This is a genomic window from Mesorhizobium sp. B3-1-6, assembly GCF_006439555.1.
Lineage (GTDB): Bacteria > Pseudomonadota > Alphaproteobacteria > Rhizobiales > Rhizobiaceae > Mesorhizobium.
This window is the reverse complement of the sequence record NZ_VFTM01000012.1, coordinates 57,187-113,395: the sequence shown is the minus strand read 5'-3', so window position 1 is coordinate 113,395 and position 56,209 is coordinate 57,187. Positions and strand designations below refer to the sequence as shown.

The window sequence follows — 56,209 nt, the reverse complement described above, 5'->3', positions numbered from 1 at the left end:
GAAAAAACCGAGGCGATAGCCCGCCACCTGACCGGCAAGCAAGGCGACGGCAAGGATGAAGACGGGCCAGGGCAGATCGAGAAAGCCGGTGTAGAGAACAAGGCCGGCGGCGACCATGGCGACCGCTGCCCGCCAGCCGAAACGGTGCAGGGCCAACCCAGCCAAGGCCGCCACCAAAACCACATAGACGGCCAGCACCGGGGGTGGCAGGGTGAAGCCCCACAGTGCAGGCGTCGCCGCGCCCGAAATGCCGACGCGCATCGGCAAGAGCAGGCAATAGAGCACGGCATTGCGCACGTCGTTGAAGAACCAGGCATAGTCGCGCACGAGTCCCAGCAGCCACTGGTTGACGGCGCCCATCTGCATGCGCAGCCCGGTTTCCGGCAGAAGCGTCGCATCGGGCTCGGCGAGCCGGATGACCACGGCCAGAGCCAGCGCGACCGCCAGCAACAGAGCCAGCCGGCGCGGCGTCATCCAGCGCATGGCCCGCGTCGGCCCGGTCTCCGGCGCTTTGGCGAAGCCGATGGTGAGGCGGTCGATGAGGATGGCGAGCAGCGCGATCACCAGGCCGGAGAGGATGCTTTGGCCGAACTCGGCCTTGCGCATGGAGGACAGGACTTCCCAGCCGATATCCTCGAAGCCGCCGATGATGGCGGCGACGATGACCATCGACAGCGCCGCCATCGTCGTCTGGTTGAAGCCGACGAGAAGCTGCGGCAGCGCCGTCGGCACCTCGACCTGCCAGAATTGCTGGCGGCGCGTGCAGCCGCTCATCAGGCCGGCCTCGCTGATCGCCGCCGGCACGCGATCGAGGCCGAGCATGGTATTGCGGACCATCGGCGGCGTCGCGTAGATCGCCGAGGCGATCAGGCCCACCACCGGGCCGAAGCCGAACAGAAGCAAGAGCGGGATGAGATAGGCGAAAGCCGGCACCGTCTGCATCAGGTCGAGCGCGCCAAGCAGGGCCGGACGCCGGCGCGGGCGAGCGTAGCCGAGAACGCCAAGCACGAAGCCGAGCACCGTCGAGATCGGTACCGCCAGCAGCACCAGCGCCAGCGTGTTCATGCTCTGCGGCCAATAGCCGGCGAGCAGGATATAGGCGAGCGTGGCGAGCGCGAAGATCGCCAGCCGCTCGCCGCTCGACTTCAGAGCAAGGGCGACGACAGCCAGCATCACCGCTGGCCAGGGCAACCAGGCGAGCGCCAGCCGCGCGCCGCGCATCGGCGCGTCGAGCAAGGCGGAGAGCGCCCGGAACCCGGGCTGGATGACGGCGACGACAACGTCGGTCACGGCGTTGATATAACTGGCCAGCGGCAGCGTCCATTCCTTGGGGAAACTGACCAGCCAGGGAAGCTCGGTTTTGAGAAGCAGGCAGAGCACCGTCAGCACGGCCAGGCCGCACCAGGGGACAAGGGCCGGCGCGATGGCCATCCTTTGCAGGGGTGGTGCTATCGCGGCCGGCGCCGTCATGAGCGCGTGCGTCTTGCCTGCTCGCGCTCCAGCACGGCAAGCACCGCGCCGGCGCTGAGCACCGCCGGCGGGCCGTCGCCGGCGCCGGGCACCGCGAAGGCCGCCACGCCGGAGGCGAGCTGCGGAATAAGCGCCTCGAGGCTGGTGTCGGCGGCGATGCTCCGTTCCGGCAGCGCGGCGCCATTGGCCGGCGCGGCAATGTCGCCAGCCGTGATGACGCGGAGCAGCGGCATGTCCTCGGTGAACTGCGCGACATAATCGTCGGCCGGATTGAGCACAATGTCGGCCGGTCGGCCGATCTGCACGATCTTGCCCGCCCGCATGATCGCCAGCCGGTCGGCCAGGCGAAAGGCCTCGGCGATGTCGTGGGTGATGAAGATGATGGTCTTCTTCAGCATGCGCTGCAGGCGCAGGAACTCATCCTGCATCTGCTTGCGGATCAGCGGATCGAGCGCCGAGAACGGCTCGTCGAGGAACCAGAGCGCCGGGCCCACCGCTAGCGAGCGGGCGATGCCGACGCGCTGCTGCTGGCCGCCGGAGAGCTGGTGCGGGAGGGACGCCTCGCGGCCTTCGAGCCCGACCAGCGCGATCATCTCGCGGGCGCGGGCCTCCCGCTCCTTCGCCGACTTGCCCTGGATCTTCAGCGGGAAGGCGACATTGCCCAATACACTCAGATGCGGCAGCAGGCCGAAATTCTGGAACACCATGCCCATGGCGTGGCGGCGCAGCTCGATGAGCTCCTTGCCGCTGGCGGCGAGCAGGTTCCTGCCGTCGAGCAGGATCTCGCCGGCGCTCGGCTCGACCAGGCGCGACAGGCAGCGCACCAGGGTCGACTTGCCGGAGCCGGACAGGCCCATGATGACGAATATCTCGCCGGTCGCGACCTCGAAGCTGGCATCGACCACGGCCGGCAGATGCGCCTCCGCACGCAGCCGCTCGGCCAGCGCGTCGGGATCAATGACATAGCCGCGGGAGTCGAAATAGTAGCCCGGGCGCCGGCCATAGACCTTCCAGACATTTCGACAGGCAAGCTTTACCGGACGCGCGGCAGTGTCCATTCCCATCAACCCATGCCGATTGTTCGCCCGGCTCCACGCAGTGCGGAAGCCGGGTCGTTGTTGCCCTCAGCCCTTGTCAGGCATATCGGCGAATTATCCCTTGGCGCCATCCAGCCAAGGTTTCCACACCGCCTCGTTCTTGTCGATCCATTCCTTGACGACGGCGTCGAGGTCCTTGCCCTGCTTGTCGACGGCCAGCATCAATTTCTGCTGCTCGGTCGCATCCATCTTGAAGGCCTTCAGGAAGGTATAGGCCGCGGGCCATTTGGCGCCGAAGCCCGACCAGACGATCTTGTCGACGTCGGGCGGCGTGATGCAGTGCTCGTTGGTCTGGTCCTTGCAAGGCGGCATCGTCACCCAACCCACATCGTTCTCGGCCAGCGCGTAATGCGGACCCCAAAACATCATGATCAGCGGCGTCTTGGCCGCCTCGGCCGCTTCCAGCTCGGCGACCAGCGCGCCTTCGGAACCGGATGGCACGGCGGTGTAAGGCATATTGTTGTCGGCTAGGATGGTGGCCGCGCGCGAACCCCAATCGGCTGGATAATCAAGGAAGCGGCCGTTGGGCGCCGTCTCGGGCGTCGCCAGCGCCTGCACGCATTCTGGCTTGTTCAGCGCATTCCAGTCCGGCAGGCCCGGGCAGACCTTCTCCATGAATTTGGGGTAGATCCAGCCTTCCTGCGTCTTCAGGTCGAGTTTGCCGATGTCCTCGATTTTCTTCTCCGCCAGCACCTTCGGATAGATGTCGCCGACATTGTTGAGCCAGATCTCGACCGAGGCGCTGAGCGAGCCGTCGGCCAACCCCGAGAATTGCGGGAAGTTGCCGGCGGTGACGTATTCGACGTGATAGCCGAGCTTCTCCAGAAGCTGCCCGGCGACGTGGGTCGAAACATGCGCGCCCGTCCATTCCAACATCGCGAGCTTGATCGGCTCGTCCTTGGCGCCGAGATCGGCGCTTTGGCCGGCCGTCGTTGCGGCAAACATCAGCGCGAGGCCGAGACCGACCCCCTTCAAGGCAGTTTTCATTCTCATGTCAGTTCCCCTAGCTGGTTGATAGCCCTTCTTCTACGCCGGCCTCCTCCCATGAAGGCCGGGATCCACTCCCTCGTCCGACGCTACCACAATGCGCCGCCAGTGATCTGGATGTTTTCCATGGTGATCCCCTTGGCTAGGTCCGTGCAGAGGAAGACCGCAAGTGCTGCAATCTCTTCCGGCTGCATCATGCGCCCCTGGGGGTTGCCTTTCCTGAATTCGTCCATCAATTCCTCGGCGCTGCGGCCCTTGCCTTCGCGCTCGACGACCTGCGCCACATTGCGGCGCATCAGCTCGGTCTCAACCCAGGTCGGACTGATCATCACGCAGGTGACGCCATGCGCAGCGCCTTCGAGCGCGACGCAACGGGTGAGCCCAAGCAGGCCGGCCTTGGAGGCGCAATAGGCGGGATTGTCCTTCCAGCCGACGGAAGCCGCCGTCGAGCCGACGTTGACGATCCGGCCCCAGCCGCGGTTGATCATGCCGGGCAGGACGGCGCGCGTCGCGCGGAACGCGCCGGTGAGATTGGTGTCGACGATCTTGTCCCACAGCTCGTCGGAATGGCCGCAGACCGGCTGCTCTGCCGTGGTGCCGGCGGCGTTGACCAGGATATCTGCCTGGCCGATGGCCGCCTGGGCTTCGGCGAAGAAGAGGTTGGTGAGCGCGCTGTCGCGCACGTCGAGATGGGCGGCATGCACCTTGGTGCCGTGCGTGGCCAGCGCCGACTTCACGCGCTCTATCTCGTCGGCGCCGGGATAATAAGCGGCGTCCGCCCTGCCCGGCTGCGGAGGCGCCACATAGGAACCGACGGCGACATTGGCGCCTGCTTTGGCGAGCGCCGTGGCGATGGCAAAACCCATGCCCGAAAAGCCGCCGGTGACGATGGCGCCGCGGCCGGTGAGGTTGGTCATCGCAAGCGGTCTCCGCGTTCACACTGCAAGATAGCCTCCGTCGACCACCATTTCGGAGCCGGTGACGAATTTGGATTCGTCCGAGGCGAGATAGAGGACCATGAAGGCGATGTCGTTGGGTTCGCCGAGAAAGCCAATGGGGTGGCGCGACAAGGCCTTAGCCTTCTCCTGCTCGAGCGTGCCCAGATCGCGCAGGTAGTTTTCCGTCTGCGGCGTCCAGATATAGCCTGGGTGGATGGAGTTGCAGCGGATGCCGTAGCGCTGCTCGGCGCAATGCACGGCGACCGCCTTGGTCAGGGTGCGCACGCCACCCTTGGAGGCGCAGTAGGCGGCAAGATCGGCCTCACCGATGATGCCGTCTATGGAGGAGAGATTGATGATCGATCCGCCACCGGATTTCTTCATCAGCTTGATGCCTGCCTGGCAGCCGAGGAAGACGCCGTCAAGGTTGATCGCCATGGTGCGCCGCCATTCGGCTAACGTCGTGTCCTCGATGTTCCGGGCAATGGCGATGCCGGCATTGTTGACCAGCACGTCGAGCCGGCCGAAGCGCTGCTCGATCGCCGCCATGACGGCGGGCCAGTCTTCGGGCTTCGACACATCATGGCGCAACGCCAGCGCCTCGCCGCCAGCCTTGACGATCTCCGCCGCCGTATCGCCGGCGAGCCTCTCGTCGATGTCGCTGACGACCAACTTCGCGCCTTCCGACGCCAGAAGGAGCGAAGACGCCCGCCCGAGGCCGAGACCGGCCCCGGTTACGAGCGCCACCTTGCCTGCGACGCGACCCATCTGCGGCATCAGCCTCCCACTCTGTTGACGCAATTCCGGACGGAAAACCGCTTCACGCTTTTCCTGGAATTGCTCTCGTTGACGACTCCAGCGGCTTGCCGAGCCAGTCGCGATAAAAGCCTTCGAGGTCCGGCTCGAAATCGTGAACGATCGGATAGCCGGGCGCAGCCGCTTCCACCTCATGCAGCGTGCCGCATTCGGGGCAGATGAATTCGCGGATTTCCATCCAATCCGGATCCGGCAGGTCGCTGTTGGGGTAGATCTCGCGCAGCGTCTCCTCTGTGTCGCGCACGATGATCGCGGCCTTCAGCTTCCAGTTCCTGCGGTAGTCGCCGAAGGAGTGGCCGCATTCGCATTTCGTCACCCGTTCGTCGCCGCTCTGGCAGATGAAAAGATGGTCGCCGACCGGGAGCAGGATCGGATCCTTCCAGCCGACGCGGTCTTGCAGCACCGCGACATATTTGAAGAAACGGTCGTCGTCCTTGTAGGCGCTCATGATGCGGCGCGTCTGCGGCCACGGCAGCGTGCCGGCAACCAGATCGGCGATGACTTCCTTGCTGTATGAGGTCATGGTCCTTACTCCACGCCGAAGGTCGATTTGGCATCGACATCCCAGAAGGCCGAAAAGTCCTTGGTGAAGCGCGGCGAGAGCCTGATGGCGCTGGCATACATCTTCTTCACCTCGGGTGCGAAACCGGCCGCCTTCACCCGCTCGCGCTCCTTGGCCATCCATTCCGAGACCGGCCTGGCGTGCGCCAGGCGCTTCGCCCGCATTTCGGCGCGATGGCGCTTGGTGGCTTCCAGATTGGCGACGGGGAAGCCCTCCTCGTCCTCGTCGAGCACGATGCCGAAGATGCCTTCGGCCGCTTCCCTGGTGAGGAAGCCGTTCTCGACGTCCCAGGCGGTCTTGACGGGATCGCGCTCCAGCACGTCGCCGTAACCGCCGCCGCCATTATAGGAGTGGGTGAAGACGTCACCGGTCTTGTGCGGCGCAGTGATGTACGGCCCTTCAAGCGTCACATGCTCGCCTTCCAGCCGCAGTTCCAGCTCCGAGCGGTAAGGATTGGTGCCGGTGTGGTGCGCCAGCGGCGCGCCATTTTCGGCCAGCTCGAAGATGTTCGAATCCCGCACCGCGCGATGCTTCTGGCAGGTCGGCGCCGGATAGCCGCCGCACAGCCCACCATTGTCGAAGACGCGCGAGGAATGCTCGGAGGTCACCAGCCTGAGATGATCGGTCTTGGAAACCAGCCAGGTCGACAGGAAGGAACAGCCGCCGCGATATTTGCCGGCGCCGCCGGAATTGGGAACGATCGACCTGCCGATATAGAGCATCGGCATGTTCTGTTCCCAGATCTCGATGTTGCCCATGTCGGATTCCGGATTCCAGCCGACATAGGCTGTGTCCAGCCCGTCCTTGATGGCCAAGGCGCCCGAGCCAGCGGCGGCGCATTCGAAATGCGCCATGCCGAAGGGCGTGCCGTACTGGCTGGTGCCGCCCATCTCGATCATCGGGCTGTTGACCTGGCCGACAAAGGCTTCCTCGACGAAGCCGCGCGCGATGAAGGAGCGCGACAAGAGCCGCTGGAAGACGCCATAGGCGGGCAGCAACAGCGCCCAGGAGGTGGCGGTCGCCACCATCTCGTTGTCGGGGTTGGTCCAGGTGCCGTGCGGCAGCTTCAGCTCGGTCGCCATCCATGCGCCGTCATTGACAAGGCCCTCGAAGTTCATGTGCTGCGTCAGCGTCACGAACATGCCGCCATCCATGCCGGCCGGCGTGCAGTTCATCGAATGATAGCCCCAGGGCTGCGTGCCCTCGAAGTCCATCTTGATCTTGCCGTCGCTGGTGATCTCCATCTCGATCGGGATGTTGTAGAGCCAGTCGGGATCGCCGAGCGGCTGGTAGCCGGGCTTGCCCTTGGTGACGTGGCCGTAAAAAGTGTGGCCGCGGTAGATGCCGGGCACCGTGAGCTGGCGCGTGCGGGCGAGCTGGGCGCGGCGACCTTCCTCGATGAACTCCTTCGACACCTGCATCCAGTAGTCGAGGCCGATCTCGTCGATCAGCGCCTTGACGCTTTCGCGCATGTCGATGCAGGAGGCGACTTTGGCCTTCTCGTCGAGCACCCAGTAAATCGGCATCCTGAGATTGCGCTCGCAGCGGATGACGTAGTCGCGCCGCAGTTCGTCGTTCTGGCCGACCTTTTCGGCGCAGACGAACAGGCCTTCGGTAAAGCGCTCCTGGGCGAGCGCCACGTCGCCGCCGGGCGTGATGCCGCCGGCTTCGAGCTCGTGGCAGACGGCGCCGGCCCAGCCGACAAGCTTGCCGGAATGGAAGATCGGCACGACGTCCATCACGTCCGGCACCTGCACGGTTCCGATGAAGGCGTCGTTGTTGGCGAAGATATCGCCGTCGCGGATCTGCGGATTTTCCTCGTAGCCGTTGCGGATCATCCATTTGATGAAGCGGCTCATCGTGTGCACATGCACCATGATGCCGTTGGAGAGCGCGATCGCGTCGCCTTCCGGCGTGTAGATGGCGACGACCATCTCGCCGACCTCGCGCACGCCGGGCGAGGCGGAGATGCGGCGCGCCATTTCGCGTGCCGAGACGCAATAGGCGCGCAGCTTAGTGTGCAGCGTCTCGAATTTCAGCGGGTCCTGGTTGCGCAGCTGAAGCTCCGTAATGCCGTCATAGCAGCCGGTCTCTTCCATCAGCCGTTCGGATTCGAGCAGCCGTTCGCGAATGCGGAGCGCGGAGGCGGGTTTGTCCAGCATGGCGTTCGCCCTTCTCAAGCGTGGGTGTAGTGGAGCAGCGTCCATTCATCGACATGGACCCGGTCCTGCGGATGGACGACGAGCGTCGTCGCCGGATGTTCGATGATGGCCGCGCCGATGACCTCGTGACCGGGTTGCAACAGGTCCATCTCGTAGAGATTGGCCTTGTGCCAGCGGCCGCCGATATAGGCCTCGCGCACGCCCTTATGGGCAGACGCCGGATCCGACTTGCCGAGCGGACGCTTGACCAAAGTTGGCTTCACCTTGTCGGCGGTGGCGATCAACCCGAGCTCGGTGATCGAGAAGCCGGCCTCGCCATAGCGCGAGACGCGATGGTTGACCTTGGCGTAGACCGCCTCGAACTCGGCGATGATCCTGCGCATGTCGTCGGCGGAGTGAATCGCCGACAGCGGCGCCATCACCTCGACGTCTTCCAACTGGCCGGTGTAACGCATCATCAGGAACGGCACGGTCTTGATCTTGGGGAGCGCGTGGCCGTCGGCCACCATTTCGTCGACCGCGGCCTTGGTCAGGTCGTCCCAGACAGTGGTGACCTTCTTGCCGAAGGCGACCAGTTCGTCATCGCTTGCCCGCGCGCCGATGTCGATCTGGGTCGATACCGAATGGCGGCGCATGAAATCGGCGGTGGCGCAGCCGAAGGCCGAGAAGGCGGCGGCGAACTGGAAGGTGATGATGTCCTTGAAGCCGATGCCCCTGGAGCAGCCGGCCAGATGCAGCGGCCCCGAGCCGCCATAGGACAAAAGCGTGAATTCCGAAGGATGGATGCCCTGGCCGGAAATGACGCGACGCAGCGCGTTGTTGGCGTCGGCCTCCAGCATGTCGATCATGCCTTCGGCCGCCTCCTCGACGCCGACGCCGAGCAAGCGGGCGCATTTTTCCTCGAACGCTTTCCTCGCCTTCTCGACCTGCAGCACGACCTTGCCGCCGAGGAAGTAGCGGGGGTTCAGGCGGCCGAGGATGGCATCGCAATCGGCGATGGTCGGCTCGGTGCCGCCCTTGGCGAAGCAGATCGGCCCGGGATCGGAGCCGGCGCTTTCCGGCCCGAGCGAGACCTTCCTGGTCAGCGGATCAACCTTGAGGATCATGCCGGCGCCGGCGCCGATCGTGTCGAGATGCAACGTCGGCACGTTGAGCTTGAAGCGGTCCATCAGCGGTTCGTTCTCGATGCGTGTCTGGCCGCGCGTGATGACGCCCATGTCGAAGGACGTGCCGCCCATGTCCGAGCAGATCAGCGAGTCGTTGCCGATCAGCTTGCCGACATAGGCGGCGCCCAGGATGCCGCCGATCGGCCCGGAGATCATCGTTTCGTGCAGGCGCGGATGGTTGATCGAGGTCAGGCCACCGAAGGAGAGCAGCGTCTGCACGCCATATTTGAAGCCGTATTTCTTCGAGACGTCCTCGATGCCCTTCAACTGCTTGCGGCCGCGCGAGGTGGCGTAGGCCTCGATCAGCACCGAGTTCAGCCGCGACTGCTCGCGGATCACCGGGCGCACCTCGTGGCTGGTGTAGACGAGGATGTCGGCGCCGGCGGCAGCGATCTCCTCGCGGCAGATTTCGGCGATGCGCTTCTCATGCGCCGGGTTAACGTGCGAGAAGACGGTCATGATGCAGATCGCCTCGACCTTGTCGGCGATGAGCTTCTTGGCGGCGGCATGCACCTCGTGCTCGTAGAGCGGCAGGATGACGTCGCCGAACTGGTCGATGCGCTCCGTCACGCCATGCGTGCGGCGGCGCGGCACCAGCGGATCGGGATGATGGTGGGTGACCGCGTGCAGGCGGTCGGCATAGGAATAATCCGCCCAGGCCTGCAGGCCGCGGCCCATCAGGATCATGTCCTCGAGGCCCTTGGTGGTGATCAGCCCGAGCCTGCGGCCGGTGCGCGACAACAGCGTGTTGAGCATGCCGGTGCCGGAATAGAGCACGACGTTGACGCCGGAGAACAGATCCTGCAGCGAGATACCCCAGGCATCGGCCGCGTCCTCGGCCGAAGCGAGGAAGCCTTCGGCCTCGTTCTTAGGCGTCGTCGCCGACTTGCCGATCTTGAAGTGGCCGTCCTGATCCACAAGGATCGTGTCGGTCATGGTGCCGCCAGCGTCGATGCCGATGACGATTGGATTGGTGGTGATCTGGTCCACGGGTCGCTTTCCCTTGCCGAGAATGACCACAGGCTAGATTCCCGGAGCCGGATCGCGCCATATGCCTAAAGACACAATGACCGCGCGGCGCGGTTCGCCGAGAAAAGGGCCTGCGCATGGGCAATATCTGGGCGCCGCTGGCCAAGGCGATCGCCGCCACCGGCACCGACCGGCATGTCGACTGCCTGATCGACCTGATCGGCGCCGACATCGCGCATGACCTGGTGACGGTGACACGCTATTCGGCGACCAGGACACCGGAATTCGTCAAGCACCGGCGCTTCTCGGACGAGATGGTGCGGCGCTATCTCGACAATTACTACGTCTTCGATCCCTTCTATGCCTCGTGGCGGCGCGAGCGCCGGCTCGGCATCATGCCGCTCAAGGGACTGGCCGACGAGGAGGCCAAGCGCGGCCAATACATTGCCGGTTTCCTGGCGCAGTCGGAAATCTGCGACGAGGTCGGCATCCTGCTCGCCGACGGCGGCGACTGGTGCCTGGGCATATTCCTCGACCGCTCGACCGTATCGTTCAAGGACAGCGAGATCGCGCTGCTGACGGAGCGGTTGCCGGTGTTCGAGGCGCTGCATGCGCTGGACATCAAGGCGCGCGGCTCGGACTTTTCACGCACCTCGGCGCCGAGCGGTCCCGGCGCCTCGCCGCAGCAGAAACCCAGCATTCCGCAAAACCTGTGGCCGGAGCTGTCCTCACGCGAGCGCGAGTTGGTGCAGCTGATCCTCGCCGGCCATCCGACCGCCAACATCGCCGCGCGGCTCGGCATCACCGTCGGCACGGTGAAGAACCATCGCCGCCGCATCTATGAGAAGCTCGACATCACCACCGAGCGCGAATTATTCCTGCAATTCTTCCAGCACCGGATGAACGGGTAGCGCCGCGTCAGTCGTGCAATTCCCGCGAGATGGGAGCCCCGACGGTGAAGTCTGAAAAGGTGACCTCGAAACCCTCGCGCTGCGGCGAGCAGCACATCATGCCGACATCGACCGATTTCGATATCGGGAAATAGGCCAACCGCACCGGCTTCCAGTGACCGTCCGAGACGTCCAGATACTGGATGCGGATCGCCTCGGCGTGACGGGTCAGGCGGATCCGGACGCCGTCCTTGCCGGCGGCAATGGCGACCAGCGACCAGTCGGAGGTGTCGTTGGTGACGACGACGGAGAAGTAGGCCAGCCCGTCGGTGTATTCGATGCCGGCCTTGATCCAGTGCGTTTCGCTGAGGCGCAGCATCAGCCCCGCCTGATCGTAGAGCACCTTGTAGTCGCCCTGGACGGTGACCTCGGCGCTGAAATCACCCTCGACCGGGCGGTAGAGGAAATGCCCGTTGTCGCGCCAGAAGCCGTAGAAGGTCTCGCGCCAGAAGTCGGTCTCCTTGCCCGTCCGAACGGTGAGCGTGCCGTCGCCGACCGTGTGGCGCGGCGGCGGGTTGAGCCATGTCATGTCGTCCAGGGCTGACGCCATCGATCCCTCTTAGCCGGCGAATGTATAGGCGGTCTTAACCGTGGTGTAGAACTCCATGGCGTAGCGGCCCTGCTCGCGCGGGCCGTAGCTCGAACCCTTGCGGCCGCCGAACGGCACGTGGAAGTCGACGCCCGCCGTCGGCAGGTTGACCATCACCATGCCGGCTTCGGAGTTGCGCTTGAAATGGGTCGCGTGCTTCAGGCTGGTGGTGCAGATGCCGGAGGTGAGGCCGAACGGCGTGTCGTTGGCGACAGCCAGGGCTTCGTCATAATCGTTGACTCGAATGACGTTGGCGACAGGACCAAAAATCTCCTCGCGCGAGATGCGCATCGCATTGGTGGAGCCAACAAACAGCGCCGGTTGCAGATAGAAGCCCGGCGTCTCGCGCTCCAGCCGGTCGCCGCCGAAGGCAAGCTCGGCGCCTTCCTGGCGGCCGACGGCGATATAATCCTCGTCCTGCTTGAGCTGGGTCTGGTCGACGACCGGGCCGATCTGGGTCTTGGCATCCAGCGCATCGCCGATGACGAGCTTGTCCAGCCGCTCCTTGATCGCGTCGACGAAGCGGTCGTGGATGGCCTCGGTGACGATCAGACGCGAGGAGGCCGTGCAGCGCTGTCCGGTCGAGAAATAGGCGCCGTTGACGGCGCAATCGACGGCCGTGCCAAGATCCGCGTCATCGAGCACGACGAGCGGATTCTTGCCGCCCATTTCGAGCTGGAACTTGCGCATGTGCTCGACGCTTGCGGCAGCGACGCGCTTGCCGGTGCCGACCGAGCCGGTGAAGGAGATGGCGTTGACGTCGGGGCTGTCGAGCATCGCCTGGCCGACCACCGAACCCTTGCCCATGACGAGGTTGAGCACGCCCTTAGGTAGACCAGCGCGATGCAGGATGTCGACAATGGTCCAGGCGCTTTCAGGCACCAGCTCGGCCGGCTTGAAGACGATGGTATTGCCGTAGGCCAGCGCCGGCGCGATCTTCCAGGCGGGGATGGCGATCGGGAAATTCCACGGCGTGATGATGCCGACGACGCCGACGCCTTCGCGGGTCATCTCGACGCCGACACCGGGCCTGACGCTCGGCACCATCTCGCCCGACAGACGCAGCGTCTCGCCGGCGAAGAAGTCGAAGAGCTGCGCCGCCCGGATCGTCTCGCCGACGCCCTCGGCCAGCGTCTTGCCCTCTTCGCGGGCCAGCGAGCGGCCGATCTCGTCCTTGCGCGCCATGATCTCGTCGGAGGTTTTCTTCAGCACCGCATGGCGGGCCAGCGGGCCTGAGCGCGACCAGGCCGGAAAGGCCGCCTTGGCGGCCGCGATGGCCTGCTTGGCCTCCTCCGGCCCGGCCGAAGCGTATTCGCCGACGACGTCGTTGGTGTTCGAAGGGTTGATGTTGCGAGAGCCGGCCTCGCCAAGCCACTCGCCGTCGATCAGGTTTTTGCGCAGCACGGTCATCTTGTTTTTCCTTGGGTTTTGGTCGCGGCGGCCTTCGACCGGGTCAATTGTCAGACAAATGATATAGCCATTGCCTGGCAGGAGGTCTACCAGCCATATGCGACAAAGCTAGGACTCAGGTCGAGAATGACCAGAACAGGCAGGCGAGCGTGACCGCGCCGAAGGCAACGAAGAACAGGCTTCTGAGCAGGATGTTGCGGCGAAGCTCGTTCATGGTGAGATGCGCCGCCACGATCGCCGCGACGAACAGGAAGCGCCAGTTGAACAGCGCCCAAAGCACCTCGTGCTGGCCGAAGGCCCATCTGGCAACCAGCGAGCCGACGATCGTCGCGAAGAGCATGATCGTCGCCCAGAAGATCGCATCGGCTGCATGGGTCAGCACGATGCCGGCGGCGCGGATCGGCAAGATCATCATCAGCATGGCGCCGAAGAAATAGATGGCGGCGATCGCCAGGAACGAGCCGGCGTCGGCGATGCCGTCGAGACGCTTCACGCCATACGCGCCATAGGGGTAGCCGTGCCTCGCCACGGCCAATGACAGCGCCATCAGCAAAGCGCTCAAAACCGTGATCAGTGCGAATGTGCCGAGGGCCTTGCTCATGCCTTTTCCTGTCGAGACGAATCAGCAGGAGTCTAGCAATCAAAATCCGCAATTCACCTGTCGATATTCTCGAAGGCGCCGACCCTTGAGCGATCAAATTGTCGCCATCACCAGCGCAACGATCGTACCCGAGTTGAACACCCACATCTGCCGCCGGTGCGTTGCTGGCGAAGCCATCCAATGACGCGTCGCTGTTGGCCAGCTAGCCGATCCGAACGCCGCTCTTTGGATCGAAGAGGTGCAGCGCCGCCGGATCGGCGGCGAGGCGGATGGTGTCGCCCGGCCTGACGTCGCTGCGTCCCATGACGAAGACGCAGATCTGCTGGTTGGCCAGCCGGACGTAGAACTGCGTCGACAGGCCGAGCGGTTCGACCACCTCGACCTCGGCCTTCAGCGCTCCGTCATCGGCCAGCCTGATATGCTCGGGCCGCAGGCCGATGGTGAGCGCATCGCCGTCCTGCAGCGGCAGACCATCCGGCAATCCAAGCTTCTGGCCGTCGGCGAGCACGGCATCGGCCTTGCCGCCCCTGGCGACCTTCGCCGGCAAGAAATTCATGCCGGGCGAGCCGATGAAGCCGGCGACGAAAGTGTTGGCCGGCCGGTCGTAAAGCTCCAGCGGACGGCCTACCTGCTGGACATAGCCGTCATGCATGACGACGATGCGGTCGGCCATGGTCATGGCCTCGACCTGGTCGTGGGTGACGTAGACCGACGTGGTCTTGAGCTGCTGGTGCAGCGCCTTGATCTCGGCGCGCATATGGACGCGCAATTTGGCGTCGAGGTTGGACAGCGGCTCATCGAACAGAAAAACTTTCGGATCGCGCACGATGGCGCGGCCCATGGCGACGCGCTGACGCTGGCCGCCGGAGAGCTGGCGCGGCAAGCGGCCGAGATAGGAGTCGAGGCCAAGCCGCTTGGCGGCAGCACCCACCCTGCCGTCGATCGTCGTCTTCTCGGCCTTCTTCAGCAGCAGGCTGAAGCCCATATTCGAGGAGACGTCCATATGCGGATAGAGCGCGTAGGACTGGAACACCATGGCGATGTCGCGGTCCTTGGGCGCGACGTCGTTGACCAGCCGCTCGCCGATATGGATCTCACCGCCGGTGACCTCTTCGAGGCCGGCAATCATGCGCAAGAGCGTGGACTTGCCGCAGCCGGACGGGCCGACCAGCACCACGAACTCGCCATCGGCAATCTCGAGGTCGACGCCATGCAGGATGCGCAGCGCGCCATAATCCTTCTCGACGTTTTGCAGCGTGACGGAAGCCATCGATTATCCTTTGACCGCGCCGGCGGTGAGGCCGGTGACGAGATAGCGTTGCAGGAAGGCGAAGAAGACGCAGACCGGAATCAGCGCCAGGATCGACGCCGCCATCATCTGCCCCCAGTCGACGGCGAACTTGCCGATGAAGGTGAGCAGGCCGACGGCGAAAGTCTTCTGCTCGTCGCTGGAGATCAGCATCAGCGCGAACAGAAGCTCGCTCCAGGCGGCGGTGAAGACGAAACCCAGTGTGGCGCCCATTCCCGGCAAGGTCAGCGGCACGATCACCCGGCGCATCGCCTGAGCGCGGGTGCAGCCGTCGATCATCGCCGCCTCCTCAAGATCCCTCGGGATGCCGTCGAAGAAGGACTGCATGAGGAAAGTGGCGAAGGCGGTGTTGAAGGCTGTGTAGATGATGATCAGTCCGATCAGGCTGTTGGTCAGGCCGAGATCGCCCATGATCCGGTAGATCGGCGGAATGACCATGACCAGCGGGAAGGTCTGGGTCAGCAATAGCAAGATGGCCAGCGTCGCCTTGCCGCGGAAGGTGAAGCGCGACATGGCGTAGCCGGCGAGCGTGGCGATGACGGTGACAAAGGCGGCCGTCGACACCGAGACGATGACGCTGTTGAGGAAATAGCGTGGAAAGTCGGAGGCTTCGAGCACGGTGACGAAGTTCTGGAAGGTCGTCTGCGACGGCCAAAAGGTGATGCCTTCCGAATAGAGCAGGCGCTCCGGCGTCACCGAGATCTTCAGCGTCCAGAAGATCGGGAACAGCGCGAAGATCACGTAAGCCGCGATGGCCGCGTAGAGCCCGATGCCGCCGAAAATGCGCGAGGAGGCGGAGCGACCGGCGATCATCAGACGTGCCTCACCAGGGTGCGGCGGATAGCGATCAGCCCGATGGCGTAGACAATGAGCAGCACCAGAAGCAGCACCGCCACCGCCGATGCATAGCCCTTGTCGAGCGACTTGAAGGCACTGACATAGATGTAGACCGGCACGGTGCTGGTCGAGCCGGCCGGCCCGCCCTCGGTCATGACGAAGATCAGGTCGGCGAAGGTGGCGATCCAGATGGTGCGCAGCATGACCGTGATCACGATGGTCGGCGCCAGGAAGGGCAGCGTCACCTTGGTGAAGCGCTGCCAGGGCGAGGCGCCGTCGATGGCTGCAGCCTCATGCAATTCGGAGGGGATCGACTTCAGCGCGGCAAGCAGCGTTATGGCGAAGAACGGGATGCCGAACCAGATGTTGGCGACGATCGGGCCCCACATGGCGGTGGCCGGATCCGACAGCACATTGGTCGGCTCGGCCTTGAGGCCAAGCGCGAAAAGCCAGTGCGGCAGCGGCCCGATGATCGGGTTGAACAGCCAGGCCCAGGTGAGGCCGGAGAGGAAAGACGGCACGGCCCAGGGCAGGAAGACCACGGCCTGCACCACCTTGCGGCCGTAGAACGGCCTGTCGAGCAGCAATGCGAGACCCAAGCCCAGAAAGAACTGGAAGAACAGGCTGGCGACCGTCCACCACAGCGTGTTGATCAGCGCCTGACCGAGCACCTGGTCGGAGAGCATCGCCTGATATTGGGCAAGGCCGACATATTGCGACTTGAAGGCCGAGAATTTGCGAAAAGAGTAGGAGATGCCAATGACCAACGGCACCAGCAGCACCAGGACCAGCAGGACGATAGAAGGCGAAAGATAAAGCCACGGCTCGATCGCGGCCTTGCTGAACCGCCGCTTGCGCGGCGGGGCGGCGGATCGGATCTCGGAGACGGCGAAGGTCATGGTGGCTCGCGATGGTAAGTGGGTGCCGGCATGGCGGCAGCTTCCTTCTCCCCGTTCAACGGGGAGAAGATGCCGGCAGGCAGATGAGGGGCGGCGCGAACTTATGAAATGCTGGCGCCGCCCCTCATCCGTCACTTCGTGACACCTTCTCCCCGTAAACGGGGCGAAGGAAAAAGGCCTGCGCCTTACTTCTTGTTTTTCGCCAGCCAGTCCTGCTGTTCCTTGGTCAGGAACTTGGCCCATTCATCGGCGACCTCCTTGGCCGGCTTCTGGCCGAGCAGCACTTCCTGAAAATTCTTGATCGCCACCTGATCGACGAAGTTGCCGAGATTTTCCAGATGGGTCGGCGGCGTCACCATTTCGTACTTCGAGCTGTCGTTGAGCTCGGTGAACCAGCCCTTGAACTGCTCGGTCTTGAAATGCGCGTCCTGGTCGGCGCCGTTGTGGATCGGCACGACGCCGACTTCCTTGGCCCATTCCAGATTGTCCTTCGGCGACAAAAGCGTCGCCATCAGCTTCCAGGCTTCGTCCTTGTGCTGGGAGTTGGCGAACATCGCCCAGCCGGCATAGCCCAGCGTCGGATAGGATTTGCCGCTCGGGCCGACCGGCAACGGCGCAACCGCGAAGTCGTCGGCGCTCATCTTGTCGGCGATGCCGAGCAGCGCGTCCGGGTCCTGGTTGAGCATGGCGCAGGTGCCGGAATAGAAGCCGGTCACCGTTTCGTTGAAGCCCCAGCTCACGGAATCTTTCGGCGCCAGGCCGTTCTTGTACATGTCGGCCAGCATCTGCAGGCCCTTGACCGAGCCTTCGTCGTTGATGGTCGAGACACCGTCGTCGGTGAAATAGCCGCCCTTGCCGTCGGCGATGTTCATGAACATGTGCATGCCGTTGAAGGCGCCGGGCCCGCCGCGCAGGCAGTAGCCATATTTACCCGGGATGGCCGAGATCTTCTTGGAATCGGCGACGAACTCATCGAGCGTCGCCGGCGGACCGTCGAGACCAGCTTCCTTGAACAGCTTCTTGTTCCAGAACAGCGCGTTCACATAGTAGCCGTAAGGGATCATGAACTGCGTGTTGTTGACGGTCGAGCCGAACTGCTTGGCGCGGTCGCCGAGCGTCTTGGCGTCGTCCCACTTGGCCATGTAAGGGCCGAGATCCTCGAGCTGGGCATTGTTGGCATAGAGGCCCATCCAGCGTTCCGGCATCTCGACAACGTCGGGCGTATCGCCGGCCTGCACCATGGTGAGGAACTTCTCGAAGGCCTGGCCCCAGGGCAGCGAGACCACCTCCACCTTGATGCCCGGATTGGCGGTCTCGAATTCGGCGATCTGCTTCTTCAGGAATTCGGTGCGCGGCGGGCTGGTGATGACTTCGACCAGCTTGATGGTGGTGTCGGCCAGCGCGCCGCTGGCGGAGATCGCCAGGCCGGCTACGGCGGCAAGCATGAAGGTCGGTCTTTTCATGTTCAGGACTCCCATTTTTGATCCATTATTTTTTTGACTTGTCGAAGGCCTGGGCGATGTCGGCCCAGAGGTCCTCGACATTTTCCAATCCGACATTGAAGCGGATGGTTCGGGGGCTGACGCCGAAGCGCGCCATCGAATTGATGCCCGGCGTCTGCTCGAGCGAGGCCTTGGCCGGCACGACCAGGCTTTCATGGCCGCCCCAGCTGACGCCAATGCGGAAGAACTTCAGCGCATCGACGAAGGCAGGGATGTCGACATCCTCGGTGACCTCGAAGGAGAACAGCCCGGCATAGCCGGCAAGCGTCTTCTTGCCGGGGTGGTTCGAATAGGCAGGATGGTTGACTCGCTCGACCTTGCCATGCGCCTTCAGCCGCTCGGCAATCGTAAGTCCGCTCTTCATGTGATGCGGCAGGCGCAGCGGCAGCGTGCGCAGCCCGCGCAGCAAGAGCCAGCCTTCGAAGGGCGACAGCTTGCCGCCAAGCTGCGAATAGGTCTGCTCGTTGATGTGCTTGATATGGACGGCGGAGCCGGCCACCACGCCGGCGACGGTGTCGCTGTGGCCGCTCAGATATTTCGAGGCCGAATGCAGCACCAGGTCGACGCCATGCGAAATCGGCTTCTGGAAGACGGGGGTGGCCCAGGAATTGTCGATGGTGGTGACGATGCCCTGCTCCTTCGCAAGCCGCGTCAGATGCTCCAGGTCCTGCAGCTCGAACATCATCGAGGTCGGACTTTCTAGGTAGAGCAGCTTGGCGCCGGGAAGTGCCGCGGCAACCGCGTCGGGATCGGAGCCGTCGACATAGTCGACCTTGATGTGCAAGCGCGGGAACAGCCGCTCGAACAGGCGGTAGGCGTCGCCATAGCAGTTGCGCACGGCAACCATGCGCTCGCCGGCGCCGACAAAGGCAAGGACCGTGGCGCTGATGGCCGCCATGCCGCTGGAAAAGCCGCGCGCGGCCTCCGCGCCTTCGAGCGCGGCGACACGTGCTTCGAATTCCATCACCGTCGGGTTGTCGCCGCGCGAATAGATCGGCTGCTTTCGCCGGCCGGCGAAGGTGTCGGCCATGTCGGCATAATTGGCGAAGGTGAACAGCGAGGTCTGGTAGATCGGCGGCACCACCGCGCCGCCGGGAAACGGATCGTCATGCGCCAGCAGCGTCGCCGCCTCGCCGAGATAATCGCCAGCTAGGGGGGCCGGGTCGAAGGTGTTGGGCTGCTCGTTCATCTGCGGTCCGAAAGTTTGAGGTTGGCAGCGCCGCGCTTCAAATCGTCCTCGACGGTGGCGATGAGTTTTAGCGCCTCGGCACGAGCCCCATCGGGGTCACGCGCGGCGATGCAATTGAAGATGGTCCGGTGATAAGGAAAACTGGCATGGCCGAAATCGCGCACGCCGAGCGGATGCTCCCAGAAGCGGTGGAACAGCTCGTGCATGGCACTGATGATCTGCTCGAAGAGCGGATTGCCCGAGGCGCGGTAGACAGCCTGGTGGAATTCCCAATCCTCTTCCGAGGACATGCCGGCGCGGGTGCGGAAAGCTTCTTCCATGATGTCGAGCTTGCGCTCGATCTCGGCGATCTCGGCCTTGCCGGCGCGAATGGCGCAAAGCGCCGCCGCCTCGGCCTCCAGCGCGCGGCGAATCTCCAGCGTGCGCATCAGGCCGGCGAAATCATTGCCGCCGGCCAATGTCAGCGGCATGTGCAGCATGTCGGGCGAGACGGCGGCCTTGAGATAAGTGCCCGAGCCTTGCCGCCGTTCGACGAGACCGAGGCCTTCCCAGCGCGTCAGCGCCTCGCGCACCGTGTTGCGGCTGACCTTGAGGCGTTCGGCCAGGATGCGCTCCGTCGGGAGTTTTTCACCGGGGCCAAGAGCCTCCTGCCGCACGAAGCCCACCAACGCCTTCAGAACCGCGTCGTCGCGGGCCGTGGTCTGGATGGGAGGCAGGAAATCGGTCACGCCGGCCAAGCCTAAAATGGTTCAATGGTCCAACCAATTTCTGCACAGAGCGGGAGACGTGTCAACAGTCGAAATGAGCTGGGCTGAACGGCGCGGATATGCGCCATCCAGCCCCGCCGTCTCAGGCGCGGATGCGCGCCGGCATGGGCTGATACGCAACGACCTGGAGCGGAGCTTGAAGGGTCCTATGTGACCTCAGCCTCTCGTGGACAGATTTCCGCGACCTTCGACACGGCAGATCCCTCGTCGCACTGCATGACATAGCGGAGGCGGTCGCCGGCGAGCTCGATGCGGGCCATCGTCAGCCCTTGATGCCGGGTCGCGATGTTTTTGAGTTCCCGCGGCATATCAATGGTTCATGGCTTGCTTCAGGGGTGGTGAAGCACGCTCAGGCCTCCATCCGCGACGAGGCAGGCGGCGTTGATGAAGGGACACTCGTCGGAGACGAGAAAGACCGCCGCCATGGCGATCTCCTGCGGTGTGGCGATGCGCCCACCCGGATGCAGCGCCAGCGTCTTGGCGCGCGCGGCCTCCGGATCGTCGAAGCTGTTCCAGTAGTCGAGCGCCTTCTGCGTCTCGACATAGCCCGGCGCCAGCGCGTTCACGCGCACGCCCTGGCCGGCATATTCGAGCGCCAGCGACCTGGTCAGGCCGAGCAACGCGTGCTTGGCGACGGGATAGGGGAAGGTATGCGGGATGATGGTGAAGGCGTGCGTGGAGGCGATGTTGAGAATCGCCCCGCCGCCCTGCCCGATCATCCCCGGCAGCGCCGCCTTGGCGCAGTGCCAGGCGCCTTTCACATTGACGTCGAGATTGCGCGTCCAGTCATCCTCGGTGGCCGCGAGCGGCGTCGAGAAGACGTTCATGCCGGCATTGTTGATGACGGCGTTGACCGGGCCGATGGCCTTCGTCGCCGCCTGCATCGCGGCGTCGATTGCCTTGGCGTCGGCGATATCGGCCGCCGCATGGGCGACCTTGCCCAAACGGGCAGCGCTTTCAGCAAGCAGGTCCGCGTCGCGGTCGACGAGGAACAGCTCGGCCTTCTCGCACAGGCAGGCTTCGGCGATGGCGTAGCCGATGCCTTGCGCCGCGCCGGTGAGGAAGATGCGTTTTCCCTTCAGACGTGCCATCAGCGCCGGCCCAATGCCGAGGAACGCAGATTGTCGAGCAGGACCGCCAGAAGCAGGATCACGCCCCTGACGATATATTGGTAGAAGGCCGGGATGTTGAGCAGGTTCATCGCGTTCTCGGCGATGCCCATGATCAGCACGCCGACGATGACGCCCGACATCGTGGCCCTGCCGCCCGCAAGCGAGACGCCGCCGAGCACGCAGGCCGAGATCACCGACAATTCGAGCCCGACCGCGGCGTTGGGCTGGCCCGAGGTGATGCGAGAGGCAAGCAGGATGCCGGCGATGCCGCAGACCACGCCCTGCAGCGTGAAGATCCAGATGCGCGTCCTGTCGACATTGACGCCGGCAAGGCGCGAGGCTTCCGGATTGCCGCCGATGGCCAGCGTGTTCTTGCCGAAGACGGTGCTGTTGAGCACGAAGCCGAAAATGGCGAAGAGCACCGCCAGCACCCAGATCGGCGTCGGTATGCCGAGCAGCTTCGACAAGGCAAGCTGGTAGAAGTCCGGGCTGTTGATGCCGACGGCGCGGCCGTCCGACGAGATCAGCGCAAAACCGCGCACGATCTGCATGGTGGCCAAGGTGGTGATCAGAGCATTGATGCGGAATTTGGCGATGACGACGCCGTTGACCCAGCCGACGACGGCGCCGCAGGCGATCGCCGCGATAAGGCCAAGCAGGATCGAACCTGTGGCGTTCGAGGCCATCACCGCGACCATGCCGGCAAAGGCTACGATGGAGCCGACCGACAGATCGAAGTCGCGCGCGGCGAGGCAGAACATCATCGTGCACGCGACGATGCCGACGGTGACCACCGATTGCAGCAGGCCCAGCATGTTGCGGTCGGTGAGGAAGTTCGGCACCAGCAGCGACACCAGCGCGAAGGCGACGATGAAGATCACGACGAGGCCCTGCTCGCCGAGCAGTATCTTCTTGAACCGGTCGGTCATGGCGGGTGTCCTCAGGATGCGATCGCGTCGGGGGTTTTCTTGTCTGGAAGGGCCGCGGCCAGGATTGCCTTTTCGGCGAACTGGTCGCGCGTGAGCTCGGCGCTGATACGCCCGCCGCACATCACCAGGATGCGATCGCAGATGCCCATCACTTCCGGCAGCTCGGAGGAGACGACGACGATCGCCATGCCGTCCTCGGCGAGCTGGTAGAGCAGCTCGTAGATCTCCGACTTGGCGCCGACATCGATGCCGCGCGTCGGCTCGTCGACGATCAAAACGCGTATGCCCTGCTCGGACAGCCAGCGGCCAAGGATGACCTTCTGCTGGTTGCCGCCGGACAGGTTGACGATGTCCTGCCTGCGCGAAGGCGTGCGCACCTTGAGCTTCTTGATGAAGGTTTCGGCCGTCGCGATCTCGCTGGCGCGGCTGAGCACCCCGAAGCGCGTGTGATGGCGCCTGGACGAGATGTTGATGTTTTCCTCGATCGAGCGGCCCTGGATGATGCCGTCATGCTTGCGGTCCTCGGAGCAGAGCACAATGCCGGCGCGGATCGCGTCATGCGGGCTGGCGGCGGCAATCACCTCGCCGTCGACGGCGATCGTGCCGCCCGAGCGCGGATCGGCGCCGAAGACCAGCCGCATCAGCTCCGAGCGTCCGGCGCCGATCAGGCCGAAGAAGCCGACGATCTCGCCGGCGCGAGCTTCGAAGCTTGCCGGCGTCCGCAATCTGGCGCCGCTCAGATTATCGGCCTTGAGGCGAACCTCTCCCGGATTTCGCGGCCGAAAACCCCAGATGTCGGAAATCTCGCGACCGACCATTTCGGCAACGACCTGATCGCGCGTCACATCTTTCAGCGATGCGTGATGCGCGGCGAGCTTGCCGTCGCGCAGCACCGTCAGGCTGTCGCAGAGGCGGAACACCTCGTCGAGGCGGTGCGAGACATAGATGATGACCTTGCCCTCGCCGCGCAGCCGGTCGATCAGCTTAAACAGGATCTCGCTTTCGCGTGAGGACAGCGACGAGGTCGGTTCGTCGAGCGCGATGACGCGGGCGTCGAGCATCACGGCCTTGGCGATCTCGACCATCTGGCGTTCGCCGATCGAGAGCGTCTTGACCTTGCGGCGCATGTCGATGTCGATGCCGGCCGACTTCAGCTTGGCGCCGACATCGTCGAGCATGCGGCGGCGGGCGATGACGCCTCCGCTCGCCGGAAACCGGCCGAGGCTGAGATTTTCGGCGACGGTCAGCTCGGGCACCAGCTGCAATTCCTGATGGATGACGATGACGCCGTTGTCGAAGGCATTCCTGGTCGAGGCATAGGCCTGGACCTTGCCGTCGATGCTTATCTCGCCGGCATCGGCATGCTGGTCGCCGGACAGGATCTTGATGAGGGTGGATTTGCCGGCGCCGTTCTCGCCCATCAATCCGTGCACGGCGCCCTTTTCGACGCCGAACGACACGCCGGACAGAGCCCTGACGCCCGGATAGGTCTTGCTGATGTTGGAAAATTGGAGAAAGGACACGGCCTAGATCCTTGAGCATGCCAAACGGGCGGCAGCATCAAGCCGCCGCCTGTTTGTACAGGGAAGGCTATTCGATGCCGAGGTCCTTGCGCACCTTCTGATAGTCGTCGCGCTTGGCCAGCGCGCCGGCGGTCAGCGTCAGCTTCGCCGGCTCCTTGTTGTTGGCGATCCATTCATACATGTTCAGCGCCGTCTCGTAACCATGGCGCTTCGGCGAGATGATCACCGTGCCAACGAAGCCGGTCGCGGCCGGTTTCTTGAACTCATTGATCGCCGATTCCGCGCCGCCGATGCCGACGCCGATCATGCCGTCGGCCGGAATGCCGACGCTTTCGGAAGCGCGCACGGCGCCCAGCACCGCCTCGTCATTGAGGCCGAAGGCAATCCACTTCTTGATGTCGGCATGGGCATTGAGCACCACGGTCGCGGCATTGAGCGCGGCTTCCGTGTCGGTCTTGGCCTGCGGTGCGTCGAAGATGTTTTCTGCCTTGAAGCCGGCGGCCTTCAGCACCGAGATCGCGCCTTCGACGCGGTCGACGGCGGTCGGCAGCTGGTCATAGGAAACGCGGATCGCGCCGACCTCGTCCATCTTCCAGCCACGCGCCTTCATCTCCTCGAGGATGGCCTGACCCACCGCCTCGCCGATCTTGGTGGCGGAGATGCCCATATGCGGCACGTCTTCGAGCGGCTTGCCGTCGGCGCCGACGAGGCGATCGTCCACCGTCATCAGCTTCAGATTGTTGGCGGCCGCCTTGGCGACGATGCCCGGGCCGAGCTTCACATCAGGCGTGCAGACGACGAAGCCTTGCGCGCCCTGGGCGCCGAGATTGTCGATCGCCGACATCAGCTTCTCGCCGTCTTCGGCACCGATCTTGACGAGAGTGAAGCCCTTTTCCTTGGCAGCCTGGTCAGCGAATTTCCATTCGTCCTGGAACCAGGGTTCCTCGGGCTGTTTGACAATGAAGCCGATCTTGGTGTCCTGCGCATAGGCAGACGCGATTGTCGTGACCGACAAGACGGCGAGAGCGCCCGCGACGAGCGCGGTTTTCAAAAGTCGCATGTTTACCTCCCAGCGAACGGCCGGGCGCCGAGCCCGGGCCTCCCGTCATTAATCAATTTCATCATACACGTCAATTGATCTGGTATGATAAATGATTTAAATAGTCCGCTCAGTAGCGCTGGCGCAAATCACCGGTATCCGCTAAGGCCGGGCCGAGCGCGCGCAAACCAGGGTTCGCTGCCTTGGAGGAGGGGCTGAGGTGAACGAGACACCGAAGAAGGCTGACGAGGCGACGGAGGAACGCGAGACGGCGCGTCGCCCGCGCGTCATGCCGGATGTGACAAGAGCGCTCGCCTCCGACATTTTCTCGGGCCGCTATCCGGCCGGATCGTCGCTGCCGACCGAGAACGATCTCGGCATCGAATATGGCGTCAGCCGTACCGTCATACGCGAAGCCCTGAAGGTGCTGGCGGCCAAGGGGCTGGTGCTGTCCCGGCCACGCGTCGGCACGGTCGTCTGCGACCAGGACAAATGGAACATCATCGATCCGCAGGTGCTGGCCTGGCATGCGCCGCATGCGCTGGACGACAAATTGTTCGACGCGATCCTCGAAACCCGCCGCGCCATCGAGCCGCTGGTCGCCGAACTCGCGGCAACGCGCGCGACGTTGCAGGAGATCGCCGACCTCGAAGCAGCCTGGCAAGGCATGGCCGGCGCCGGCGAGGACCTGACGCAATTCTCGCGCTCCGACATCGTCTTCCACCAGATCGTCTATGGCGCGAGCCACAACCCGATCTTCCGCCAGATCGGCAAGCTGATCGACACGGCGCTGCTGTTTTCGCTGGAAGCCACGGCGACGATCTCGCCGGTCAGGCGCAGAGAAGCGGCGGCGGCTCACGGCGAGGTGGTCGAGGCGCTGCGCATGCGCGACGCCGTGGCTGCGCGAAACGCGGCCAACAAGATACTCGATCTCGCCGCGCGCGACCTCGTCAGCGCCAAGAAACTGAAAAACAACTGAGACCGGCCGACCGCATGAAGATCACCGCTTTGACCACCTATATCGTTCCGCCGCGCTGGCTGTTCCTCAAGATCGAGACCGATGCCGGCATCAGCGGCTGGGGCGAGCCGGTGGTCGAAGGCAAGGCGCTGACGGTCGAAGCGGCGGTCAAGGAACTGGCCGACTATCTGATCGGCAAGGATCCGCGTCTGATCGAGGATCATTGGACGGTGATGCATCGCGGCGGCTTCTATCGCGGCGGGCCGATCCTGATGAGCGCCATCGCCGGCATCGACCAGGCGCTGTGGGACATCAAGGGCAAGGCGCTCGGCGTGCCGGTGCATGAATTGCTCGGCGGCAAGCTGCGCGAGACGATCAAGGTCTATTCGTGGATCGGCGGCGACCGGCCGGCCGAAGTCGCCGCCGGCGCCAGGGATGTCGTGGCGCGCGGCTTCCAGGCGCTCAAGATGAACGGCACCGAGGAACTGCAGATCGTCGACAGCCATGACAGGATCGATGCCGCGGTCGAGCGGGTTGCCATGGTGCGCGAGTCGGTCGGGCCCGATATCGGCATCGCCGTCGATTTCCACGGCCGCGTGCACCGGCCGATGGCGCGTATCCTGGTCAAGGAACTGGAGCCCTACCGGCTGATGTTCATCGAGGAGCCGGTGCTGAGCGAAAACCGCGAGGCGCTGAAGGAGATCGCCGCGCTCGGCTCGACGCCGATCGCGCTCGGCGAACGGCTCTACAGCCGCTGGGATTTCAAGTCGGTGTTCGAGGAAGCGGTCGTCGACATCATCCAGCCCGATCTGTCGCATGCCGGCGGCATCACCGAATGCCGCAAGATCGCGGCGATGGCGGAAGCCTATGACGTGGCGGTGGCGCCGCACTGTCCGCTGGGACCGATCGCGCTGGCCGCGTGCCTGCAGCTCGACGCCGTAAGCTACAATTGCTTCATCCAGGAGCAGAGCCTGGGCATCCACTACAATGCCGGCAACGACCTGCTCGACTATGCCGCCAACAAGGATGTCTTCCGTTACGAGGATGGCTATGTCGCCATTCCCGACGGCCCGGGCCTGGGGGTCGAGATCGACGAGGATTATGTGAAGGAGCGCGCCAAGGAAGGGCATCGCTGGCGCAACCCGGTCTGGCGCCACAAGGATGGTTCGTTCGCCGAATGGTAAGCCGGGCGCCGAGTGGTAAGCCGGCGAATTTTTCGTCACCCAATAGCTTATAAGACCACCGCCGCGGGTGTGATCGCGGCAAGGCCGGCTTCTGTCAGTGCATAGATGCCGCGCTCGGCGCGGGCGAACCAGCCATAGTAATTATGCTGCAGGATGGTCGCGGCGCGCGGCGAAAGCGCCTTGAGGTCGCGCGGCCGTTTCGGACCGTCGGCCATGGCGGCGGCGCAGGCCAGCGCCTCCTGCCGGTAGGCGGTCATGATCGGCTTCCTGCGCGTGCTGCCGCCGACGGACGGATCGCCCTTGCGGCGGTGATGTTCCTCGACCAGGCGCGAGCGCCGCCTGGGATCGCGGCGCGGCGGCAGGGCGGCGGGACTGAGCAGCAGCTCGACCTCGCCCTTCTTGCCGACGCCCAGCAGACCGAAGCCGAGACGGCGGCACAGCGCGCGGAAGCGGCGGTCGTGCTCCCTGCCCTTGCCGCGCGCCGACATCAAAGCAGCCAGCCAGACCTCGTCACAGGCCGCCGCGCGGTCGACGGCTTGCAAAACAAGCTCGAGGTTGAACTGCAGCTTCAATTCGCAAATGACGACAACCGGCGGCTCGCCGGCGCGGACGCCGACCACGTCGCAGCCGCCGATCTCGCCCTTGACGGCGAAATCCATGCTCTCGAGGAACCGCTTCACCGGCTCGTAGAGGGATGTTTCCTGCATGCGACAGGCATAGCCGATTCGCGGCGGTCCGGTCGCGTGCCTCGGCACGGTTTGCAGCGCCGATGCTTCAGGCGCGATGCAGGTAATCCTCGATCGACTGAGCCTTCATCTCGATCGAGAAACCGGGCGCAGCCGGCGGCATATAGGCGGCATCGCGGATCACGCAGGGTTCGAGGAAATGCTTGTGCAGATGGTCGACATATTCGATGACGCGTCCGTCCTTGCTGCCTGACACGGCGACATAGTCGATCATCGACAGATGCTGGACATATTCGCAAAGGCCGACGCCGCCGGCATGCGGCCAGACCGGCAGGCCGAACTTAGCGGCGATCAGCAGCACCGCCAGCACCTCGTTCAGCCCGCCCATGCGGCAGGAATCGATCTGCACGACGTCGATCGCATCGCCGGCGATGAACTGCTTGAACATGATGCGGTTCTGGCACATCTCGCCGGTCGCGACCTTGATCGGCGCGATAGCTTTGCGGATCTTCGCGTGGCCGGCGACGTCGTCGGGGCTGGTCGGCTCCTCGATGAAGAAGGGCTTGGCGAAGGCCAGGTCCTTCAGCCAGTCGATCGCCTGGTCGACCTCCCAGACCTGGTTGGCGTCGATCATCAGATAGCGGTCCGGGCCGATGACCTCGCGGGCGATCCTGAGACGGCGGATGTCGTCGGCGCGGTCGCGGCCGACCTTCAGCTTGATGTGATTGAACCCATCGTCGACCGCTTCCTGGCAAAGACGCCTGAGCTTGTCGTCGGGATAGCCGAGCCAGCCGGCCGAGGTGGTGTAGCAGGCATAGCCCTCGCGCTCGAGCGCGGCGATGCGCTCGGCCTTGCCGGCCTCGGCCTTCTTCAGGATCGCCAGCGCCTCTGTCGGTGTGATTGCGTCGGTGAGGTAGCGGAAATCGACGATGCGCACGATCTCTTCCGGGCTCATCTCGGCGACCAGGCGCCAGACCGGCTTGCCGGCCTCCTTGGCCCAGAGGTCCCAGACCGCGTTGACCACGGCTCCGACTGCAAGATGCATGGCGCCCTTGTCCGGGCCGATCCAGCGCAGCTGGCTGTCGCCGGTCACATGGTGCCAAAAACGGCCTGGGTCCTCTTTCACCCAGTCGAGCTCGAGCCCGACGACGCGGTGGCGCAGCGCTTCGATCGCCGCGCAGCAGATCTCATTGCCGCGGCCGATGGTGAAGGTGAGCCCGTGGCCTTTCAGCGATGGGACATCGGTGTCGAGGATGACATAGGCGGCCGAGTAATCCGGATCCGGATTCATCGCGTCGGAGCCGTCGAGGCTTTGCGATGTCGGGAAGCGCAGGTCGAAGGTTCTGAGGTCCGTGATCTTGGTCATGCCTGCCTCTTAACTGGGCTGCCTCGTAGCTGGATTGCCGCCGCCGCTGGCTGCCGGAACGGCCTCAGATCGACCAGCCGCCGTCGATGTTGTAAGCCTGCCCGCTCGTGTAGGTCGCACCGGCCAGATAGACCGCAAGGTCGGCGATCTCGTCGGGCGTGCCGATCCTGCCCATCGGCTGGCGGGCGATGAAGGCGGCGCGGGCCGCCTCGTAGTCGCCCTGCGCCTGCATGCGGCCCTGAAGCGAGGGGCTCTCGACGGTACCCGGGCAAATGGCGTTGCAGCGTATGCCCTTGGCGACATAATCGGCGGCAATTGATTTTGTCAGACCGATGACCGCGGCCTTGGTCACGCCATAAGCAAAACGGTTCGGCACGCCCTTCGGGGCGCCCGCCACCGACGCCATGTTGATGATCGAGCCATCGCCGCCTTCCAGCATGCCGGGCAGCACGGCGCGGATGGTGCGGATCATGGCGCGCACGTTGAGATTGAAGGCGAAGTCGAGATCCTCGTCCTTCATCTCGAGGATCGAGCCGGCATGGACGAAGCCGGCGCAGTTGAACAGCACGTCGACGCGGCCGATTTCGGCAAAGGCGGTTTTCACCGCATCGTCGTTCAGCACATCGAGTTTTCGCGCCGCAATGCCGGGCGTCTTGCTAAGTTCGGCTAGGGCCGCCTCGTTGATGTCGGTGGCGTGGACGATGGCGCCGGCCTTTGCGAAAGCCAGAACGCTTGCCCGTCCAATGCCCTGCGCGGCCGCCGTGACGACCACGACCTTGCCTGTGATATCAGCCATGTTCTTTTGTCTCCGTCTTCAGCCGGGCCGTCGCTCGACGATGTAGATGTGATCCGCCGCCAGCACGACCTCGTCGCGCTGGTTCAAAACCTCGACACGCTCGATGACACGTCCGGCGTTTGGCCGTTTCGGGTCGTCCTCCTTGGCGGCGATGGTGGTGCGCGTGCGGATCGTGTCGCCGATGAAAACCGGCTTGATGAAGCGCAGCCGGTCGTAGCCGTAGGAGAAGGCGGCGGGATTGATCACGCTTGCCGTCAGGCCGACGCCGACCGAGAAGACCAGCGTGCCATGCGCGATGCGCTGGCCGAAGGGCGTCGTCTTCATGAACTCGGCGTCCATGTGATGCGGAAAGAAATCGCCGGTGTGGCCGGCATGGACGACGAAATCGGTCTCGGTGATCGTGCGGCCGCTGGTGAGGCGCGACGAACCGATCTCATAGTCCTCGAAATAAGTGGTCTGTTCCATGACGCGCTTCTACGGCTTTGCGGCCAGCGGCGTCGCCGGCGCGGCACTCGATTTATAGGCGGCCTCGACCAGCGCCATGGTGTGCCAGGCGTCCTCGACGGAGCTGACCAGCTCGGCATCTTCGCCGGACGCGAAGCGCTGAACATTGGCCATGCGGCCGACAAATGCATCGGGGAACCATTCGCCGGCGAGCGGCACGGTGACCCACTCCGACCCGCCTTTCGGATAGATTTCCAGAACATCCGGCTCGCCGCGCGGATAGTCGAGGTTGAGGCCGAGCTTGACATAGGCCGCGCCCTCGGTGCCGCAGATGCGGAACTCGCAGGCCTGGTAGCGGCGGCCGAACTTGTGGTCGTGGTTGATCGACAGCCCGCAGCGCACCGTGTCGCCATAGTCGAGGATGGCGCTGGTGCGGGTCTGCGCGACCTTGTGGTTGGGATGGCCGAGCGTCTTGGCATGCACACCCAGCGGATTGCCGAGAAGCTGGCGGATCAGATCGAGATAATGGATCGAATGCATGGCGATCTCGACGCGCGGCGCCTTGAGCAGGAATTCCCACAACTGCCAGGGCGTGTCGAGCGCCAGAAGCGCGTCGAAATCGACGACCTCATCCAGCCAGCCCTTGGCGATGGCGTCCTTCAGCGCCAGCATCATCGGCGCGAAGCGAAGCTGGAAATTGACCGCGGCCTTCAGGTGCTTGGCGCGGCAGATTTCGAGGATCTCGGTCGCCTCGCCGAGATAGTTGCCCATCGGCTTCTGGATCAGCGCCACCGCGCCGTCCGGCAGGGCCTTCAGCACCTCGGCATGTCGGCCTGGCGGCGTGGCGAGATCGAAGATCGCGTCCTTCACCGCCGCTGCTTCCTCGACCGAACGGAACGCCGTCACGCCCCATGTCTCGGCGAGCTTCCGCGCCTTGGCCTGGTCCGGATCGTAGAGGCCGGAAATCGGGAAACCGCCCTTGCGGTAGGCGGGAAAATGCGCGTCGTCGACGATCGAGCCGGCGCCGAAGGTGACGATCGGACGCGGCTTCGACGGTTTCGGCCAGGACTGCGCCAGCGATGCCGGATCGAAGGCATCAGTCATGATGGAAGACCTCGTCCATCGACGCCCACCACTCGCCTTCCTTGCGGGTCGGCAGCGGCTCCTGGCAAGGCATGCAGACCGCCCACCATTCCTGCGTCTTCGGATCAGCCGCCATCTTGGCCATGTCGGCGGCGTAGTCGGTGCCGTGATATTCGAAATAGGAGAAAAGCAAGTTCTCCGGCCGCTTCAGATAGATCGAATAGTTCTTGATGTTGCAGGCCGAGATCATGGCGAGAACATCAGGCCAGACAGCAGCGTGAAGGCGGACATATTCCTCGACCTTTTCGGGCTTCAAGCCCAGCACCATTCCCATGCGCTGCATATCCGCCTCCCTATTTCACGATCGCCGTGGTGAATTCGGCGATGCTTCTTGCCTTCACGGCGTCCCAGTCCCAGTCGATGCCGATGCCGGGCTCGCTGGGCGCCAGCGCATGACCGTCCTCGATGCGCATCTTGGCGCCCGTCAACTCATCGAGCTGCGGAATATACTCGACATATTTGCCGTTCTGGATGGCGCAGACCAGACTGACATGCAACTCCATCAGGAAATGCGGGCAGACCGGCATATCGAAGGCCTCGGCCGCATGGGCCACTTTCAGCCAAGGGGTGATGCCGCCGATGCGGCCGACATCGACCTGGACGATGTTGCAGCCGCCCTTCTGCATGTACTCGCGAAAGTGCCTGATGGAATAGAGCGATTCGCCGACGGCGATCGGCGTCGGCGTCGAATTCGACAGCCGCACATGGCCGTCGATGTCGTCGGCCGGCAGCGGCTCCTCGATCCAGGCGAGGTCGAGCTCGCGCAGCCGCTCGGCGCGGCGGATCGCTTCGTCGACGGAAAAGCCCTGGTTGCAGTCGGTCATGATCTCGTAGCCGTCGCCGACCGCCTTGCGCACGGCCGAGAGCCGCGCGACGTCCTCGGAGCCGTGTGGCTTGCCGATCTTGACCTTCGAGCCGGTGAAGCCTTTTGCCTTCGCAGCCAGCGCATCGTCCACCAATGCCTGCGTCTCGATATGGAGCCAGCCGCCTTCGGTGGTGTAGAGCGGGCAGCGGTCCTTGGCGCCGCCGGCGAGCTTCCAGAGCGGCAGGTTCTGTTTTCTCGCCCGCAGGTCCCAAAGCGCCGTGTCGACCGCAGCCAGCGCTATCGCGGTGATGGCGCCGATGGTGGTGGCGTGGGTGGCGAATTCGAGATCGTGCCAGATCGCCTCGATCTGGTCGGCGTCGCGGCCGATCAGGCGCGGCGCCAGATGGTCGGCCAGAAGCCGCATCACCGAGGAGCCGCCGGTGCCGATCGTATAACTGTAGCCGGTGCCCGACGCGCCGTCGGCATCCGTAATGGTGACGATCGGCGTCTCCTGGCTGACGAAGCTCTGGATCGCGTCCGTGCGCTTCACCTTCGGCACGAGGTCGACCATGCGCAGTTCGATTTTCTCGATTTTCGCCATGTTAGTTCCTCAGCGATTTGCCGGTTTCAGCGGAGAACAGATGCGCGCGGCTCAGATCGAAGCTCATGCCGATCCGGTCGCCCGCTTTCAACGGTTTCGGATTGAGCATGCGCGACACCCAGTCGGCGCCGTTGAACTCGGCGAAGACCAGCGTTTCGTTGCCGAGCGGTTCGGTGATGCTGACCGGCAGCTCGACGCGGTGGACTTCTGTTTCGCCGCCGGAGCTGAGGCCGTGACCGGTCGGATAGAAGTCGTCCGGACGAATGCCGAACACGACCTTGTCGCCGGCCGCCGTCTTCGACTTGAACTGGCCGGGCAGCGGCAGGCTGGCGCCGCCGCTGAAAACAAGCTTGCCATCGCTCACCGCCGCCTCGTGCAGGTTCATCGGTGGCGAGCCGATGAAGCCAGCGACGAAGTGGGTCGCGGGTCGGCTGAACACCTCGTCCGGCGTGCCGACCTGCTCGATATGGCCGGAGCGCATGATGACGATGCGGTCGGCAAGCGTCATCGCCTCGACCTGGTCGTGGGTGACGTAGATGACCGTCGACTTGACCTTGGCGTGCAGCTTCTTGATCTCGGTGCGCATCTGCGTGCGCAGCTTGGCATCGAGGTTGGAGAGCGGCTCGTCGAACAGGAAGACATCGGGATCGCGCACGATGGCACGGCCCATGGCGACGCGCTGGCGCTGGCCGCCGGAGAGCTGCGAGGGACGGCGCTCGAGCAGTTCGTCGAGGCCGAGGATGGCGGAGGCTTCCGCCACGCGCCGGTCCATGTCGTCCTTGGCCGCACCCGCGATCTTCAAGGAGAAGCCGAGGTTCTCGCGCACCGTCATATGCGGGTAGAGCGCATAGGACTGGAACACCATGGAGATGTTGCGCGAGCGCGGCGGCAGGTCGTTGACCACGCGGCCGCCGATGTCGATCGTGCCGCCGCTGATATCCTCGAGGCCGGCAATCATACGCAGAGTCGTCGACTTGCCACAGCCGGACGGACCGACCAGCGCGATGAATTCGCGGTCGGCGATGTCGAGATCGATGCCGTGCACGATCTCCATGTTGCCGTAGCGTTTGGTGAGCTTTTTCAGCGAAACCGTTGCCATGAAGTCAACCTTTTACCGCGCCGGAGGTGAGGCCGCCGACGAGGTGTTTCTGGACGATGTAAGTAAGGGTCAGCGCCGGGATGATCATCACCACGGCCAGCGCGCACATGCCGCGCCAGTCGATGGTGAACTCGGCCGTGTAGTCGAGGAGCCCGACGGGCAGCGTCTTGGAATTGACGGAACGGGTAAGCTGCGAAGCCAAAGCGAACTCGTTCCAGCAGGTGAGGAAGGCGAAGATCGCGGCCGAGGCGATGCCCGGACGCGCCAGCGGGAATTCGACCTGCCAGAAGGCTTGCCAGCGCGTGCAGCCGTCGATCTGCGCGGCTTCGGCGAGGTCTTTCGGCACCTGGCGGAAGAAGCCGTCGATCAGCCAGATCGTGAAGGGCACGTTGAGCGCGACATAGGCCAGGATCATGCCGATATGGGTGTCGATGATGCCCAGCCGCACATAGAGGAAGAACAGTGGAAGCGAGAGCGCGATGCCGGGCACGGTGCGCGTCAGCATCAGGCCGAGGAACATGCCCGACTTGCCGCGGAACCGGTAGCGCGCGAAGGCGTAGCCGCCGGCCATGCCGATGGCCACCGCGATCACCGTCGAGGTGACCGAGATGATCAGCGAGTTGCGGAAATAGTCCAGCACCGGGATGCCGCCCTTGCCGATACCGCTGAACATCGCGACATAGGCATCGAAGGAGAGTTCTTGCGGGATCCAGACCGGCGGCTTGGCCATGATCTCGACCGTGGGCCTGAGCGACGACAGCACGATCCAGATGCCCGGCAGGCAGATGAGCAGCATGGCGAGGAACAGGCCGACACGGTGCGCGACGGTCAGCGCGCGGCGCGTGAGGCGGGCAGAGGCGTTCTCGTCCATCGTCACCACTCCGCGCCGATCTGCGCGCGCGCCGCGGCGAGCTTGTTGTAGAAATAGACGGTGAAGGCGATCGACAGCAGGATCGAGAAATAGGCCATGGCGTTGGCGAGACCCATGCGGGCGTCGCTGTAGGCGGTGCGCCCGACCAGTGTCCACAACAGCTCGGTTCGGCCGGCCGGGCCGCCGTCGGTCATGATCTTGACGATGTCAAAGGCGCGCGCGACGTCGAGCGAGCGGATCGTCATGGCGATATAGGCGAAGGGCATGACGAAGGGCCAGGTGACATAGCGGAAGGTCTGCCAGGGCGTGCAGCCGTCGACGCGCGCCGCCTCGATCGGCTCCTTGGGCATGGCGAGCAGGCCGGCCAGGATCAGGATGGCGAAGATCGAGGTCGACGACCAGATCTCGGCGATCGAGATGGCGATGAAGGCGAGATGGCCTTCGATCAGCCACGGGATGGCGTCCTGCGTGATGCCCAGCGACTGCAGCGCGTTGTTCACCAGGCCGATATTGTCGTTGAACATGAATTTGAACTGGAAGCCGACCAGGATCGGCGAGAACATCATGGGGAACATCATCAGCGTGCGCAGGATGCGCTGGCCGCGCGTCGCCTTCTCCACCACCATGGCCAAGCCGAGGCCGAGCAGCATTTCAAGGTTCAGCGCGATGGTGAGCAGGAGCACGGTTCGGCCGAAAGCCCACCAGAAATCCGCATTGGACAGGATCGAGAGATAGTTGCGAAGGCCGACGAAGACGAAGAACGTCTCGGGCCGCGTCAGGCGGAACGGCGTGAAGCTGGAATAGAGCGACAGGATCAACGGCAGCACCACGACCGCCGCCAGCACGACGATGGCCGGGAGCAGCAGCAGGAACGGCGCGGATGGCTTGAAGCCCTTCATCGGGACCCTGTGAAAGAAACGACTGAGCCAGCCCCGGCCGAAGCCTGGGGGAGATTTGAGCAGCCGCAAAGGCTGCAGCCTCCCCGGTTTGCCGGGGAGGCGATTTACGAGCGCGATGCCTAAAGCTTGCCGGCGTCCTGGAGGATCTGCGTCGCCTTGGCGGCCGCCTCGTCCAGGGCCTGCTTGGACGTCTTGTCGCCGAGGATCGCCGCCTGCAACTCGGGGTAGACGGCGTTCGATATCTCGATCCATTCCGGCGTCTGCGGCACGGCGAAGGCGTGCTTGGCTTCCTCCTGGAAGGCGGAGAGAACCTCCTTCTTGTAAGGATCGTTTTCAGCCTGCTTCAGGTCCCAGTCCCAAACCGCGGTGCGGGTCGGCAGCGGGCCAGCGGCGGCTTCCAGCTTCTGGCTGTCCTCGTTGGTCAGCCACCAGACCAGGGAGGCGGCGGCTTCCTTGTTGGCGCAGTTCTCGGTCACCGAGAAGCCGTGGAACCCGGACCAGCCGGTGCGCTTGCCGGAAGACCCCTTGGGCGCGACTTTCACGCCGACATTGCCGGCGACCTTCGAGGACTTCGGATCGTTGAAGAAACCGGCCCAGCCCGGCCAGTCGAGGTTGATCGCCACGGTGCCCGAGGCAAAGCCCTGGCCGAGATCGTCCCAGAGATAGTTGGTCGTGCCGGCCGGCACGGCCTTGGCCTTGTAAAGGTTGACGAACCAGTCGAGCGCGCGGATGCCGGCCTCGGAGTTGAAGACGGGCTTGCCGTCCTTGTCGAGATATTCGCCGCCCTCGGCGACCACCATCTCGTAGAAGCGGCCGTTGATCGCCTCTTCCTTGCCGGCGAACTGCGTGCCGTAGAAATTGGGCGGGTTGGCGAAGAACTCGGCCTGGTCGGTGACTTCCTTCCAGGTGTCGGGCGGCGCAAGGTCATAGCCGTATTTGGCCTTGAACTTGGTCTTGTTGTCGGCATTCTCGTAGAGGCTCTTCTGGTAGTAGAGCGCCGAGACGTCGAACTGCGCGCGCGGCAGCATTTCCAGCTTGCCGTCGATGGTCGCGGCCTTGATCGTCGACGGCACGAAAGCGTCGATCTCTTCCTTCGGCAAGAGCTTGCTGAGGTCGGTGTAAAGGCCCGTATACTGCGGCGCGAAGGACGAATGGTTCCAGCCGACGCACCAGTTGGTGCTGCCCGAGGCGATGTCGGACTTCAATTCCTTGTCGATGTCGAAGCCGTTCTTCTTGGTCAGGATGTTGACCTTGGCGCCGGTCGCCTTCTCCCATTCGGGGATGCGCTCGTAGAGCTTTTCATATTGCTGGCCGCCGATCAGCTTCACGTCGATCGTCACGCCCGGAAATTTTCCGGGCAGATCGGCCGAAAACGCCGTGCTGCTCAGCAGCAGGCCAGCCAGGCCGGCGGAAATGCCTAGAACCAGTCTCGTCATGTTCTCCTCCCATGGGCTCGCAGCGACGGCCCGCCGAGTGCGTGACCGATCGCTTAAGCTTCATTCATATGCAAATAGCATTTTCATTCCCGGGTCAAGATGATTATGCTTCCAGCGGAATGAAGTTCATGCATATATGCAGATCGAAATTCACTGGAGGGGCAGGTGGCAGAGGAAGAAGATGGGGACCGCTACCGCGCGCCGGCGCTCGACAAGGGGCTGGATATTCTCGAATTGCTGTCCAGCGTGGATGGCGGGTTGACACAGGCGGAGATCGCCAAGCGGCTGGACCGAAGCCCAAACGAGTTCTACCGTATGCTCGACCGGCTGGTGCGGCGCGGCTATGTCACCAAGATCGATGGCGACCGTTATTCGCTGACGCTCAAGCTGTTCGGGCTGGCGCAGCTGCACGCCCCTGTGCGCAGGCTGGTGTCCTACGCGACGCCGATCATGCGGGAACTGGCCGAAACCTCATGGCAGGCCAACCAATTGGTGGTGTTCGACCGCGGCGCCGCCGTGGTCATCGCGCAGCAGGAAGCGCCGCGTTACTGGGGCATCTCGATCCGCGTCGGCTCGCATATCAGCCTGTTCGACACCGGTTCCGGCCATGTGCTGCTTGCCTTCCGCTCAGCCGAAGAGCGCAAGATGATGATCGCCGAGCATCTGCAGAGCACCGAACAGCTCAACCTGACGCCGGAGTTCTTCGCCCGTCTCGACCAGGTGCGCGACCGGGGTTACGAGATGATGGCGTCGCTGCAGACCGCCGGCGTCTACAATCTTTCGACGCCGGTGCTGGGCCCCGACGGCAGAGCCATCGCGGCACTGACCATCCCCTACATCACCCTGGTCAACGCGCCGACGGCGCCGGATATCACGCTGACGATTCGGCATCTGCAAGGCGCCGCCGCCAGGCTCTCGCAGCTCGCCGGATCCGATGTGCCGCAGTCGCAGTAATTTCTTATTTGAATAATGGATTTTTCGGCGGGATAGTGTCTTAGAGCGGGATGAACTCAAAAGCAGCCGGTCATCCCGCTCTAACGCCTTGTTTTTTGGAGCATGATCTTATCCGAAAAGTCTGCAACTTTTCGGGATCATTCTCCGGGCCACGGAGGATACATCGCCATGATCATCGACACGCATCTGCATCTCATCGACCAGAGCGCGCTCCGCTATCCGTGGCTGGCCGGCGCGCCGGCGCTCAACCGCGATTTCTCCTATGAGGAATATGCCGCCGACGCGCGGCGCTCAGGCATCGAAGGCGTCCTGCATATGGAGGTCGATGTCGACCCCGCCGATATCGTTGCCGAGACAGCTTATGTGAAGTCGATCGCCGGCCGGGCGGATAGCTTACTCAAGGGCGCGATCGCCTCCTGCCGGCCCGAGGAGGCCGGTTTCGAGGCCTATCTGGAAACGGTCAAGGCCGAGCCCTTCGTCAAGGGTTTCCGGCGCGTGCTGCATGTCGTGCCCGACGATGTCTCGGAAGGGCCGCTGTTTCGCCGGAACATCAAGCGGCTGGCCGGCACCGGACTGACCTTCGATCTTGTGGTGCTGCCGCACCAGATCCCGAAGGCGATGGCGCTTGCCGACCTCGCGCCCGACGTCCAGTTCGTTCTCGACCATTGTGGCGTGCCCGACATCAAGGGCAATGCCGAGCATCCGTGGCGCGAGCATATGGAAGCAATCGCCAAGCGGCCGAACGTCACGGCCAAGATCTCCGGCGTCGTCGCCTATGCCGACCCGGCGACGTGGACGGTCGAGGCGCTCCGGCCCTATGTCGAGCACACGATCCGTTGCTTCGGCTGGGATCGGGTGATCTGGGGCAGCGACTGGCCGGTCTGCACGCTGGGCGGCGGGCTGACGACCTGGGTTGCCGCCACCCATGCACTGCTTGCCGGCACGAGCGAGGCGGAGCGAGCACGCCTGCTTTCGGGCAATGCGCGCCAGTTGTGGCGGCTTGGATAGGCTAAAAAAGGAGCTCGCCTGCAAACTAATCGCTGTCAGCGAGCATTTGCGCCGGCACACCGAGCTCTGGCCCGGCGTCGGCGAGCCGCTGATCAAGCGTATATATCGTGGCGCCATGCTCCGATGCGATGGCGAGATGCAGCGCGTCCCCTGCTCGAAGTCCAAGATCGTGCCGATCGGCAAACCTCGCTGCCGCCCGGAACTGCCCGCCCGTCACGCCCAGGACGGTAAAGCTCTCCGCGACAAGCCTATTAAACACGGCAAGCGCGGCGGCGCGCTGTTCCAGGCTGATTTGTCCTGTGCCTAGCTTGATCGCCATGGCGGACGACATCTCGGTGACGGTCCAGTCGCTAATGAGTAGCTGCGCCGGCTCCTGTTCCGTCAGCCAAGCCTGCACACGCGGCGTCATCGTTTCGTTCGAGAGAGCCGCCACGATCAGCGACGTGTCGAGATAGAGCATCAGTAGCGATCGCCATCCCGCATCGACCGGACGAGATCGGCGGCGCCCTGGGACTGGGCCGACATCGCTGCCGTCAGCGAGCGAAGCAGCGCGATATCGATCGGTTTGCGCGGCCCGACTACGGCAGTGAGTCGTGCGACCGGCTTGCCGCGACGAGTGATGTCGATCGAATCGCCCGCCTCGACCCGGTCGATCAGTTCGCTGAGGTGGGCCTTGGCATCGGCCAGATTGATCGCATTCATGTCACACTCCTGACCATGTAGATAGTCATGTAGCGCATCGGGCTGAACAATTCCAGAACGATGCTTCTCTGCGATCAACTGACGGCTGGACCAGCCTCTGTAACCCCAAGGTGTCGTATGCTAAGTCGCCCAAGTGCGACATTTTACGAGGGCGACCAGGAATCCAACAGCTTGCCGCTCGATCTAAACCGTCGTGCGAACGTGGCGCTCGCGGCCGTAGAGCGAGACCAGAAGCAGGATGACCAGGCCGAGCGCGGCCTGTACCGTCGACGGCCGGAAGCCGAGTCCGATCAGCAGCGTGTTGATTTCGGTCAACACCAGGACGCCGGCGATGGTGCCGAGATAGCTGCCGCGACCGCCGACAAGCGCCGCGCCGCCGACCACGACGGCGGCGATCGTCTGGAAGAGATAGGGCTGGCCGACATCGCCATAGGCCGAGCCGGTGAAGCCGAGCAGCAACACGCCGGCGACAGCCGCGAAGAAGGCGCTGGCCGCATAGGTGACGACCCACATGCGCAACGGATCGATTAGCGCCAGGGGCGCTGCCTCCGGGTTGCTGCCGACCGCGTAGAGCCGGCGGCCATAGGGCGTGCGGGCAAGCACCAGCACGATCAGCGCCGTCAGTACCACGAGGCAGGGCACCAGCAAGGGCACGGGCAAGGGACCGACCGAGCCGCCGATCGAGACGAAGCTGGACACGGCCTGCGGCGCCGAGCCGGATGGAAAACCGCCGGTCCACAACAGCACGGCGCCCTGGACGATCATGCCGATGCCGAGCGTGACGATCAGCGGATGGATGTTGAGCCCGCGCGAGATCAACCCGTTCAGCGCGCCGATGGCGACGGCAAGAACACCGACGACAACGCAGACCAGGGCGAAGTTCCAGCCCTGGCCGTAAAGCTGCGCCGCCACGACGTTGGCGAAGCCGATGACGAAGGGGATGGACAGGTCGATGCCGCCGAGGATGACGACCAGCGTCTGGCCGATCGAAGCCACCGCCAGAAGCGAGGCGATGACCAGCAGCGCGCGGATGGCGAAGGGCGCCGAATAGCCGGGGATGAGCAGCGTGCCGACGATCTGCAGCAGCAGCGCCATCAGGAAGGCACCGGCGATGCGGGCGTTGGTGGACTGGAACCAGTTGCTTATCATCCCGGTCAGCCTTTCCGCCTCGACAGCCGTTCCTGCACCGCCGTCAACACCACGGCGATAACGAGGATCAGGCCATAGGCGATCTGCAGCACATAGGTTGAAACGTTGAAGGTTGTGAGCAGGCTCTGCAGCAGGAAGATGTCGATGGCGCCGATCGCCGCACCGCCAAGCCCGCCGCGCCCGCCGGCGAGGCTAACGCCGCCGAGCGCCACGGCGGCAATCGCAATCAGTGTGTAGGTCGGGCCGATATTGGGGTCGGCCGAGCCGATCAGCGAGGTGAGCATCAGCCCAGCCGCGGCGGCGAAGATCCCGGTCAGGACATAGGCGATGAGCCGCACCTTGGTCACCGGCACTCCGGCGGTATAGGCGGCGCGGTCGTCGCTGCCGACGGCCATCAGCAGGTCGTAATAGGGCGTTCGGCGCACCAGGAGCCAGCACAGGCCGATCAGCGCCAGCGGTAGGATCGAGAGCGGCCCGGCCATCGCCTTCAGCCAGTCCGGCGCGGGGCCGATCGGCGCCGGCAGGATGGTGAGCGTGACGCCGGTCAGGATCAGATAGGTGCCGAGCGTCGCCACGATCGGTTGAATGCGCAGGATCGTGGCGAGCACACCGTTCGCGGCGCCGACCGCCGCGCCAACCAGCAGAGCTGCGGGAACAATGATCCACGGTGACGAGATGCCGAGGTTGAGGAACAGCACCTGGATGACCAAAGCATTGACAAAGCCCATGAGCGGACCGACGGATATATCGATGCCGCCGCGTCCCGCCAGGATGACCGGGGCAGAGGCGACGGCCGCGCCGATCAGCGGTGCGGCCAGCCCCAGCAGCGTGCCCCAGGACGAAGGCTGAAAGCGCGCCGGATTGAGCGTGAGATTGAGCACGAGCAGGACGACGAGCATCACCACGGCAAAGCCGACGCCACGGAGCTTGCGAAGGACCGGGCTCATGCGGCGCGCCCGAACATGGCGGCGATCACGGTGTCGGTGGTCATCTCCGCGCCCGCGAACTCGGCCGACACGCGCTGCTCGCGGAACACCAGCACGCGGTGGCAGAGAAGCAATATCTCCTCGATCTCGCTGGACAGGATCACCAGGGCCATGCCCTCGGCGGCGAGGCCACGGAAGACGTCATAAAGCACATGACGGGTCGCCACGTCGACGCCACGCGTCGGATCGTTGAGCAGAAGGAAGTTCGGCTCCAGCGCAAGCGCCCGGGCGAGCAGCACCTTCTGCTGGTTGCCGCCGGACAGCGTCGTTATGGCCGCATCCGGACGCGGCGCGACGATGCTGAGTTTCTGCCTGTAGGTCTCATAGCGACGACGGCGTGCCGCGAAGCTCAAGAAGCCGAAGCGGCGGTCGTTCGACACGGTGGAGATGGCGAAATTGTCGAGCACCGACTGCGTCGGGAAAATGCCGGTCGAGCGGCGGTCGCGCGGCAGATAGGCGATGCCGCCGGCGACGGCCTTGCGGAAGCTGGTGATCGACCCCGCCTTGCCGTCGACTGCGATCTCGCCGGCGACTGGCCGCTCGAGCCCGGCCAGTGCGCGCAGGAAGCGTTCCTGGCCATGGCCGTCGAGGCCGGCAAGACCGACAATCTCGCCCGCCGCGATCGTCAGACCGATCGGATCGACACCGGGAGCGATGACGAGCTCCCGCACACGGAGGGCCTTTGCATCAGCCATGCGCCAGCTCCGCGGCCGTCTGCGGCGCCATCGCCGCCAGGAGCTCGACCGGCGTCGAAACACCGCGCTCCTCAGTCTTCACCACCCGGCCGGCGCGCAGGATGGATATGCGGTCGGACAAAGCCATCACCTCGTCCATGCGGTGCGTGATGAACAGGATCAGCGTGCCCGCCCCGGCCATCGCGCGCATCAGCGCGAAGACCGACTCGCGGTCGGCGAAGTCGAGCGCCGCCGTCACCTCGTCGAGGATCAGGACACGCGGGTTGCGGATGACGGCGCGGGCAAGCACGACAAGCTGTCGCGCGGCAAGCGGCAGCTCGCCGCATGGCCGGTCGAGATCGATCGGCGTCACCGCGAAGCGGCCGAGCGCGGCCTGAGCCCGGGCGCGGCGGTCGCCAAGCGGCACGCCTCGTCGCCACAGGCCGTCCAGGCCGAGCAGGATGTTGTCGGTCACCGAACGATCGGGCGCGACCAGCACCTCCTGGAAGACGGTAGCAAAGCCAGCGGCCTGGAAGGCGGCGGGCTGCGTGCCGGAAAACGCCTTGCCGCCCAGCAGGATCGCACCGCCATCCGGCTGCACGATGCCGGACAACAGCTTCACCAGCGTGCTCTTGCCCGAGCCATTCTCACCGAGGATCGTATGGATCGTGCCGGGACGGAAGGCGATCGACGCCTCGGCCAGCGCGACGGTTTCGCCATAGCGCTTGGAAACGCCTTGGACTTCGAGCATGTCTCTTTCCAAAAACAGAGAAGCCGGCCCTTAGAGCGTTTCACCGTTTCACGGAAACGGCAAACCGCTCTATCTTTTCGTTTTGACGCAATTCCGGACGGAAAACCGTTTCACACTTTTCCTGGAATTGCTTTAGCGAGAGCCGGCTTCGCAAAACATCACTTGGCGCAGGCGTCCGGCACCTTGGAATAATCCCAGCCCTTGGTCGGCGCGGGATTGGTGAAATAGGCGTCGAGCACCTCCTCGGGCACCGGGTCGGTCGGCGGCACCGGGAAGACCGAAACGGCATCCGGCGTCATGCAGTCCTTGTACCATTTGTCGAGCTCGGCGGCATGCACCGGCGGGATCGGGATCAGCAGCGTGTTGAGCTTCGGCTTCTGGCCATCGAGCATGCGCTCTCCGACGCGAAACAGCGTCTGCGCGGTCCAGCCCGGCAGCACGGCATGGCCCTCGAAGCGGTATTTGTCGGGATTGGCCTTCCAGTAGCCGAGCGCGTCGCCGGTGATCGAGCCGGTGATCAGCGGCGCCGGCCGACCGGCTTCGGCGAAGGCTTCGGCCACGACGCGGCTTTCGGAGCCGGTCGTCCACACCGCGTCGATCGGCGCGGGATTGGTGGCGATGGCCTGCAGCACCACGGTCTTGGTGACGTTGGCCGTCCAGTTGCCGTTGACGGTGCGCGCGACCTTGAGGCCCTTGTTCTCGCCAAGCGCCTTGTCGGCGCCCTGCTTTTCCTGGACCACGATCGGATGACCGGCGATGCCTTCCACCACCAGCACGCTGGCGTCGGGCTTTGCCTTGCCGATCGCCGTCATCATGTCATAGCCCCAGCGGGCATAGTTGGAATCGACATTGATGGCGTTGGGGCTGGTGATGGAGCCCGCCGCGGTGATGAAGGGGATGCCAGCCTTGGCGGCGGCATCCACGGCATCGTCGAGCGCCGTCGCCGAGCCGGGGATCGAGGTGATGATCGAACATTTCTTGTCGATGAAGGCGCGGATCTGGTTGATCTGCTGGCTCGGGTCGTTGTTCGAATCCGACACTTCGAAGCTCGACACCGTGCCGTCGGCGATCAGGCCCTCGACCAGCCGCTTCAGCTCCTTGGTGACCGAGACGCGCCACGGATTGCCCTGGTAGCTCTCCGAGTGGCACCATTTCCACGGCTTGGCCGGCGGCGTGAAATTATCCCAGGCCGACGGCAGCACTTTCTGCGGCGCACCGTCATACTGCGCCTTGAGATCGGCAGGCAGGCCGTCGATCACCGACTTCACGTCGGCGGCATGGGCGGCGAACGGGATCGAGACTATGGCGGTTGCGGCGAGCAGGCCGCGTATCAGGCTGGTCATTTTTTCCTCCCTTGGTGCACCAGAAACTAGCCGGCGGCGGCCGGCGCGAAACTTTCCCTGAACAGGCGATTGATGTCGGCGACGACTTGGCCGGCGTCCTGCCTGCCGGCAAGGCCTTCATTGATGCGGTCCGAAGCCTGCTGTTGGAACGCCATGTAGCCGTCGTGGCGCGGGCGGACCCAGGCGCCTTCGAGCGTCGCCCTCGTGTCGCGATAGAAGTGGCCGGTCGCGGCGTTGACGGCGTCGTCCTCCCAGGCCGCGGCATGGCCGGGCTGGCCGCCGGCGGCTGCGTAAGGCCCGCGCTGCACGTCGCCGCTGGCAATCCAGTAGGCGAAGTCGATCGCCGCCTCGCGCGCGGCGGAAAAGGCCGAGACGGCAATACCGGTTCCGCCAAGCGCCGAGCCGATCGGGCCGTTGCCGCCGGCGACCGGCATGTCGGCGAAGGCAAGACTGTGCGGTCGGAAACCCGCCACCGCATAGGGAACATAACCGTAGATCAGTGGCGCGCAGGCGATGCGGGAATTGGCTTCCGCCATCCTTTCAAAGACCGCGATCGGGTCCATGGTCAGGCATGCGGGATCGACGAGCGCCGCGATCTCGCGCAGCATCTCGAAGGCGGTTTCGCCGGTCTCGCCATCGATAAGGTCGACCGAACCGTCGACGATGCACGGCCGGCCAAGATCGGCGGCCAATGTGTAGAAGCACATCAGCGAATGCGGCGGCCGGAGCGGCAAGAGAACGCGGCCCTGCTCGGCAAGCGCCAGCACTTCGGTCCAGATCGCCGGCGCGGCTTCGATCAGATCCGGCCGCCAGGCCTGAACCTGGGTCGCGGCATCGATCGGAAACGCCCATTGCCGGCCCTGCCAGGTGTAACTCGGATAGGATTGGCCGACGCTTCCGGCGGCGAGTGCCTTGCGTTCCGCCTCGCGTCCCGGCACATCGAGCGGCGCCAGACACTTTTCGGCGGTGATCTGGCCGACATGCGGATGGTCGATGACGATCAAATCATAGGCGCGGGCGAGTTCTTCCACCGGAAAGGATTCGAAATCCTGCAGCGAGCGCTTTTCCCATTCGATCGAAACGCCGGTCTTTTCCTTCCACAGCGCCGAGCACGCCACCATCGGATCGTAGCCGCGCGGATGGCTCCAGGTCATGCCTTTCAGCCGGATCACAGGCCGAACTCCGCGCGAATCCTGTCGCTGTGCTCGCCGATGCGCGGGGCGGCGCGATCCACCCTGGCGCGGGCGCCATCGACGCGCAGCGGCGTGCGGGTGGTTAGGATCGAGACATTGTCCTCGCGCGTCACGGTCTGCAGCATGTCGAGCGTCTTGAAGCCGTCGCTTTCCATCAGTTCCGGCCAGGTCAGCACCTTGGCGCACCAGACATCGGCGGGCTCGAGGATGGCCAGCCATTCGTCGATGGTCTTTTGCCCGATGCGCCTGGCGACGATCGCCTTGATCTCGTCGCGGGCGGTGAACCAGGTCGCCGGCTTGTCGCGGAAAGGATGGAGTTCGGGCAGTTCGAGCAGGTCGGCAATCTTCGGGATCGGCGTCATGGCAATCGCCAGATAGCCGTCCTTGGCAGGATAGACGCCGTAGGGCGCCGACAGATAGGCGTGGGCGCTGCGGAAGGACGAGCGCTTCGGCAGACGGCGGCCGTCGTTGAGATGCGTGGTCAGCACCTCGAACTGGAAATCGATCAGCGCCTCGAGGAGGCTGGTCTCGACATGGCCGCCCACACCGGTGATGCCGCGCCGCACCAGCTTGGCGAGGATGCCTTGCGCGCAGGCAGCGCCCGCCAGCATGTCGGCGATCGCCAGGCCGAACGGCACGGGCCCCTGCTCCTCGTCGCCGTTCAGCCACATCACGCCGGAACGGGCCTGGGCGAGCAGATCCTGCCCCGGGCGCTTGACCCAGGGACCGTCCTCGCCATAGCCGCTGATCGAGGCGTAGACGAGCCGGGGGTTGATCGTTCTCACATGCTCATAGTCGAGGCCGAGCCGCTCGATCACACCCGGCCGGAAATTCTGGATGAGCACGTCGGCCCTGGCGATCAGCGCGCGCAACATCGCAAGATCGGCCTCATTCTTGAGGTCGACGGCCAGGCTCTCCTTGCCGCGGTTGATGGCGTGGAAAATGGTGGAATCGCCACCGATCTCGGTGTCGCTGAGATAGAGCCGGCGCGACAGGTCGCCGCCATCGGGCCGCTCGATCTTGATGACGCGCGCGCCGAGGTCGAGCAGGCGCAACGAGCAATAGGGTCCCGACAGGAACTGGCTCATGTCGACGACGACGAGGCCGGTCAGCGGAAGTTCGTTTTCAGCGGCCACGGTTCACTTCTCTGTCTTGCCGACGAAATCGGCCGGGTTCTTGTATTTCACCGTCTGCAGATGCTCGCAGTAGAGCACCAGCTCTCCTTCACCCTTGAAGACTTCATAGCTGGCGCGGATCAGGCCCATGTCCTGGTAGCGCGGCTTTTTGTCGAGGTTGGTTCGGATCGAATAGATGGTGTCGCCGATGAAGACCGGCTTGATGAATCTGAGCTTGTCATAGCCGTAGGAAAAGGCGTTGATGCAATTGGTGGCGACCAGGCCGAGCCCGGCCGAAAAGACGAAGGCGCCCGCTACGAGCCGCCGGCCGAAAATGCCTTCCTTCCCGGCGAACATCTGGTCCTGCACGTAAGGATGGATGTCCAGCACCAGCGCATTGAACATATGGCTTTCGCCCTCGGCGATGGTGCGGCGGAGCGAACGGATTTTGTGGCCGGCCTGCCAGTCCTCGTAGAACCAGTTTTCCGAATTCCAGACGGGGATGCCGGCATGCGCCTCAGGCATGTCGGCCGGATGCGTCGAGGCGACGCCGATGGTCGGCGCGAACGCGCTCATGATCCTCTCCGGAAGCTTCCGGCGCGGTCTGCAAGGCGGTTCCGGGCACGAAGCCGGATTGCGAGACGCATGTCGCTTTTCCTCCCGTCAATTTTCTTTTGTGAATAATATTTTCACATATGGGATTGCCTTGCAAGCGACGATCGGCGAAATTTTTGGAAAGCCGGCACGAGCGCAGCAGCGTCGGCGATGGGAGGAAGATCGATGCAAAGCGCCTGTCTTGTCTTTGTCGGCAGCCTCAACCGCGAGGCTCCCTATTTCCAGGGCGCGCGCGGCGTCGGCCTCGGCGTCTACGCTTTCGACGAGGCGACGCTTGCCGTGCAAAAGCTTGCCGAGACCGACGAGGTCGACAACCCGACCTTCCTGTCGGTGACGCCGGACGGGGCGCGCATCTATGCCAATTCGGAAGTCTTCGCCTGGCGCGAGGGAACGGTCACGGCCTATCGCTTCGATCGCGCCACCAATTCACTCGCCTATATCAACAAGCAGCCGTCGCTTGGCAGCATCACCGCGCACAACACGATCACCCGCGACGGCGGCAAGCTGCTGGTCGCGAATTACGGCATGGGAAGCGGCGGCCCCGACAAGGCGGTCGCTGTGTTCGGCTTCGCGGCCGACGGCGGCCTGACCGCGCCGCTGGCGAGCGTGGCGCATTCCGGCACCGGCCCCAACGCCGACCGGCAGGAGCGATCACACGCCCACAGCGTCACCGAAACCGTTGAGGGCGGCGTTGCCATCGTCGCCGATCTCGGCATCGACCAGCTGGTCTCCTACCGGATAGAGCCCGACGGCACGCTGATGAAGCTCGCTTCCTCGGCGCTGGCACCCGGCGCCGGGCCGCGTCACGTCGCGCTGCATCCGAACGGCCGCTTCGTCTTCGTCATGAACGAGCTGGACTCGACGGTGGTGTCGCTGGCGCTTGAGCCGTCTTCAGGCAGGCTTGATCTCATCGACACCAAGCCGGCGGTTCCCGGAGAGGCGCGCGCGCATAATCACTGCGCCGACATCCAGATCTCGCCCGACGGCCGCTTTCTCTACGGCTCCAACAGAGGCCATGACAGCGTCGCCATCTTCGCCGTCGACCAGCTGTCTGGGAAATTGGAGCTGGTCGACCTCGCGCCTTGCGGCGGCGCGACGCCGCGCAACCTCGCGCTGACGCCATCGGGCAGGCATCTGTTTTCGGCCAACCAAAACGCCGACCGCATCTCGATCTTCGCCCGCGACGAGACGAGCGGCCGGCTGACCGACACCGGCCACGCCATCGAAATCGGAACGCCGATGTGCGTGCGGATCACGCGGGACCCGCTTTGATCCTAATGCATGTCGCCCAGAAGTGCGCAGCGGTTCTGGGACAACGACATGCATCAAAACAAAGACCTAAAGCGCGTCGTCTAAATCCGTTTCAGCGCGACGCGCTTTAGCGGCTGACTTGGCTCACTGGCCGACCCGGGCGAACGAGCCGGTATAGGTCTGGCCGGCAAGCGCGTAGGTAACGTTGAGTGTTCCTGGCGACGGCATCGTGGCCGTGATGTCGGCGCCGTTCGGCAGCCGCCCGAGCTTCAACGTGTTGCCGGAAATCCTGCCGGAGCCGTCGGCGACGCCCGGCTTGTTGTCGGCCAAGTCGCCCCATGCGTAGCTGGCCGTCACCTGCCCGCCCGAGGACACGGTCAGCACCGCCAGCTTGCCGTCATACATGCCGTTGAGCTGCCCGGCCCATATGCCTAAGAATGCGGCGTATCTGGCCGGAACGCCCTTACCAGGCGGAACGACCGCGACTGTCTGATCCAGCACGGCCGAATTCAGCGAGGCCGGAGCGGGAACAGCGGCCGGAGCGGGTTGCGGATCAGCAACAGGCTGTGTGTCTGGGGTCGATTGGCAAGCAGCAAGCGCGAATAGCGCGACGCCAAGCGTGAGCAACAGACTGTTTGGTCGCGCAAGCCGTCCGGGTCGAACCCGTCTCCGCGCCTGATTCCCATCCAGGACCGGAATATTCATAAGCATCCCTCTGACAGGAAGCCCTTAGCCTAGTTGCCGCCGCCGGCATAGGAATTTCCTCGGGCGCGGTCCTTTGCGCTCAGGGCGAACAACCGGGCGAGCAGGCCGTCGCCGCCAAACCCGCCGGATTTCGAGACGATCGCCGTTCCGTCCCATGCGCCCGCGACCATCCGGCTCATCGCAACGCCTGGCTCGTACAGTCCCTCGCAGAGAAGATGGGAGGCAGCGCAAATGCGGACCAGCAGCCGCAAGGTCCATCCGCCCGTCACCAGCACGGCCCGCGGGCGCGGCGTGGCGGCCACCAGCCGTTCGAGCGAACGCTCGATCATGCCGCGCGCCTCCAGAACCGAGACCGCATTCGGGGTAGCGGCCAGCACGACCGGCGGCTCGATCTGCATGGCACTGCGACCGTCCATCACTAAGGACCGCAATCCTGGGACCGCCGCGATCTGGCGCAGCGTCGCCGGATGGTTGGTCCCGCAAATCGCCAGATCGAGCGCCGGCGGCCGCAAACCGGTAGGAGCCCGCCCGGCGAGCACCGAGGCCAGTCCGCCGGTGCCGATATAGAGATCGTCGTCGCCCGTCCCGAACGCAGCGACGGCATCTGCAAGCTCGGCGTCGCTAGAAGCATCGGCGACAACAAATCCGCCCGACGCGGTGCCTTTGCCTGGCATCGCGGCCGGGATGCCGTGGCTTGACAAGGCATCGACCAAGACGGGCCCGACCGGCGCCATGCCTTCCGGCGAGAGCACAAGCTGCCGCCCGTCGACCGTTACCCTGCCCATTGCCGGAAATGCGGGAGCAAAAAGCGCCCGGCTGAACCGTCCGGCGCGAAAGGCGGCGGCTGCCTCAGCGATCGGGTGGCCGCGCATGACGCTGTCGATCTTCTTGAACGTGAGCAGGCCCCGTTCGCGGCCGGCGAAAATATCGGCGACACGCCTAGAAGCCGTTGCCTCGTCGAGATCGCGTGTATCGAGGTCGATCGCATTGCCGCCGAAGATGGCAGGCGGCCGATCGAGCCAGACCTTGACCGGGTCTTCGGGCGTGGCGAAATAGCCGGCCGTGTCGAGCGCGCCGGTGATGTCGTCCGCGACGATCAGGACATCCTGCTTGCCAACGCCGCGCCCGGTCGGGCCATCGTTCACGCGGCCTTCTCCGCGGTGAGCGACAAGGCGTAATCGATCGCCTCGATGAGGCTGCTTTCGCGGGCGATGCCGCGGCCGGCTATGTCGAAGGCGGTGCCGTGGTCGACAGAGGTCCGCACGATCGGCAGGCCGAGCGTGATGTTGACCCCGCTCAGGCCTAGCCATTCACCGGTTCGCGGGTCGATCTGGAAACCGAGCAGCTTCACCGGAATATGGCCTTGGTCGTGATACATGGCCACGACCGCATCATAGGCGCCGCCGCGCATTTTCACGAAGACCGTGTCGCCCGGGACGGGACCATGGATATCGTAGCCGCGCGCCCTGTAGTCGGCGACGATCGGCTCCGTGACGCGGATGTCGTGGGTGCCGAAAATGCCGCCTTCGCCGGCATGCGGATTGAGCGCGGCGATCGCGACGCGGGGGGCGGCGATGCCCAGATGCCGCAACGCTTCGATCGTCAGGTCGAGAACCCGGCGCATGCGTGGCTCCGTCGCCCGCTTCGGCACGTCCTCAAGCGCAATGTGCGTGGTGACATGGCTTACGCGGAAGGACCCGTGCGAGAGCATCATCGCGCTGTCGCGTGCACCGGTCAGCGCCGCCAGCAGTTCGGTGTGGCCCGGGAACCGATGACCCGCCAGATGCAGCGATTCCTTGTTGAGCGGCGCGGTGACGATGGCCGACGCCTCACCCGCCATCGTGCGGCGCACGCCTTCAGCCACGGCCGCATAGGCCTGCCTGCCGCCTTCCGCCGACACCTGGCCAATGGCGACGGCGGAGCCCTCGATCGGCCAGATGCCGAGCGGTGCGTTCGCCTTCGCGATGGCGGGTAATGGCAAGCCCAGCGACCGGGCCGTTTCGCCCAGCGCCGCCAGCGACCCGATCAGCCGGAGCCGAAACGCGCCGGTCTCGAGCTGCGGCGCGAAATGCCGGCCGGCCTTGAGCGCGATCTCGGGTCCGACGCCCGCCGGATCGCCGACGGTGATGGCAATGGTTGGTGTCATTCAACTCTCCCAAGGGATGTCCGGGCGTTCACGCCAACAATCACGCCAAAGGCCGCCCGCCGTCGACCGGGATGACAACGCCCGTCGCGAAGCGAAGCTGGGCCGCCGCGGCCAGAACCGCCTCGGCGACGTCGTCGGGCGTGCCCAATCGCCCGAGCGGCGTCCGGCTCGCCTGTTCATCGCGCCAGGACTCGTCGCGGCCCTTGATGAAATCGGTGTCGACGACGCCGGGTGAAACCGAGACGACCCTGATTTTCGGCGCGAGCGCGCGCGCCAGCGACTTGGTCAGGTTGTCGACCGCGGCCTTGGACGCGCAATAGGCGATGTTGCTGCCCATGGCGGTCACACCCGCGATCGACGAGATGTTGACGACGACGCCGTTGCCGGTGCGGTCTAGCAGCGGCCGCATTGCCCGCGTCGTGGCGATGACGCCGCGCACATTGACGCTGAGGATACGGTCGATCAACGCGTCGTCCAGGCTGTCGAGGTCCGGGTGCGGCACGAAACGGGTTATGCCGGCGCAGTTGACCAGAATATCCAGCCGGCCGAACCGCTTATCGATCTGCTCAGCCAGCCGCGCCAGGCAGCCGCTGTCGGTGACGGCCGCCTCGGCGACGAGATGATCGCCGGGCGCCAGCGTCGAGATCAGCGCTTCGGCCGCCTGGCGCGAGCTGTTGTACCCGACGACGACCGAGGCCCCTTCCTGCGCGAGCCTGGATACGATCTGCGCCCCGATACCGCCAGTCGCTCCGGTCACCAGGGCGACCTTGTCATGCAGCATTGTCGCCATGGCCGTCTCCGTGTCAGGTGCGTCGCTTGTGCGCGACCAGCGCCATGAGATTGCGGTCGCGCCAAGTGCTGCGCTCGCCCAGCCGGGATGCCGGCAGCTTTTCGCGGCGCTCGGCTTCGGCCCTGGCGATGAGCGCTTCGGACCACGGCGCCGGATCGCGCCTTGCCAGCGCGATCGCGTGGTAGAGCGGCCCCAAGCGCCGTGCGTAATCCGCGATCCCGCCCGGCGCGTTGAGGTCGATCGTCTCGAACGGTCCCATGAAGGACCAGCGGTAGCCAAGCCCGTGCGACACGGTCAGATCTATGTCGGCCGCACTTGCGACGCCCTCCTCCAGCAAGGCCCAGGCCTCGTTGAGCAGTGCCCCCTGGAGCCGGTTGAGGACAAAACCGTCAACCTCCTTGCGCACGACGATAGCGGCCTGGCCCGCCTGTTCCATCTGCTCCCGCAGCCAGGGCACGACGTCGGCATCGGTCCATGGCGCCGGAACAAGTTCGACCAGCGGGATCAGATGCGGAGGATTGACGGGATGCGCCACGAGGAAGCGGGCCCGGTTGACGCATCGCTCCGTGAAAGCCGAGGCGGGAATGCCTGAGCTCGAACTGCCCACGACCGCGTCCGGCCGCATGGCCCGGTCGATCTCGAGGCAGACTGCCTGCTTGACGTCACGCCGTTCGAGCACCGATTCCTGGATATAGTCGGCGCCAGCGACCGCGGCCTCCAGCGTGTCGACAACGCTCAACCGCCGCATGACGGGATCGATGGCGTCTACCAGCCCGGCTTCCTGCATGTCGGCGAGACTGGCGCGGATCCTGTCGATCACCGCTGCGCGGGTCTCGGCGCTGCCGTCATAGACGACCACGTCATGCCCGGCCCGGGCGAAGACGATCGACCAGCCGCGGCCGACAAGCCCCGCCCCGACGATGGCGACCTTGCGGATTGCCTCCATTACTGCACCCGCGATTTCTCGCCGTCCGCGAGGCAGATTTCAGTGATGCGCAGGCCATCCTTGGTGATGCGCGACGGGAAACGGTCCTTCAGCCGCTCTTCGTGGATGGGAATGACGCGGCGCGCCTCGTAGTTCACCTGCTTCATCATCTCCTCGGTCGCCAGCACGAGATTGGTCTGGCTGCCGACGGCAAGCCCCACCGGGACATAGAGCGTCTCGACATCGACGGCCGCTCCCGAGCCCTCGATATTGTCGAAGACATAGACCAGATCGCCCGCCAGCACCCAGGTGTCTTCCTTGCCGTTGCGCACGGTGACCCACATCGAACCATAGGTGTGGCTGTCGAAGGCGGGATTGAGATCGACATTCGGCAGCACGTCCTGCCTGGCGCCATCGAGCGTCACCAGCCGCTTCTGGCGGGCAAGGTCGACGCCGCGCACGATATCGCCCGGGTCGACGGCGACGTTCATCCAGCGCATGCGGTCCGGCAGCGACATCGCCCAGACCCATTTCGCGATCTCCTTCTCCTGGATGTAGAAGGTCGCCTTGGGGAAGTCCTCGACATTGCCGAAATGGTCGAAGTGGGCGTGCGTGACGAAGACCGTGTCGACGTCCTTCGGCGACAGGCCGATCTCGCCGAGGACGGTCTCGGGCGAGCGCCAGTTCTCGACGCCGAACTTGTCGCCGAGATGCTTGCCGTAGTCCTTGTTGTTGTAGCCGACATCGACCATGGCGACGTGGCCGTTGCCCTTGATCAGCGCATAGCAATAGGGAAGCTTGACGTAGCCCTGGTTGTGGGCGCCGTAGAGCACGCCGCTCTTGTGGTAGCTGGTGACGTAGCTGTACTCAAGCACCCAGATCGAATATTGGCCCATCGTTTCCTCCCTGATATCGCCAACGCTGTGCACAACTGCAGCAGGCATGATTGAAGTCGACCGGCGTCATGCCGGCGCGCGGTTCCGACGCCGCCTGCAGCCAGGCATAGGCGTGCTTGACCCTGTCTCCCGCCCGGTCGAGATGCTGCTGCCAGTCGCGTTGCAGCCGGGCCAGACCGAAATCGTCCAGCACTTCGCCGAGCGTCGCGTGCGCGGTCTCCAGGCGGGCGAGATGGCCTTCCAGGCCGCCCGGCGCCTGCAAGACGCCCAGGCGCTGCTCGACCTCGGCCCAGCGCTCGCGCGCCGCAAGGATATCCGGCAGGTCGAGCACATCGCGGCGGCCGCCGGCCTCGGCCAGGATGAGTAGGCCGGCGACCTGCCCGATCAACCTGCGCAGGCCGTCATAGACGGGACGGGTGGCGACCACGTAGCGGACGACGGCCTCGTTGGCCGCAGGATCGTTCTCGATGGTCTGCTTGGTTTCCGCGCTTTCGGCGCCCGATGGCGGCGGCATGATCAGCTCGCAATCGTAGCGGTGGACGGTGACCGCGCGCTCGAAGAACCGCTTGGCGGACAGGTCAGCCATCATGCCTCCGACGCGTCGTCGCGCGCTCGATCACGGCGCCCGGCGGGATCATCTGCACGACTGGCTCGCGTCCGGCATTCGTGCCAAGCTCCCTGGCCAGCGAGATCGTCGCCTCCAACATCTTTTCGATCGGCTGCTGGACCGTGGTCAGCCCGTGCGAGGGCCAGTGGGCCATCTCGATGTCGTCGAAGCCGACGATCGAGATGTCGTCCGGCACGCCAAGGCCAAGCTCGCGCCGCACCCCATCGAGGAAGCCGATGGCGAGAATGTCGTTGGCGCAGAACACGCCGTCGGGCATCTCCTTGAGATCGCGCAGCTTGCGGGCGGCCTCGTAGCCGGCATGGTAGCTGAACTGCCCCGCCTCGATGACGACGGGAGCGGCAAGACCCCGTTCGACCGCGCGCTCGCTGAAGCCGCGGTGACGGGCGACATTGGTCGAGGCATCCGCCAGCGCGGCGATGTAGGCCAGGCGCCGGTGGCCGGTGTCGACCAGATAGTCGGCAATGCTGCGGCCGCCGAGGATGTTGTCGCAGGAGATGCCGAAGGCATGGTCGTCGGCCGACAGCCGGTTGAAGAAGATCACCGGCGTGCCGGCCTTGCGGCACTCCTGCGCGGCTTCCGAGGACAAGGTCGCCGCGAGAATGATGGCGAGGTCCGGCTGGTAGTTGAGGAGGAGGCGCAGCGCCTGGTCGACCTCGCCCGACTGGTCCGCCGCGACCAGCATCACATTCATGTCGATGGCCCGCAGTTCGGTGGTGAGCCGGGTCAGCACTTCCGGATAGAACGGGTTGGTGATGTCGGCGACGACCACGCCGACGATGCGCGTCTTCTTGGTGATGAGACTGCGCGCGAAGGGGTTCGGCGAATAGCCGATCTCCCGCGCGCGGTTCAGCACCACGTCCCGCGTGTCCTTGGCGATCACCGCATCGGCGTGAAAAGCCCTGGAGACGGTCGAAACAGACATGCCCAGATCCCGCGCCAGATCCTTAACGGTCACGCGGGGCTTGCTGTTCTTGTTACGGGCGACGATCGACATGAAAACTCCGTTGGCGCGCTGCCTTAGGCCTCGTTGCGACCTCCGTAGCGGCGGACCCGTATGTTGGCCTGCTCGGCATGTCCGTAGAATCCCTCGAGGACACACAGACGCGAACAATATTCGCCGATCATGGCGCTCGCTTCGTCGGTCAGGACGCGCTGATAGGTGCAGGTCTTGATGAACTTGCCAACCCACAAACCGCCGGTGTAGCGGGCCGCCTTCTTGGTCGGCAGCGTATGATTGGTGCCGATGACCTTGTCGCCATAGGCGACA

At 64.6% G+C, this 56,209-nt stretch carries 57 protein-coding genes (2 of these 57 running past the window's edge); 6 read left to right on the top strand and 51 right to left on the bottom strand.

What is annotated here, in order from left to right; genetic code table 11:
- The 8 genes from FJ414_RS13090 to FJ414_RS13055 form a co-directional block, all read right to left on the bottom strand.
- Nucleotides 1-1,470: the 5' portion of an ABC transporter permease subunit gene (locus FJ414_RS13090; protein WP_140644797.1), read on the bottom strand. It extends 627 nt beyond the left edge of the window; only the first 1,470 of its 2,097 coding nucleotides appear in the window; the start codon lies at nt 1,468-1,470; its stop codon lies beyond the left edge, outside the window.
- A complete protein-coding gene (locus tag FJ414_RS13085) occupies nt 1,467-2,528 on the bottom strand; it encodes a betaine/proline/choline family ABC transporter ATP-binding protein (protein WP_140644796.1) in 1,062 nt (353 codons plus the stop codon). Before FJ414_RS13085 ends, FJ414_RS13090 begins: the two co-directional genes overlap by 4 nt.
- Nucleotides 2,529-2,621: 93 nt before the next feature.
- The gene (locus tag FJ414_RS13080) at nt 2,622-3,560 is read right to left on the bottom strand and encodes an ABC transporter substrate-binding protein (protein ID WP_140644795.1); all 939 of its coding nucleotides are present in this window, start codon (nt 3,558-3,560) and stop codon (nt 2,622-2,624) included.
- Between the two features lie 83 nt (nt 3,561-3,643).
- The gene (locus FJ414_RS13075) at nt 3,644-4,471 is read right to left on the bottom strand and encodes an SDR family oxidoreductase (protein ID WP_140644794.1); all 828 of its coding nucleotides are present in this window, start codon (nt 4,469-4,471) and stop codon (nt 3,644-3,646) included.
- Nucleotides 4,472-4,489: 18 nt separating this feature from the next.
- Nucleotides 4,490-5,260, bottom strand: a complete 771-nt coding sequence (locus FJ414_RS13070) for a glucose 1-dehydrogenase (protein ID WP_140644793.1) — start codon at nt 5,258-5,260, stop codon at nt 4,490-4,492.
- 52 nt (nt 5,261-5,312) lie between these two features.
- Nucleotides 5,313-5,831: an acetone carboxylase subunit gamma gene (locus FJ414_RS13065; RefSeq protein WP_140644792.1), complete on the bottom strand. Its 519-nt coding sequence runs from the start codon at nt 5,829-5,831 to the stop codon at nt 5,313-5,315.
- A gap of 5 nt (nt 5,832-5,836) precedes the next feature.
- Nucleotides 5,837-8,032 (bottom strand): hydantoinase B/oxoprolinase family protein, encoded by a 2,196-nt coding sequence (locus FJ414_RS13060; RefSeq protein WP_140644791.1) that lies wholly within the window; start codon nt 8,030-8,032, stop codon nt 5,837-5,839.
- A 14-nt stretch (nt 8,033-8,046) separates the two neighbouring features.
- Nucleotides 8,047-10,188 (bottom strand): hydantoinase/oxoprolinase family protein, encoded by a 2,142-nt coding sequence (locus tag FJ414_RS13055; protein WP_140644790.1) that lies wholly within the window; start codon nt 10,186-10,188, stop codon nt 8,047-8,049.
- Nucleotides 10,189-10,304: 116 nt separating this feature from the next.
- Between FJ414_RS13055 and FJ414_RS13050 the strand changes: the two genes are divergently transcribed.
- Nucleotides 10,305-11,078, top strand: coding sequence for a helix-turn-helix transcriptional regulator (locus tag FJ414_RS13050; protein WP_181181602.1), 774 nt, complete (start codon nt 10,305-10,307; stop codon nt 11,076-11,078).
- Nucleotides 11,079-11,085: 7 nt separating this feature from the next.
- Here the strand turns inward: FJ414_RS13050 and FJ414_RS13045 are convergent, their stop codons facing one another.
- From FJ414_RS13045 to FJ414_RS12985, 13 genes are all read right to left on the bottom strand, one after another.
- The gene (locus FJ414_RS13045) at nt 11,086-11,667 is read right to left on the bottom strand and encodes a DUF1349 domain-containing protein (protein WP_140644788.1); all 582 of its coding nucleotides are present in this window, start codon (nt 11,665-11,667) and stop codon (nt 11,086-11,088) included.
- Nucleotides 11,668-11,676: 9 nt separating this feature from the next.
- Nucleotides 11,677-13,116 (bottom strand): aldehyde dehydrogenase family protein, encoded by a 1,440-nt coding sequence (locus FJ414_RS13040; protein WP_140644787.1) that lies wholly within the window; start codon nt 13,114-13,116, stop codon nt 11,677-11,679.
- Between the two features lie 115 nt (nt 13,117-13,231).
- Entirely contained in the window at nt 13,232-13,717 is a 486-nt protein-coding gene (locus FJ414_RS13035; RefSeq protein WP_140644786.1) for a hypothetical protein, read from the bottom strand.
- Between the two features lie 202 nt (nt 13,718-13,919).
- The gene (gene ugpC, locus FJ414_RS13030) at nt 13,920-14,987 is read right to left on the bottom strand and encodes a sn-glycerol-3-phosphate ABC transporter ATP-binding protein UgpC (protein WP_140644785.1); all 1,068 of its coding nucleotides are present in this window, start codon (nt 14,985-14,987) and stop codon (nt 13,920-13,922) included.
- Nucleotides 14,988-14,990: 3 nt separating this feature from the next.
- Entirely contained in the window at nt 14,991-15,839 is an 849-nt protein-coding gene (locus FJ414_RS13025) for a carbohydrate ABC transporter permease (protein ID WP_140644784.1), read from the bottom strand.
- Nucleotides 15,839-16,762, bottom strand: a complete 924-nt coding sequence (locus FJ414_RS13020; protein ID WP_140644783.1) for a sugar ABC transporter permease — start codon at nt 16,760-16,762, stop codon at nt 15,839-15,841. Before FJ414_RS13020 ends, FJ414_RS13025 begins: the two co-directional genes overlap by 1 nt.
- A gap of 185 nt (nt 16,763-16,947) precedes the next feature.
- Nucleotides 16,948-18,225 carry a sugar ABC transporter substrate-binding protein gene (locus tag FJ414_RS13015; protein ID WP_140644782.1) on the bottom strand — a complete coding sequence of 426 codons (1,278 nt, stop codon included), beginning with the start codon at nt 18,223-18,225 and terminating at the stop codon, nt 16,948-16,950.
- Between the two features lie 25 nt (nt 18,226-18,250).
- Nucleotides 18,251-19,453 carry a PLP-dependent transferase gene (locus FJ414_RS13010; RefSeq protein ID WP_140644781.1) on the bottom strand — a complete coding sequence of 401 codons (1,203 nt, stop codon included), beginning with the start codon at nt 19,451-19,453 and terminating at the stop codon, nt 18,251-18,253.
- Complete coding sequence (locus tag FJ414_RS13005) at nt 19,450-20,181, bottom strand: FadR/GntR family transcriptional regulator (protein WP_140644780.1); 732 nt, start codon at nt 20,179-20,181, stop codon at nt 19,450-19,452. The genes FJ414_RS13010 and FJ414_RS13005 overlap by 4 nt, the downstream gene beginning before the upstream one ends.
- Nucleotides 20,182-20,549: 368 nt before the next feature.
- Nucleotides 20,550-21,314 carry an SDR family oxidoreductase gene (locus FJ414_RS13000; protein ID WP_140644845.1) on the bottom strand — a complete coding sequence of 255 codons (765 nt, stop codon included), beginning with the start codon at nt 21,312-21,314 and terminating at the stop codon, nt 20,550-20,552.
- The gene (gene araH / locus FJ414_RS12995; protein ID WP_140644779.1) at nt 21,311-22,261 is read right to left on the bottom strand and encodes an L-arabinose ABC transporter permease AraH; all 951 of its coding nucleotides are present in this window, start codon (nt 22,259-22,261) and stop codon (nt 21,311-21,313) included. Before araH ends, FJ414_RS13000 begins: the two co-directional genes overlap by 4 nt.
- Before the next feature lie 11 nt (nt 22,262-22,272).
- Nucleotides 22,273-23,784 (bottom strand): L-arabinose ABC transporter ATP-binding protein AraG, encoded by a 1,512-nt coding sequence (araG, locus tag FJ414_RS12990; RefSeq protein WP_140644778.1) that lies wholly within the window; start codon nt 23,782-23,784, stop codon nt 22,273-22,275.
- 67 nt (nt 23,785-23,851) lie between these two features.
- Nucleotides 23,852-24,844 carry an arabinose ABC transporter substrate-binding protein gene (locus FJ414_RS12985; RefSeq protein ID WP_140644777.1) on the bottom strand — a complete coding sequence of 331 codons (993 nt, stop codon included), beginning with the start codon at nt 24,842-24,844 and terminating at the stop codon, nt 23,852-23,854.
- A gap of 268 nt (nt 24,845-25,112) precedes the next feature.
- On the opposite strand from FJ414_RS12985, the gene FJ414_RS12980 reads away from it, so the two are divergent.
- Both FJ414_RS12980 and dgoD read left to right on the top strand, forming a co-directional pair.
- Nucleotides 25,113-25,802 (top strand): FadR/GntR family transcriptional regulator, encoded by a 690-nt coding sequence (locus tag FJ414_RS12980; RefSeq protein ID WP_140644844.1) that lies wholly within the window; start codon nt 25,113-25,115, stop codon nt 25,800-25,802.
- 14 nt (nt 25,803-25,816) lie between these two features.
- On the top strand, nt 25,817-26,965 hold the full coding sequence (dgoD, locus tag FJ414_RS12975) for a galactonate dehydratase (RefSeq protein ID WP_140644776.1): 1,149 nt from the start codon (nt 25,817-25,819) through the stop codon (nt 26,963-26,965).
- Nucleotides 26,966-27,012: 47 nt separating this feature from the next.
- Here the strand turns inward: dgoD and FJ414_RS12970 are convergent, their stop codons facing one another.
- From FJ414_RS12970 to FJ414_RS12920, 11 genes are all read right to left on the bottom strand, one after another.
- On the bottom strand, nt 27,013-27,672 hold the full coding sequence (locus FJ414_RS12970; protein WP_140644775.1) for a DUF2161 family putative PD-(D/E)XK-type phosphodiesterase: 660 nt from the start codon (nt 27,670-27,672) through the stop codon (nt 27,013-27,015).
- Nucleotides 27,673-27,739: 67 nt separating this feature from the next.
- Complete coding sequence (locus FJ414_RS12965; protein ID WP_140644774.1) at nt 27,740-29,017, bottom strand: L-fuconate dehydratase; 1,278 nt, start codon at nt 29,015-29,017, stop codon at nt 27,740-27,742.
- Between the two features lie 64 nt (nt 29,018-29,081).
- Nucleotides 29,082-29,813 carry an SDR family oxidoreductase gene (locus FJ414_RS12960; protein ID WP_140644773.1) on the bottom strand — a complete coding sequence of 244 codons (732 nt, stop codon included), beginning with the start codon at nt 29,811-29,813 and terminating at the stop codon, nt 29,082-29,084.
- A gap of 18 nt (nt 29,814-29,831) precedes the next feature.
- Nucleotides 29,832-30,278: a MaoC/PaaZ C-terminal domain-containing protein gene (locus FJ414_RS12955; RefSeq protein ID WP_140644772.1), complete on the bottom strand. Its 447-nt coding sequence runs from the start codon at nt 30,276-30,278 to the stop codon at nt 29,832-29,834.
- 9 nt (nt 30,279-30,287) lie between these two features.
- Nucleotides 30,288-31,361, bottom strand: a complete 1,074-nt coding sequence (locus tag FJ414_RS12950; RefSeq protein WP_140644771.1) for a Gfo/Idh/MocA family oxidoreductase — start codon at nt 31,359-31,361, stop codon at nt 30,288-30,290.
- Complete coding sequence (locus FJ414_RS12945) at nt 31,354-31,683, bottom strand: L-rhamnose mutarotase (protein ID WP_140644770.1); 330 nt, start codon at nt 31,681-31,683, stop codon at nt 31,354-31,356. The genes FJ414_RS12950 and FJ414_RS12945 overlap by 8 nt, the downstream gene beginning before the upstream one ends.
- Nucleotides 31,684-31,693: 10 nt before the next feature.
- Entirely contained in the window at nt 31,694-32,806 is a 1,113-nt protein-coding gene (locus FJ414_RS12940) for a mandelate racemase/muconate lactonizing enzyme family protein (protein WP_140644769.1), read from the bottom strand.
- Nucleotide 32,807: 1 nt separating this feature from the next.
- The gene (gene ugpC / locus FJ414_RS12935) at nt 32,808-33,905 is read right to left on the bottom strand and encodes a sn-glycerol-3-phosphate ABC transporter ATP-binding protein UgpC (protein ID WP_140644768.1); all 1,098 of its coding nucleotides are present in this window, start codon (nt 33,903-33,905) and stop codon (nt 32,808-32,810) included.
- A gap of 4 nt (nt 33,906-33,909) precedes the next feature.
- A complete protein-coding gene (locus tag FJ414_RS12930; RefSeq protein WP_140644767.1) occupies nt 33,910-34,776 on the bottom strand; it encodes a carbohydrate ABC transporter permease in 867 nt (288 codons plus the stop codon).
- 2 nt (nt 34,777-34,778) lie between these two features.
- Nucleotides 34,779-35,675 (bottom strand): sugar ABC transporter permease, encoded by an 897-nt coding sequence (locus FJ414_RS12925; protein ID WP_140644766.1) that lies wholly within the window; start codon nt 35,673-35,675, stop codon nt 34,779-34,781.
- Between the two features lie 119 nt (nt 35,676-35,794).
- Complete coding sequence (locus FJ414_RS12920; protein ID WP_140644765.1) at nt 35,795-37,111, bottom strand: sugar ABC transporter substrate-binding protein; 1,317 nt, start codon at nt 37,109-37,111, stop codon at nt 35,795-35,797.
- Between the two features lie 165 nt (nt 37,112-37,276).
- Here FJ414_RS12920 and FJ414_RS12915 point away from each other — a divergent pair, with 165 nt between their 5' ends.
- Both FJ414_RS12915 and FJ414_RS12910 read left to right on the top strand, forming a co-directional pair.
- Nucleotides 37,277-38,065 carry an IclR family transcriptional regulator gene (locus FJ414_RS12915; protein ID WP_140644764.1) on the top strand — a complete coding sequence of 263 codons (789 nt, stop codon included), beginning with the start codon at nt 37,277-37,279 and terminating at the stop codon, nt 38,063-38,065.
- 168 nt (nt 38,066-38,233) lie between these two features.
- The gene (locus tag FJ414_RS12910) at nt 38,234-39,073 is read left to right on the top strand and encodes an amidohydrolase (protein ID WP_140644763.1); all 840 of its coding nucleotides are present in this window, start codon (nt 38,234-38,236) and stop codon (nt 39,071-39,073) included.
- 25 nt (nt 39,074-39,098) lie between these two features.
- Here the strand turns inward: FJ414_RS12910 and FJ414_RS12905 are convergent, their stop codons facing one another.
- The 10 genes from FJ414_RS12905 to FJ414_RS12860 all read right to left on the bottom strand — a co-directional run bounded on the left by FJ414_RS12905 (nt 39,099) and on the right by FJ414_RS12860 (nt 47,562).
- Nucleotides 39,099-39,533 (bottom strand): type II toxin-antitoxin system VapC family toxin, encoded by a 435-nt coding sequence (locus tag FJ414_RS12905; RefSeq protein WP_140644762.1) that lies wholly within the window; start codon nt 39,531-39,533, stop codon nt 39,099-39,101.
- Entirely contained in the window at nt 39,533-39,775 is a 243-nt protein-coding gene (locus FJ414_RS12900) for a type II toxin-antitoxin system Phd/YefM family antitoxin (protein ID WP_140644761.1), read from the bottom strand. The genes FJ414_RS12905 and FJ414_RS12900 overlap by 1 nt, the downstream gene beginning before the upstream one ends.
- Before the next feature lie 183 nt (nt 39,776-39,958).
- Nucleotides 39,959-40,924, bottom strand: a complete 966-nt coding sequence (locus FJ414_RS12895) for an ABC transporter permease (protein WP_140644760.1) — start codon at nt 40,922-40,924, stop codon at nt 39,959-39,961.
- Between the two features lie 5 nt (nt 40,925-40,929).
- Nucleotides 40,930-41,871, bottom strand: a complete 942-nt coding sequence (locus FJ414_RS12890; protein WP_140644759.1) for an ABC transporter permease — start codon at nt 41,869-41,871, stop codon at nt 40,930-40,932.
- A complete protein-coding gene (locus tag FJ414_RS12885; protein ID WP_140644758.1) occupies nt 41,868-42,605 on the bottom strand; it encodes an ATP-binding cassette domain-containing protein in 738 nt (245 codons plus the stop codon). Before FJ414_RS12885 ends, FJ414_RS12890 begins: the two co-directional genes overlap by 4 nt.
- Nucleotides 42,598-43,335, bottom strand: coding sequence for an ATP-binding cassette domain-containing protein (locus FJ414_RS12880; RefSeq protein ID WP_140644757.1), 738 nt, complete (start codon nt 43,333-43,335; stop codon nt 42,598-42,600). The genes FJ414_RS12885 and FJ414_RS12880 overlap by 8 nt, the downstream gene beginning before the upstream one ends.
- A gap of 158 nt (nt 43,336-43,493) precedes the next feature.
- Nucleotides 43,494-44,678 (bottom strand): substrate-binding domain-containing protein, encoded by a 1,185-nt coding sequence (locus FJ414_RS12875; protein ID WP_140644756.1) that lies wholly within the window; start codon nt 44,676-44,678, stop codon nt 43,494-43,496.
- A 26-nt stretch (nt 44,679-44,704) separates the two neighbouring features.
- Complete coding sequence (locus tag FJ414_RS12870; RefSeq protein WP_140644843.1) at nt 44,705-45,832, bottom strand: extracellular solute-binding protein; 1,128 nt, start codon at nt 45,830-45,832, stop codon at nt 44,705-44,707.
- A 14-nt stretch (nt 45,833-45,846) separates the two neighbouring features.
- Nucleotides 45,847-47,007: a CaiB/BaiF CoA-transferase family protein gene (locus FJ414_RS12865; RefSeq protein ID WP_140644755.1), complete on the bottom strand. Its 1,161-nt coding sequence runs from the start codon at nt 47,005-47,007 to the stop codon at nt 45,847-45,849.
- A 3-nt stretch (nt 47,008-47,010) separates the two neighbouring features.
- On the bottom strand, nt 47,011-47,562 hold the full coding sequence (locus FJ414_RS12860; RefSeq protein WP_140644754.1) for a MaoC family dehydratase: 552 nt from the start codon (nt 47,560-47,562) through the stop codon (nt 47,011-47,013).
- Between the two features lie 204 nt (nt 47,563-47,766).
- Between FJ414_RS12860 and FJ414_RS12855 the strand changes: the two genes are divergently transcribed.
- Nucleotides 47,767-48,873 carry a lactonase family protein gene (locus tag FJ414_RS12855; RefSeq protein WP_140644753.1) on the top strand — a complete coding sequence of 369 codons (1,107 nt, stop codon included), beginning with the start codon at nt 47,767-47,769 and terminating at the stop codon, nt 48,871-48,873.
- 123 nt (nt 48,874-48,996) lie between these two features.
- Here FJ414_RS12855 and FJ414_RS12850 read toward each other — a convergent pair whose 3' ends face one another.
- The 9 genes from FJ414_RS12850 to hisD all read right to left on the bottom strand — a co-directional run.
- On the bottom strand, nt 48,997-49,353 hold the full coding sequence (locus tag FJ414_RS12850; protein ID WP_246672382.1) for a hypothetical protein: 357 nt from the start codon (nt 49,351-49,353) through the stop codon (nt 48,997-48,999).
- Nucleotides 49,354-49,586: 233 nt separating this feature from the next.
- Complete coding sequence (locus tag FJ414_RS12845; protein ID WP_140644752.1) at nt 49,587-50,702, bottom strand: four-carbon acid sugar kinase family protein; 1,116 nt, start codon at nt 50,700-50,702, stop codon at nt 49,587-49,589.
- Nucleotides 50,699-51,703: a 4-hydroxythreonine-4-phosphate dehydrogenase PdxA gene (pdxA, locus tag FJ414_RS12840; protein ID WP_140644751.1), complete on the bottom strand. Its 1,005-nt coding sequence runs from the start codon at nt 51,701-51,703 to the stop codon at nt 50,699-50,701. Before pdxA ends, FJ414_RS12845 begins: the two co-directional genes overlap by 4 nt.
- A gap of 40 nt (nt 51,704-51,743) precedes the next feature.
- Nucleotides 51,744-52,493, bottom strand: a complete 750-nt coding sequence (locus FJ414_RS12835; protein WP_140644750.1) for an SDR family oxidoreductase — start codon at nt 52,491-52,493, stop codon at nt 51,744-51,746.
- A 13-nt stretch (nt 52,494-52,506) separates the two neighbouring features.
- Entirely contained in the window at nt 52,507-53,439 is a 933-nt protein-coding gene (locus tag FJ414_RS12830; RefSeq protein WP_140644749.1) for a 3-hydroxyacyl-CoA dehydrogenase, read from the bottom strand.
- A complete protein-coding gene (locus FJ414_RS12825) occupies nt 53,439-54,314 on the bottom strand; it encodes an N-acyl homoserine lactonase family protein (RefSeq protein ID WP_140644748.1) in 876 nt (291 codons plus the stop codon). Before FJ414_RS12825 ends, FJ414_RS12830 begins: the two co-directional genes overlap by 1 nt.
- Entirely contained in the window at nt 54,286-54,900 is a 615-nt protein-coding gene (locus FJ414_RS12820) for a hypothetical protein (protein WP_140644747.1), read from the bottom strand. The genes FJ414_RS12825 and FJ414_RS12820 overlap by 29 nt, the downstream gene beginning before the upstream one ends.
- Entirely contained in the window at nt 54,893-55,936 is a 1,044-nt protein-coding gene (locus FJ414_RS12815; protein ID WP_140644746.1) for a LacI family DNA-binding transcriptional regulator, read from the bottom strand. Before FJ414_RS12815 ends, FJ414_RS12820 begins: the two co-directional genes overlap by 8 nt.
- 23 nt (nt 55,937-55,959) lie before the next feature.
- Nucleotides 55,960-56,209, bottom strand: the end of a protein-coding gene (gene hisD / locus FJ414_RS12810; protein ID WP_140644745.1) for a histidinol dehydrogenase. It continues 1,040 nt past the right edge of the window; 250 of the gene's 1,290 nt are visible here — the last part of the coding sequence; the start codon falls outside the window, past its right edge — the gene reads right to left on this strand; it ends in the stop codon at nt 55,960-55,962.

Coding starts and splice junctions, on each gene's coding strand:
- FJ414_RS13085 (WP_140644796.1), bottom strand. CDS start 2,528: ATGGACACTGCCGCGCGTCCGGTAAAGCTTGCCTGTCGAAATGTCTGG.
- FJ414_RS13080 (WP_140644795.1), bottom strand. CDS start 3,560: ATGAGAATGAAAACTGCCTTGAAGGGGGTCGGTCTCGGCCTCGCGCTG.
- FJ414_RS13075 (WP_140644794.1), bottom strand. CDS start 4,471: ATGACCAACCTCACCGGCCGCGGCGCCATCGTCACCGGCGGCTTTTCG.
- FJ414_RS13070 (WP_140644793.1), bottom strand. CDS start 5,260: ATGGGTCGCGTCGCAGGCAAGGTGGCGCTCGTAACCGGGGCCGGTCTC.
- FJ414_RS13065 (WP_140644792.1), bottom strand. CDS start 5,831: ATGACCTCATACAGCAAGGAAGTCATCGCCGATCTGGTTGCCGGCACG.
- FJ414_RS13060 (WP_140644791.1), bottom strand. CDS start 8,032: ATGCTGGACAAACCCGCCTCCGCGCTCCGCATTCGCGAACGGCTGCTC.
- FJ414_RS13050 (WP_181181602.1), top strand. CDS start 10,305: ATGGGCAATATCTGGGCGCCGCTGGCCAAGGCGATCGCCGCCACCGGC.
- FJ414_RS13045 (WP_140644788.1), bottom strand. CDS start 11,667: ATGGCGTCAGCCCTGGACGACATGACATGGCTCAACCCGCCGCCGCGC.
- FJ414_RS13040 (WP_140644787.1), bottom strand. CDS start 13,116: ATGACCGTGCTGCGCAAAAACCTGATCGACGGCGAGTGGCTTGGCGAG.
- FJ414_RS13035 (WP_140644786.1), bottom strand. CDS start 13,717: ATGAGCAAGGCCCTCGGCACATTCGCACTGATCACGGTTTTGAGCGCT.
- ugpC (WP_140644785.1), bottom strand. CDS start 14,987: ATGGCTTCCGTCACGCTGCAAAACGTCGAGAAGGATTATGGCGCGCTG.
- FJ414_RS13025 (WP_140644784.1), bottom strand. CDS start 15,839: ATGATCGCCGGTCGCTCCGCCTCCTCGCGCATTTTCGGCGGCATCGGG.
- FJ414_RS13020 (WP_140644783.1), bottom strand. CDS start 16,762: ATGACCTTCGCCGTCTCCGAGATCCGATCCGCCGCCCCGCCGCGCAAG.
- FJ414_RS13015 (WP_140644782.1), bottom strand. CDS start 18,225: ATGAAAAGACCGACCTTCATGCTTGCCGCCGTAGCCGGCCTGGCGATC.
- FJ414_RS13010 (WP_140644781.1), bottom strand. CDS start 19,453: ATGAACGAGCAGCCCAACACCTTCGACCCGGCCCCCCTAGCTGGCGAT.
- araH (WP_140644779.1), bottom strand. CDS start 22,261: ATGACCGACCGGTTCAAGAAGATACTGCTCGGCGAGCAGGGCCTCGTC.
- FJ414_RS12985 (WP_140644777.1), bottom strand. CDS start 24,844: ATGCGACTTTTGAAAACCGCGCTCGTCGCGGGCGCTCTCGCCGTCTTG.
- FJ414_RS12980 (WP_140644844.1), top strand. CDS start 25,113: ATGCCGGATGTGACAAGAGCGCTCGCCTCCGACATTTTCTCGGGCCGC.
- dgoD (WP_140644776.1), top strand. CDS start 25,817: ATGAAGATCACCGCTTTGACCACCTATATCGTTCCGCCGCGCTGGCTG.
- FJ414_RS12970 (WP_140644775.1), bottom strand. CDS start 27,672: ATGCAGGAAACATCCCTCTACGAGCCGGTGAAGCGGTTCCTCGAGAGC.
- FJ414_RS12965 (WP_140644774.1), bottom strand. CDS start 29,017: ATGACCAAGATCACGGACCTCAGAACCTTCGACCTGCGCTTCCCGACA.
- FJ414_RS12960 (WP_140644773.1), bottom strand. CDS start 29,813: ATGGCTGATATCACAGGCAAGGTCGTGGTCGTCACGGCGGCCGCGCAG.
- FJ414_RS12955 (WP_140644772.1), bottom strand. CDS start 30,278: ATGGAACAGACCACTTATTTCGAGGACTATGAGATCGGTTCGTCGCGC.
- FJ414_RS12950 (WP_140644771.1), bottom strand. CDS start 31,361: ATGACTGATGCCTTCGATCCGGCATCGCTGGCGCAGTCCTGGCCGAAA.
- FJ414_RS12945 (WP_140644770.1), bottom strand. CDS start 31,683: ATGCAGCGCATGGGAATGGTGCTGGGCTTGAAGCCCGAAAAGGTCGAG.
- FJ414_RS12940 (WP_140644769.1), bottom strand. CDS start 32,806: ATGGCGAAAATCGAGAAAATCGAACTGCGCATGGTCGACCTCGTGCCG.
- ugpC (WP_140644768.1), bottom strand. CDS start 33,905: ATGGCAACGGTTTCGCTGAAAAAGCTCACCAAACGCTACGGCAACATG.
- FJ414_RS12930 (WP_140644767.1), bottom strand. CDS start 34,776: ATGGACGAGAACGCCTCTGCCCGCCTCACGCGCCGCGCGCTGACCGTC.
- FJ414_RS12925 (WP_140644766.1), bottom strand. CDS start 35,675: ATGAAGGGCTTCAAGCCATCCGCGCCGTTCCTGCTGCTGCTCCCGGCC.
- FJ414_RS12920 (WP_140644765.1), bottom strand. CDS start 37,111: ATGACGAGACTGGTTCTAGGCATTTCCGCCGGCCTGGCTGGCCTGCTG.
- FJ414_RS12910 (WP_140644763.1), top strand. CDS start 38,234: ATGATCATCGACACGCATCTGCATCTCATCGACCAGAGCGCGCTCCGC.
- FJ414_RS12905 (WP_140644762.1), bottom strand. CDS start 39,533: ATGCTCTATCTCGACACGTCGCTGATCGTGGCGGCTCTCTCGAACGAA.
- FJ414_RS12900 (WP_140644761.1), bottom strand. CDS start 39,775: ATGAATGCGATCAATCTGGCCGATGCCAAGGCCCACCTCAGCGAACTG.
- FJ414_RS12895 (WP_140644760.1), bottom strand. CDS start 40,924: ATGATAAGCAACTGGTTCCAGTCCACCAACGCCCGCATCGCCGGTGCC.
- FJ414_RS12890 (WP_140644759.1), bottom strand. CDS start 41,871: ATGAGCCCGGTCCTTCGCAAGCTCCGTGGCGTCGGCTTTGCCGTGGTG.
- FJ414_RS12885 (WP_140644758.1), bottom strand. CDS start 42,605: ATGGCTGATGCAAAGGCCCTCCGTGTGCGGGAGCTCGTCATCGCTCCC.
- FJ414_RS12880 (WP_140644757.1), bottom strand. CDS start 43,335: ATGCTCGAAGTCCAAGGCGTTTCCAAGCGCTATGGCGAAACCGTCGCG.
- FJ414_RS12875 (WP_140644756.1), bottom strand. CDS start 44,678: ATGACCAGCCTGATACGCGGCCTGCTCGCCGCAACCGCCATAGTCTCG.
- FJ414_RS12870 (WP_140644843.1), bottom strand. CDS start 45,832: ATGACCTGGAGCCATCCGCGCGGCTACGATCCGATGGTGGCGTGCTCG.
- FJ414_RS12860 (WP_140644754.1), bottom strand. CDS start 47,562: ATGAGCGCGTTCGCGCCGACCATCGGCGTCGCCTCGACGCATCCGGCC.
- FJ414_RS12855 (WP_140644753.1), top strand. CDS start 47,767: ATGCAAAGCGCCTGTCTTGTCTTTGTCGGCAGCCTCAACCGCGAGGCT.
- pdxA (WP_140644751.1), bottom strand. CDS start 51,703: ATGACACCAACCATTGCCATCACCGTCGGCGATCCGGCGGGCGTCGGA.
- FJ414_RS12835 (WP_140644750.1), bottom strand. CDS start 52,493: ATGGCGACAATGCTGCATGACAAGGTCGCCCTGGTGACCGGAGCGACT.
- FJ414_RS12830 (WP_140644749.1), bottom strand. CDS start 53,439: ATGGAGGCAATCCGCAAGGTCGCCATCGTCGGGGCGGGGCTTGTCGGC.
- FJ414_RS12825 (WP_140644748.1), bottom strand. CDS start 54,314: ATGGGCCAATATTCGATCTGGGTGCTTGAGTACAGCTACGTCACCAGC.
- FJ414_RS12820 (WP_140644747.1), bottom strand. CDS start 54,900: ATGGCTGACCTGTCCGCCAAGCGGTTCTTCGAGCGCGCGGTCACCGTC.
- FJ414_RS12815 (WP_140644746.1), bottom strand. CDS start 55,936: ATGTCGATCGTCGCCCGTAACAAGAACAGCAAGCCCCGCGTGACCGTT.